Source organism: Arthrobacter sp. D3-16 (assembly GCF_054408515.1).
In genome coordinates this window covers 3358485-3415494 of the sequence record NZ_CP096437.1, presented here as the reverse complement: position 1 = coordinate 3415494, position 57010 = coordinate 3358485, and the positions used below count along the sequence as shown (strand labels likewise).

Annotated in this window: 49 protein-coding genes and 1 tRNA gene (2 of these 50 only partly in view); 27 read left to right on the top strand and 23 right to left on the bottom strand. The window is 65.7% G+C overall.

Features of this window, described 5'->3' with window-relative positions; genetic code table 11:
• Positions 1–1608, top strand: partial view of a S8 family serine peptidase gene (locus M1D32_RS15910; protein ID WP_458779584.1) — the 3' portion only. It extends 288 nt beyond the left edge of the window; the window shows 1608 of its 1896 coding nt (coding positions 289–1896); its start codon lies beyond the left edge, outside the window; its stop codon occupies positions 1606–1608.
• Between the two features lie 15 nt (positions 1609–1623).
• On the opposite strand, the gene M1D32_RS15905 is transcribed toward M1D32_RS15910, so the two are convergent.
• Positions 1624–2727 (bottom strand): DNA alkylation repair protein, encoded by a 1104-nt coding sequence (locus M1D32_RS15905; protein ID WP_458779583.1) that lies wholly within the window; start codon positions 2725–2727, stop codon positions 1624–1626.
• On the opposite strand from M1D32_RS15905, the gene M1D32_RS15900 reads away from it, so the two are divergent.
• The gene (locus M1D32_RS15900; protein ID WP_458779582.1) at positions 2714–2836 is read left to right on the top strand and encodes a hypothetical protein; all 123 of its coding nucleotides are present in this window, start codon (positions 2714–2716) and stop codon (positions 2834–2836) included. The two genes, M1D32_RS15905 and M1D32_RS15900, sit on opposite strands and share 14 nt — an antisense overlap.
• Positions 2837–2872: 36 nt before the next feature.
• The gene (locus M1D32_RS15895) at positions 2873–3679 is read left to right on the top strand and encodes a phosphatase PAP2 family protein (RefSeq protein ID WP_458779581.1); all 807 of its coding nucleotides are present in this window, start codon (positions 2873–2875) and stop codon (positions 3677–3679) included.
• Between the two features lie 101 nt (positions 3680–3780).
• Here the strand turns inward: M1D32_RS15895 and M1D32_RS15890 are convergent, their stop codons facing one another.
• Positions 3781–4101, bottom strand: a complete 321-nt coding sequence (locus M1D32_RS15890; RefSeq protein WP_458779580.1) for a MerR family transcriptional regulator — start codon at positions 4099–4101, stop codon at positions 3781–3783.
• A gap of 138 nt (positions 4102–4239) precedes the next feature.
• Between M1D32_RS15890 and M1D32_RS15885 the strand changes: the two genes are divergently transcribed.
• The 4 genes from M1D32_RS15885 (at position 4240) to M1D32_RS15870 (ending at position 7344) form a co-directional block, all read left to right on the top strand.
• Positions 4240–4662, top strand: a complete 423-nt coding sequence (locus M1D32_RS15885) for an Hsp20/alpha crystallin family protein (protein WP_458782211.1) — start codon at positions 4240–4242, stop codon at positions 4660–4662.
• Between the two features lie 83 nt (positions 4663–4745).
• Complete coding sequence (locus M1D32_RS15880; RefSeq protein ID WP_458779579.1) at positions 4746–5165, top strand: J domain-containing protein; 420 nt, start codon at positions 4746–4748, stop codon at positions 5163–5165.
• Positions 5166–5243: 78 nt separating this feature from the next.
• Complete coding sequence (locus M1D32_RS15875) at positions 5244–5621, top strand: hypothetical protein (protein ID WP_458779578.1); 378 nt, start codon at positions 5244–5246, stop codon at positions 5619–5621.
• A 175-nt stretch (positions 5622–5796) separates the two neighbouring features.
• Positions 5797–7344, top strand: a complete 1548-nt coding sequence (locus tag M1D32_RS15870) for a glycoside hydrolase family 1 protein (RefSeq protein ID WP_458779577.1) — start codon at positions 5797–5799, stop codon at positions 7342–7344.
• Between the two features lie 72 nt (positions 7345–7416).
• Here M1D32_RS15870 and M1D32_RS15865 read toward each other — a convergent pair whose 3' ends face one another.
• The gene (locus tag M1D32_RS15865) at positions 7417–8508 is read right to left on the bottom strand and encodes an App1 family protein (RefSeq protein WP_458779576.1); all 1092 of its coding nucleotides are present in this window, start codon (positions 8506–8508) and stop codon (positions 7417–7419) included.
• Between the two features lie 66 nt (positions 8509–8574).
• Positions 8575–9306, bottom strand: a complete 732-nt coding sequence (locus M1D32_RS15860) for a DUF72 domain-containing protein (protein WP_458779575.1) — start codon at positions 9304–9306, stop codon at positions 8575–8577.
• A gap of 89 nt (positions 9307–9395) precedes the next feature.
• On the opposite strand from M1D32_RS15860, the gene M1D32_RS15855 reads away from it, so the two are divergent.
• The 3 genes from M1D32_RS15855 (at position 9396) to M1D32_RS15845 (ending at position 12331) form a co-directional block, all read left to right on the top strand.
• Positions 9396–11204, top strand: coding sequence for a glycoside hydrolase family 15 protein (locus M1D32_RS15855; protein WP_458779574.1), 1809 nt, complete (start codon positions 9396–9398; stop codon positions 11202–11204).
• Between the two features lie 117 nt (positions 11205–11321).
• A complete protein-coding gene (locus M1D32_RS15850; RefSeq protein WP_458779573.1) occupies positions 11322–11612 on the top strand; it encodes a hypothetical protein in 291 nt (96 codons plus the stop codon).
• Positions 11612–12331, top strand: coding sequence for an HAD family hydrolase (locus tag M1D32_RS15845; protein ID WP_458779572.1), 720 nt, complete (start codon positions 11612–11614; stop codon positions 12329–12331). The genes M1D32_RS15850 and M1D32_RS15845 overlap by 1 nt, the downstream gene beginning before the upstream one ends.
• A 100-nt stretch (positions 12332–12431) precedes the next feature.
• On the opposite strand, the gene M1D32_RS15840 is transcribed toward M1D32_RS15845, so the two are convergent.
• Positions 12432–12680 (bottom strand): hypothetical protein, encoded by a 249-nt coding sequence (locus tag M1D32_RS15840; protein ID WP_458779571.1) that lies wholly within the window; start codon positions 12678–12680, stop codon positions 12432–12434.
• A 176-nt stretch (positions 12681–12856) separates the two neighbouring features.
• Between M1D32_RS15840 and M1D32_RS15835 the strand changes: the two genes are divergently transcribed.
• On the top strand, positions 12857–14032 hold the full coding sequence (locus M1D32_RS15835) for a zinc-dependent alcohol dehydrogenase (RefSeq protein WP_458779570.1): 1176 nt from the start codon (positions 12857–12859) through the stop codon (positions 14030–14032).
• An 86-nt stretch (positions 14033–14118) separates the two neighbouring features.
• Here the strand turns inward: M1D32_RS15835 and M1D32_RS15830 are convergent, their stop codons facing one another.
• Genes M1D32_RS15830 through M1D32_RS15815 form a run of 4 tightly spaced genes read right to left on the bottom strand, consistent with a single transcriptional unit; the run spans position 14119 to position 19306 of the window.
• Positions 14119–14931, bottom strand: coding sequence for a bifunctional allantoicase/(S)-ureidoglycine aminohydrolase (locus M1D32_RS15830; RefSeq protein WP_458779569.1), 813 nt, complete (start codon positions 14929–14931; stop codon positions 14119–14121).
• Between the two features lie 15 nt (positions 14932–14946).
• Positions 14947–16224, bottom strand: coding sequence for a DUF6986 family protein (locus tag M1D32_RS15825; RefSeq protein WP_458779568.1), 1278 nt, complete (start codon positions 16222–16224; stop codon positions 14947–14949).
• Between the two features lie 3 nt (positions 16225–16227).
• Positions 16228–17826, bottom strand: coding sequence for a malate synthase A (gene aceB / locus M1D32_RS15820; protein WP_458779567.1), 1599 nt, complete (start codon positions 17824–17826; stop codon positions 16228–16230).
• A gap of 37 nt (positions 17827–17863) precedes the next feature.
• On the bottom strand, positions 17864–19306 hold the full coding sequence (locus M1D32_RS15815; protein WP_458779566.1) for a malic enzyme-like NAD(P)-binding protein: 1443 nt from the start codon (positions 19304–19306) through the stop codon (positions 17864–17866).
• 212 nt (positions 19307–19518) lie between these two features.
• Here M1D32_RS15815 and M1D32_RS15810 point away from each other — a divergent pair, with 212 nt between their 5' ends.
• Positions 19519–20274 carry an IclR family transcriptional regulator gene (locus M1D32_RS15810; protein WP_458779565.1) on the top strand — a complete coding sequence of 252 codons (756 nt, stop codon included), beginning with the start codon at positions 19519–19521 and terminating at the stop codon, positions 20272–20274.
• A 76-nt stretch (positions 20275–20350) separates the two neighbouring features.
• Here the strand turns inward: M1D32_RS15810 and M1D32_RS15805 are convergent, their stop codons facing one another.
• Positions 20351–21862, bottom strand: a complete 1512-nt coding sequence (locus M1D32_RS15805) for a nucleobase:cation symporter-2 family protein (protein ID WP_458779564.1) — start codon at positions 21860–21862, stop codon at positions 20351–20353.
• 147 nt (positions 21863–22009) lie between these two features.
• Positions 22010–22918 carry a factor-independent urate hydroxylase gene (gene pucL / locus M1D32_RS15800; RefSeq protein WP_458779563.1) on the bottom strand — a complete coding sequence of 303 codons (909 nt, stop codon included), beginning with the start codon at positions 22916–22918 and terminating at the stop codon, positions 22010–22012.
• Between the two features lie 350 nt (positions 22919–23268).
• Here pucL and M1D32_RS15795 point away from each other — a divergent pair, with 350 nt between their 5' ends.
• Positions 23269–23454 (top strand): hypothetical protein, encoded by a 186-nt coding sequence (locus M1D32_RS15795; RefSeq protein ID WP_458779562.1) that lies wholly within the window; start codon positions 23269–23271, stop codon positions 23452–23454.
• 96 nt (positions 23455–23550) lie between these two features.
• On the opposite strand, the gene M1D32_RS15790 is transcribed toward M1D32_RS15795, so the two are convergent.
• Positions 23551–24924, bottom strand: coding sequence for an 8-oxoguanine deaminase (locus tag M1D32_RS15790; RefSeq protein ID WP_458779561.1), 1374 nt, complete (start codon positions 24922–24924; stop codon positions 23551–23553).
• Between the two features lie 406 nt (positions 24925–25330).
• On the opposite strand from M1D32_RS15790, the gene M1D32_RS15785 reads away from it, so the two are divergent.
• The 8 genes from M1D32_RS15785 (at position 25331) to M1D32_RS15750 (ending at position 35809) form a co-directional block, all read left to right on the top strand.
• Positions 25331–25825 (top strand): nucleoside deaminase, encoded by a 495-nt coding sequence (locus M1D32_RS15785; RefSeq protein ID WP_458779560.1) that lies wholly within the window; start codon positions 25331–25333, stop codon positions 25823–25825.
• A 14-nt stretch (positions 25826–25839) separates the two neighbouring features.
• Positions 25840–27366 (top strand): NCS2 family permease, encoded by a 1527-nt coding sequence (locus M1D32_RS15780; protein ID WP_458779559.1) that lies wholly within the window; start codon positions 25840–25842, stop codon positions 27364–27366.
• Between the two features lie 171 nt (positions 27367–27537).
• Positions 27538–28746 carry an XdhC family protein gene (locus M1D32_RS15775; RefSeq protein ID WP_458779558.1) on the top strand — a complete coding sequence of 403 codons (1209 nt, stop codon included), beginning with the start codon at positions 27538–27540 and terminating at the stop codon, positions 28744–28746.
• Positions 28737–29657 carry an FAD binding domain-containing protein gene (locus M1D32_RS15770; protein ID WP_458779557.1) on the top strand — a complete coding sequence of 307 codons (921 nt, stop codon included), beginning with the start codon at positions 28737–28739 and terminating at the stop codon, positions 29655–29657. The genes M1D32_RS15775 and M1D32_RS15770 overlap by 10 nt, the downstream gene beginning before the upstream one ends.
• 2 nt (positions 29658–29659) lie before the next feature.
• Positions 29660–32491 (top strand): molybdopterin-dependent oxidoreductase, encoded by a 2832-nt coding sequence (locus M1D32_RS15765; RefSeq protein WP_458779556.1) that lies wholly within the window; start codon positions 29660–29662, stop codon positions 32489–32491.
• Between the two features lie 93 nt (positions 32492–32584).
• Positions 32585–33565 (top strand): aldo/keto reductase, encoded by a 981-nt coding sequence (locus M1D32_RS15760; RefSeq protein WP_458779555.1) that lies wholly within the window; start codon positions 32585–32587, stop codon positions 33563–33565.
• Positions 33566–33609: 44 nt separating this feature from the next.
• A complete protein-coding gene (locus tag M1D32_RS15755; protein ID WP_458779554.1) occupies positions 33610–34260 on the top strand; it encodes a uracil-DNA glycosylase in 651 nt (216 codons plus the stop codon).
• Positions 34261–34306: 46 nt separating this feature from the next.
• Complete coding sequence (locus tag M1D32_RS15750; protein ID WP_458779553.1) at positions 34307–35809, top strand: HNH endonuclease signature motif containing protein; 1503 nt, start codon at positions 34307–34309, stop codon at positions 35807–35809.
• A gap of 49 nt (positions 35810–35858) precedes the next feature.
• Here the strand turns inward: M1D32_RS15750 and nboR are convergent, their stop codons facing one another.
• Positions 35859–36539 (bottom strand): nicotine blue oxidoreductase, encoded by a 681-nt coding sequence (nboR, locus tag M1D32_RS15745; RefSeq protein ID WP_458779552.1) that lies wholly within the window; start codon positions 36537–36539, stop codon positions 35859–35861.
• Positions 36540–36620: 81 nt separating this feature from the next.
• Positions 36621–39362, bottom strand: coding sequence for a pyruvate dehydrogenase (acetyl-transferring), homodimeric type (gene aceE / locus M1D32_RS15740; RefSeq protein WP_458779551.1), 2742 nt, complete (start codon positions 39360–39362; stop codon positions 36621–36623).
• A 308-nt stretch (positions 39363–39670) separates the two neighbouring features.
• On the opposite strand from aceE, the gene M1D32_RS15735 reads away from it, so the two are divergent.
• The 3 genes from M1D32_RS15735 to M1D32_RS15725 are packed head-to-tail and all read left to right on the top strand — an operon-like array spanning position 39671 to position 42820.
• The gene (locus M1D32_RS15735; RefSeq protein ID WP_458779550.1) at positions 39671–41239 is read left to right on the top strand and encodes an NCS1 family nucleobase:cation symporter-1; all 1569 of its coding nucleotides are present in this window, start codon (positions 39671–39673) and stop codon (positions 41237–41239) included.
• A gap of 28 nt (positions 41240–41267) precedes the next feature.
• A complete protein-coding gene (locus M1D32_RS15730; protein WP_458779549.1) occupies positions 41268–42011 on the top strand; it encodes an aspartate/glutamate racemase family protein in 744 nt (247 codons plus the stop codon).
• 47 nt (positions 42012–42058) lie between these two features.
• Positions 42059–42820, top strand: coding sequence for an SDR family oxidoreductase (locus M1D32_RS15725; protein ID WP_458779548.1), 762 nt, complete (start codon positions 42059–42061; stop codon positions 42818–42820).
• A gap of 32 nt (positions 42821–42852) precedes the next feature.
• Here M1D32_RS15725 and M1D32_RS15720 read toward each other — a convergent pair whose 3' ends face one another.
• From M1D32_RS15720 to M1D32_RS15710, 3 genes are all read right to left on the bottom strand, one after another.
• The gene (locus tag M1D32_RS15720) at positions 42853–43230 is read right to left on the bottom strand and encodes a sterol carrier family protein (protein WP_458779547.1); all 378 of its coding nucleotides are present in this window, start codon (positions 43228–43230) and stop codon (positions 42853–42855) included.
• A gap of 141 nt (positions 43231–43371) precedes the next feature.
• A complete protein-coding gene (locus tag M1D32_RS15715; RefSeq protein WP_458779546.1) occupies positions 43372–44388 on the bottom strand; it encodes an asparaginase in 1017 nt (338 codons plus the stop codon).
• 36 nt (positions 44389–44424) lie between these two features.
• Positions 44425–45999: a molybdopterin-dependent oxidoreductase gene (locus M1D32_RS15710; protein WP_458779545.1), complete on the bottom strand. Its 1575-nt coding sequence runs from the start codon at positions 45997–45999 to the stop codon at positions 44425–44427.
• Between the two features lie 93 nt (positions 46000–46092).
• On the opposite strand from M1D32_RS15710, the gene purD reads away from it, so the two are divergent.
• Both purD and M1D32_RS15700 read left to right on the top strand, forming a co-directional pair.
• A complete protein-coding gene (purD, locus tag M1D32_RS15705; RefSeq protein ID WP_458782210.1) occupies positions 46093–47409 on the top strand; it encodes a phosphoribosylamine--glycine ligase in 1317 nt (438 codons plus the stop codon).
• 1 nt (position 47410) lies between these two features.
• A complete protein-coding gene (locus M1D32_RS15700) occupies positions 47411–48349 on the top strand; it encodes a phosphoribosylaminoimidazolesuccinocarboxamide synthase (protein ID WP_458779544.1) in 939 nt (312 codons plus the stop codon).
• A 60-nt stretch (positions 48350–48409) separates the two neighbouring features.
• On the opposite strand, the gene M1D32_RS15695 is transcribed toward M1D32_RS15700, so the two are convergent.
• A complete protein-coding gene (locus M1D32_RS15695; RefSeq protein WP_458779543.1) occupies positions 48410–49675 on the bottom strand; it encodes a helix-turn-helix domain-containing protein in 1266 nt (421 codons plus the stop codon).
• A 131-nt stretch (positions 49676–49806) separates the two neighbouring features.
• Here M1D32_RS15695 and M1D32_RS15690 point away from each other — a divergent pair, with 131 nt between their 5' ends.
• Complete coding sequence (locus M1D32_RS15690; RefSeq protein ID WP_458779542.1) at positions 49807–50040, top strand: hypothetical protein; 234 nt, start codon at positions 49807–49809, stop codon at positions 50038–50040.
• A gap of 155 nt (positions 50041–50195) precedes the next feature.
• Here the strand turns inward: M1D32_RS15690 and M1D32_RS15685 are convergent.
• The 5 genes from M1D32_RS15685 to M1D32_RS15665 form a co-directional block, all read right to left on the bottom strand.
• A tRNA-Pro gene (locus M1D32_RS15685) sits at positions 50196–50272 on the bottom strand.
• 72 nt (positions 50273–50344) lie between these two features.
• On the bottom strand, positions 50345–52171 hold the full coding sequence (locus M1D32_RS15680; RefSeq protein ID WP_458779541.1) for an ABC transporter ATP-binding protein: 1827 nt from the start codon (positions 52169–52171) through the stop codon (positions 50345–50347).
• Positions 52168–53976 (bottom strand): ABC transporter ATP-binding protein, encoded by a 1809-nt coding sequence (locus M1D32_RS15675; RefSeq protein WP_458779540.1) that lies wholly within the window; start codon positions 53974–53976, stop codon positions 52168–52170. The genes M1D32_RS15680 and M1D32_RS15675 overlap by 4 nt, the downstream gene beginning before the upstream one ends.
• 211 nt (positions 53977–54187) lie before the next feature.
• Complete coding sequence (locus M1D32_RS15670; RefSeq protein WP_458779539.1) at positions 54188–55135, bottom strand: metallophosphoesterase; 948 nt, start codon at positions 55133–55135, stop codon at positions 54188–54190.
• A gap of 4 nt (positions 55136–55139) precedes the next feature.
• On the bottom strand, positions 55140–57010 hold the 3' portion of the coding sequence (locus tag M1D32_RS15665) for a transglycosylase domain-containing protein (RefSeq protein WP_458779538.1). The gene runs 460 nt beyond the window's last position; only the last 1871 of its 2331 coding nucleotides appear in the window; the start codon falls outside the window, past its right edge — the gene reads right to left on this strand; its stop codon occupies positions 55140–55142.

Sequence of the window (57010 nt, the reverse complement as noted above, 5' to 3'; positions counted from 1 at the left end):
AATCCAGCACAGGCAGCAGCACTGGCACGCTCGGGCCGGGTGGCTTCGGTGGAAGCCGACGCCCCCGTCAGCCTCTCCGCAACCCAGCAGCCCGCACCGTGGGGCCTGGACCGGGTGGACCAACGGCCCCTGCCCTTGTCCGGGTCCTATTCCTGGGCGGCATCCGGTGCCGGTGTGAGCGCGTACGTGGTGGACACCGGCGTCCTCGCCTCGCACGCAGACTTCGGCGGGCGGGTGGCAGCCGGCTGGAGCGCCGTTGCGGACGGCCGGGGCTCCAGCGACTGCAACGGACACGGCACCCATGTAGCAGGCTCGGTGGCCGGGTCCACCTACGGCGTGGCCAAGGGCGCCACCGTAGTGCCGGTCCGGGTGCTCGACTGCAACGGCTCCGGCTACAACTCCGACGTGGTGGCGGGCCTGGACTGGATCGCAGCCCACCACGCGGCGGGAACGCCAGCAGTAGCCAACCTCAGCCTGGGCGGCGGGGCCAGCACGGCCGTGGACACTGCCATCCAGGCAGTAATGAACGACCGCGTCACTGCCGTGGTTGCCGCCGGCAACTCCGCCGTTGACGCCTGCGGCGGCTCTCCCGCCCGCGTGCCGGCAGCCGTTACCGTAGCTGCCAGTGACTCATCTGACCGGCAGGCGTCCTTCTCCAACTTCGGATCCTGCGTGGACCTTTACGCGCCCGGCGTCGGGATCACCTCGACCCACCACACCTCGGCCACTGCCACTGCATCCATGTCCGGAACGTCCATGGCCGCCCCCCATACGGCAGGGGCAGCAGCAGTGCTTCTTTCCCAGAACCCCACACTCTCACCGGCCCAGGTGGCAGGCACGCTCGCATCCAGTGCGACCGCCGGGGTGGTCACCGGAGCCACCAGCGGCACCCCTAACCGCCTGCTGTTTGCCGGAGCTGGTGCTGCCGCCCCTGCACCAGCTCCTGGTCCGGTCCCTCCGGCTGCGCCTGCGCCCACCGTCACCGCCACCGCGCCGGGCCCCAATGCAACGGCTGTGGCTACGGGAGCCAACGTGACGGCCACCTTCAGCACTGGAGTTCAGGGCGTCACCACCGGAACGTTTGTTCTCAAAAACGCCGCTGGCAGCACCATCCCGGCCACCGTCAGCTACAACTCCACCACCCGCACGGCCATCCTGGACCCTGGTGCCGGCCTGCCGGCTGACGTAACCTACACGGCCACCTTGGTGGGTGGGGCTTCCGCCATCCGCGACGCCGCAGGTACCCCGCTGGCCTCCGTCACCTGGAGCTTCCTTACCGGCCCGGCCCCCTTAGTCACGGGCACAACACCTGGCAGCAACGCCCTGCTGGTGCGGCGGACCAACAACATCAGCGTCACCTTCAACGAGGCCGTCCAGGGGGTGTCCGGGACCACATTCGCGGTAAAAAATGCGGCTACCGGCGCGGTGGTTCCAGCCTCCGTGTTCCGGAACGGCACCACCAACCAGTGGATCCTGGATCCCCAGCAGGCACTGGCCGCCAAGACCAAGTACACCGTGACGGTGACCGGCGGCAGCGCCGGAGTGCGCGACCTTGCCGGAAACCCGTTCGCGGGCAGGAGCTGGCAGTTCACCACCGGCTCGTTCTAGCCATCACGGCGGGAACTACGCCATCTCCAGCACGAACTCCGTGCGCCCATGCGCGGCGCCGTTGATCTGAAGCTCCAACGCGTGCAGGCCGGGATGATGCACCCTGGTGGTCATCTGCCTGAAGGCGTGGCGCTTGGAGATGCTCCTGCTCTCGCCCGGCGCAAGGGTCAGGGTTGAGATCTTGAAGACCTTTGCGGACTGGCTGCCGTTGGCCTTGCGGTAGTGGACCAGGTAGTCCACCGCGAGGCGCACATCCTGGCTGCCGGTGTTGGAAATCTCGAAGGCGAACGTCAACTCTCCGGGCACCGTGAGGACGTCCTGGTCAAGGCGCGGCCCGGATACGGCCACCGACGCCGGTGTGAAACCCAGCAGCGCCAGCGCGTCGGGGTGCCCCTTCTTGATGAGGGTGCGGAGGCCATGGCGGACAACCCAACCCGTGTTGCTGTCCGCCGCCGAGAGCCAGTGCCGGGCTGTAACCACCACAGCATCAGGCGCATGGCGGGCGAGATCGTTGAGGTGGTTGGCCACGGAACGCCGGACATACCCGGACGGGTCGCGGTACAAGGCCGTGAGGATAGGCAGCGTGGTCTCGGGACGCTGGACGAGGGCCGGGACGCGCACGGCCCACGGAAGGTACGGACGTGTGCCCTCGCTCGCCAGGCGCCGGACGTGCTCATCAGGGTGGGCGGTCCACTGCTGGATGGCTGCCAGGGCCCGGTCCGGATCCCGGGCAAGAAGGCGACGGACGGCGAATTCCCCGGTGAGCCGCGGCGTCAGTTCGGCGAGCAGGGCCAGGCAATCATCAAAGTCCTTCACTGCGTCCGAGGCGAGGGCGAGGGTGACGGCGGCCTCCGAGACCGGCCACAAGACCCAGCCGGTGAATTCCGGAACCGCCAGAGCCGCCCGGAAGCTGCTGGACGCCGTCGTATATCCCGGCAAGGGACCCGTGCTGATGTCGGCCACGATGGCATTGGCCACAAGATCGGTCCGTGCACGTAAGTTCAGGTCACCCAGCAGCGACGCGCTGGCAGCAGTCCGCTTCCACTCCACGGCCGGCGCGCTTTCCGTCAGGACGCCGGTGAGCATGCCGATGCTCCGAGGATCAATGAGTTCGTTCATCACGCCCATGCAGTCAGGCTACCGCCGGGGTACGACGATCCAGGCAGCGCCGGATCCCGATGAAAAGGTCCGGGCCGGATCCCGGGTCAAGGGCGGGCAATCGGGATAATCTTCACCCTAGGCGGAACTCCATCTAGCGACGGGCATGGCAGTGACACAGCGGCGATCAGCAGGTTCCGGGGCCACCGGGAAAAAGGCCAGCAGATGGCGGGTCTTCCATGACAAGTTCGTGGTGGAGGAGCGCTATGTGGAACCGGACGACCGGCGGGCCCTGTACCGGGCGTCGATCATTCTGCTGGCGCTGGGGGTGGCGCTCTTCATCGCCACTCTGATCAGCGTGGTGCAGGCCGATGGCCTCTCCGCCGCCGACGGGCCCGTGCGCGATTGGCTGCTCGGGCTGAGGTCGCAGGCCCTCACCGTCGTCATGATCTTCCTGGCCGTTGTCTTTGGTCCGGTTGCCCTGCCCATCATCGTCCTGGTGGTCGTTGTCGCCTGGGGCTTCGCTGCAAAGCACGCCTGGCGTCCCATCCTGTTGGCCTCGGCCATGGTCACAGGCGTCATCATTTCGCAGATCATCCTCCAGATTGTCCGGCGTTCCCGTCCTCCCGTGGACCAGATGCTCTTCGGCATCGACCACACTTTTTCGTTCCCGTCCGGACACGTCCTCGGCGCCTGTGACTTCCTGTTGGTGGGTGCCTTTTTGATCTACTCCCGGCGAAGCAACCGGCGGGCTGCCGTGGCCGGGTTCGTAGGGGCAGGCGTGGGCATTGTGCTGGCGGCGCTGAGCCGGCTGTACCTGGGGTACCACTGGCTCAGCGACGCCCTGGCGTCGCTTTCGTTGTCCCTGGTGATCCTGGGCGGGGTGATAGCCCTGGACACGTGGCGGACGGCGAGGGTTCCGGGCGAGCGGATCACCGGCGAGCTGTCCAAGGCGGACGCGCCGGGCGACTGAACTCCGGGAGGACGTATCGGGTGTGCCAGTAAGGCCGGTCGGTCGGGTCCTGGGCAACGGCCCGACGTCGTGCCTGAGGCGACTTGGCGCCGTCGCGCCTTTCAGGCCGGCGGCCGGGACCGCGCCCGCTTGAGGGCCCGGTGAAGTTTGACATTGGCTTCCTCCAACTCCAGCACCTTGGCAACGCCGGCGAGGTTCAGGCCCTGGTCCAGCAGCTCCCCGATGCGCAGCAGTACCGCAATGTCCGCGTCGCTGTATTGCCGTGTGCCGCCGGAAGTGCGCGACGGCGTCAGCAGGCCCCGCGTCTCATAAAGGCGGATATTCTGCTGGCCGGTGCCGGCCAGCTTCGCCGCCACCGAGATGGCATACAAAGCCCGGCCCTTCGCGGGCGCTGGCGCCCGTCCTGCTTCCTGCTCTGCCATCAGGTCTCCAAAAATTCTCGATGAGTCTTGCTTCAGTTTCCCACGGGTGCTATAAAAAATCTATATCCACCACCATAGATCATGGCGGTGGATATGGCACCGACCCAACATCTGAAAAAGCTGAAGGAGTGGGAAATGATGTTGATGCGCACGGACCCGTTCCGTGAGCTGGACCGGCTCACGCAGCAGGTCTTTGGAACCGCTGCCCGCCCGGCCGCCATGCCCATGGATGCCTGGCAGGAAGACGGTGAGTTTGTGGTGGCCTTCGATCTTCCGGGCGTCAAGCTCGATTCGCTGGACCTGAACGTTGAGCGCAACGTCCTTACGGTCCGCGCGGAACGCCAGGATCCCACCCAGCCCAATGTGGAGCTGGTGGCCTCCGAGCGTCCCCGCGGCGTCTTCAGCCGCCAGTTGATCCTTGGCGACACCCTGAACACGGACAACATCAAGGCCAGCTACGACCAAGGCGTCCTGACGCTTCGGATCCCCGTGGCGGAAAAGGCCAAGCCGCGCAAGATCGAAGTGGAGACGCAGGGCCAGATGCAACAGATCGGAACCTAGGGCCGTGGCGGGCGCCGCAGGGCAACCCCTGGTTGCCCTGCGGCGCTCCCATTCGGAACTGCAGCTGTAACCGGAAGACTGACATGAGCCAAACCCCGGACTATTACGCCACCCTGCATATTCCGCACGACGCCACCCAGCAGCAGATCGCACGCGCCTACCGGGCCCTGATGCGCAGCCACCACCCGGACATGGATGGCGGAAGGGCGGCGTCGGAGGTGCAGGAGGGCGTGCAGCGCGGGGCGCCGAAGACCGATGCTTTGGGAGGCATGCCACCCGAAGCTGAGCTGCTGCGGATCATGCAGGCTTTCGCCGTCCTGCGCGATCCAGCCCGACGGGCAGCGTATGACCGCGAAAGGAAGGCAACACCGGCAGCCCGCGCAGAACCGGCGCAGCACACCGGGACGGACATCCCGGTGCGCAAGGTCCGGCACCCGGCCGGTCTGCCTGGGAATACCATCCGGATTACCCCCGTGCATTGGGAAAGCGGCCCCTGGGCCTAGCTGCCACTGCACCTGTCCCACACCGTAGCTGGCCCGGGCCATCCCTCCCGGGCACCCCTTCGAGAGGCGGAGAACTGTATGAGCGATTGGCGCCGCTACGATTCACACCTGATGCCTGCCTTCCACGAGCGCTTCGAACAGCGGTGGGGCCAGGGCACCGCTCCGTTCCTGGATCCGGAAGCGCATGAGGAGCCCTTGCCGCGTGCCCAGTGGATCAACCCCGCAACCGGCGCCGCGCTGGCCGTGGTGCCGGTATGGACGAACGACGAGAAGCAGCAACGGTCCTTCGGCGTGTTCTACCTCCCGCCCGCGGGCGACATCTGGGTGCTGCGGCCCGGTTACACCGGCTACCTCGAACCCGCCGACGGCGAAACGGAGCACCTGGTCACGCTACGGAACGATGCCTTCCGCAAGGCCGTGGCGCACGCGAAGGAGTTCCTGTTCGGCGACCAATAACACGCAGGCGGTTCAGCAGCATTGCCGATGAACTTCCCCGGTCTTTCATCCATGCCCGGACCCGGACAGCACGCTCACCAGCAGCAACGGAATCGTGCAAGGATATGGTCCTGACCCCGCGTCGGTTGATGCACTGGCGCGGGTACTCGTCCTGTCCGTAGTTAGGGTTGATTTAATGCACATTTCCGCCAGGGACCTCGCCGCACTCATCCCGCCGGGGTTCACGCTCGGCGTGGCCACCGCAGCCTTCCAGATCGAAGGCGCGCTGGATGAGGACGGCCGCGGACCTGCAGGCTGGGACGTGTTTTCCCGCAAGCCCGGGGCCATCGTGGAGGACCACAGCCCGGCCGTGGCATGCGACCACTACCACCGCATGCCCCAGGACGTGGCGCTCATGAAGCAGCTGGGTGTGGACTCGTACCGGTTTTCGTTCGCCTGGCCCCGCATCCAGCCCACGGGCAGCGGCCCGGCAAACCCCGCCGGCCTGGCCTTCTACGACCGCCTGCTGGACGAACTCCTCGCCAACGGGATCTCACCCATGGCCACGATCTACCACTGGGACACGCCCCTGGCCCTGGATGAGGACGGCGGCTGGATGAACCGCGACACCGCCTACCGCCTGGGGGAGTACGCCGCCATCCTCGCCGGGAAGTTCGGTGACAGGGTGGCCCGGTGGGTGACCATCAACGAGCCCGCCACCGTGAGCACCAACGGATACTCGCTCGGCCTGCACTCGCCGGGCAAGGAGCTCGTCCTGAACGCCTTCCCCACAGTCCATCACCAGCTGCTGGGCCATGGCCTGGCCGTGCAGGCCCTGCGTGCCGCGAACGTCCCGGGTGAAATCGGCATGACCAACGTGTACTCGCCCATGGTCCCGAACTCCATCAACCCGCTGGACCGGATCAGCGCCAACCTGATGGACCTGGCCCAGAACCGTCTTTACGCGGACCCGGTGCTGACCGGAAAATATCCGGACCTGATCCGTGCGGCCAAGTTCTTCAGCTCCTTCGAGCACCCTGCGGAGGACATGGAGCTCATTTCCCAGCCGCTCGATTTTTACGGGCTCAACTACTACATGCCCACCAAGGTGGCAGTTGGGCCAGGCGCCGGTGCTGTGCCGGCGAGCATGGCCGAGGCCATGGGCAGCGACCTCAGCGCGGCGGGCAGCGGCGGAACCCCCTTCCATGTGGAAACCTGGCCGGAGGCGGACATCACGTCCTACGGCTGGCCGGTGAAACCGGAGTATATGGGAGTGGCCCTGAAGGAAATGGCCGAGCGGTACCCCAATCTCCCGCCCGTCATCCTCACTGAGGGCGGGGCGAGCTTCGAGGACATCATCGTCCGGGACAAGTCGACCAACACCAGGTTCATCCCGGATGAGCGGCGCCTGAAGTACCTCTCGGACCACCTTGAGGCGGCGCTGCGGGCCACGGCTCCCGGCGGTGACGCCGAGTCGATCGATCTCCGCGGCTACTACGTCTGGTCCCTCCTGGACAACTTCGAGTGGTCGGCCGGCTACAACCAGCCCTTCGGGCTGCTCCACGTGGACTTCGAGACCCTGGAGCGGACTCCCAAGGCCTCCTACTTCTGGTACCAGGAACTCATCGAGGAGCGCGACCTTGTCAACGTGGCGGAGGCGGCCATCGCGCAGGCAGCGGCCCCTGAGGTCCTTGATACCGAGGCGCCCGACGACGGCCTGTCGCCTTTGGGCGCCAGCGCCTAGGAAGTTGCGGCTGCAGGGGTTCGGGGCCGGGACCGCGCGGGGTGGCAGGGACGCGCGGTCCCGGGCCGGGGCCTAGAGAAGGTCCAGCGTGGTGAGCTGCTTCGCTATCCCGGCACCGTCCGGCGAGTAGATCCACGGCACCCTGGACGTGGTGTGGTCTCCGTCCTCCGAGTGGCCGCCCGCGAACACGGACTCACTGACGGACAGTTGCCGGATGGCGATGGCCGCAACCTTGTCCGGGTTGTCCTGGGCAAAGCTTGAGTAGATCGCCTCATCGTGCTGGCCGTTGTCGCCGACAAGGAGCCAGCGCATATCCGGGAATTCCTTGGCCAGCCGGTCCAGGTTTCTGCGTTTGTGGTCCTGGCCGCTGCGGAACCACCGGTCCTGGGTCAGTCCCCAGTCCGTGAGCAGCAGGGCTCCGGAGGGATACATGTTGCGGGTGAGGAAGCGGGCCAGCGTCGGCGCCGCGTTCCAGGGCCCCGTGGACAGGTAGATCACCGGCGCATCCGGGTGTTCGACCGTGAGCCGATCCAGCAGCACCGCCATGCCCGGCGTGGCCATGCGGGCCCGTTCGCTCAGCACAAACGTGTTCCAGAGGGCAAGGAACGGCCGGGGCAGGGCCGTCACCATCACGGTGTCATCAATGTCCGAGACGATGCCGAACTTCACATCCGATGCAATCACCCGGATCTTGGCCTCGACGGGCTCCGTGCCTTCCGCCCGGAGAACGGCGGTGTGCCAGCCCGGTGAAAGCTTGACGTCCACCTCAGTATCGATCAGTCCGCCACGGTCCGCTTTGACGTGGGTGACAACATCGCCGATGGTGATCTCGACGTCGGTAAACTGCAGCGGCACGCTGGTGAAGGCGCGCCAGCCGCGGACGTTCTGGTTCCCGTTCTGCGCCGCGTGTTCCGCTTTGCTCCCCGGCAGCGGCTTTTGCGTGAGCAGGACCCGTCCCAGCACACGCACCAGGCTGGTGGAGCCGTAGCCCTGGTACGCGATGGTCTGGGGAACAAAGTTCCAGCGCTTGGCCAGCCGGATCCGCGCCGAATTAACGGCGTCCGAGATCCGGTGCGCGAGCCGGAACACCTGGTTTCCCTCGAGCGCGTCCGGGACCGGGGTGTGCGCTGTTCTCTGTGACGAATTGTTCGGAGCCGTGTCCATGGTTCCACTCTGCCACAGGGCGGCGCCGGGGGAAGCGATTGCTGGTCCCCGCAGACGTCTGTGACGTCAGCCTTCGCCCAGGATCCCGCGCAGGGTCTCGGCGTTCCGCACCGCGTGGCCCTCGCCGTCGTTGTTGAAATAGGCGTAAACGTCCAAGCCGTTGCCGGACCACTCCCGGATCCGTTCCGCCCACCACTGAAGGTCCGCTTCGGAATAGGAGCCGGCATACAGGTGCTCGTGGTCCGGCCCGTGGAGCCGCACGTAGGCAAAGGGGGCGGTGGTGCGCAGGATGCACGGCAGGTTGGCGCCGCTCATGATGCAGTAGGCAGCCTGGTGCCGCTCCAGCAGGGCATACACCTCCGGGCAGTCCCAGCTGGGGTGCCGGAATTCCACGGTGACACGGACCCAGTCCGGGACCGCGGCCAGGAAGTAGTGCAGCCGGGCGTCGTCGCGCTCCATGCCGGGCGGCAGCTGGACCAGGAGGACCGCCCGCTTATCTCCGAGCTCGTGCCAGCACCGCGTAATCCGCTCCAGCCAGACCTCGGGCTCGTACAGCTTCCGGGCGTGGGTCAGGCCGCGGGGGGCCTTGACGGACATGCTGAAGCCGGGCGGCAGCCGCTGGTTCCAGCCGGCAAATGTCGTGTCCCGGGGCCAGCGGTAGAAGCTGGCATTGAGTTCGACGGTTCGGAACCGGGCCACGTAGTGCTGGAGCCTGTCCTTGACCGGCAGCTTGGGCGGGTAGAGGACGTTCTCCCAGTGGTTGTAGCTCCATCCGGAGGTGCCGATATGGATTGCCATGGGTGCCTCCGGGTCAGTGCCGCCGTTGCTTTTGAGGCTACACCCCTGTACCCGGTCCACTTCGGGGCTTGCTGTGGCAGGGTAAAGGCATGGCGCGAATTGAAGACTATGCGGTTGTCGGTGACCTCCATACTGGGGCCTTGATCAACAAGGAAGGCTCCATCGACTGGCTGTGCCTTCCCCGGTTCGATTCCCCTGCCTGTTTCAACGCGCTGCTGGACACGCCCGAAGCAGGGCGCTGGCTCCTGGCGCCGGTAAGCGGCGGCCCCTGTACCCGCCGGGGCTACCGGGACGGCACCCTTATTCTGGAGACCGAATGGGACACCCCGGAAGGCACCGTGCGGGTCATCGACTTCATGCCGCCGCGGGATTCGGTGGCTGACATTGTCCGCATCGTCGAAGGCGTCAGCGGCAGCGTAAGGATGCACGGTGAGCTGACCCTCCGCTTCGACTATGGCCACATCATCCCTTGGGTGCGCCGGGACGCATACGGCCTGCATGCCATCGCCGGCCCGGACGCGGTCTACTTTGTCACCCCTGCCCCGCTTCACGGCGAAAACATGCACACCGTCAGCGAATTCACCGTCAACGCAGGGGAGCGGGTCCCCTTTGTCCTGACGTGGGCGCCCAGCCATGTGGGGCGGCCGCATACTGTCGACGCCGAAGAAGTGCTGGGCACCGCCTTTGCGTTCTGGCGTGGCTGGGCCTCGCAATGCACGGTGGAAGGCAAATACCAGGATGCCGTGGCCCGGTCCCTCGTGACGCTGAAGGCCCTCACCTACGCCCCAACCGGAGGGATCGTGGCGGCAGTCACCACCTCGCTGCCGGAACAGCTCGGCGGCCCCCGCAACTGGGACTACCGCTACTGCTGGCTGCGCGATGCCACCATGACGCTCCAGGCGCTGCTGGCTGCCGGTTACACCGCAGAAGCGGCCGCGTGGCGGGACTGGCTGTTGCGGGCCGTGGCCGGTGACCCCGCGGATCTGCAGATCATGTACGGCATTCACGGCGAACGCCGGCTGCCGGAGATGGAGCTGCCCTGGCTGAAGGGTTACGAAAACTCGTCCCCGGTGCGCATCGGCAACGGTGCGGCCGAACAGCTCCAGCTCGACGTGTGGGGGGAGGTGCTCGACTGCCTGGCATTGACGCGCAACTCCCTGCTGAAGCACTCGGACGAGGCATGGGACGTCCAAGTGGCACTGATGGAGCATCTGGAAACCATTTGGGACCAGCCTGACAACGGGCTCTGGGAAATGCGCGGGCCGCGCCGCCACTTCACACATTCGAAGGTGATGGCCTGGGTTGCAGCGGACCGCATGGTGAAGGGGGTCCGCGAATCGGGACTGCCCGGGCCGGTGGAGCGCTGGGAAAAGCTGCGGGACACCATCCACCGCGACGTGATGGCCAACGGGTTCGACGCCCGCCGCAACACGTTCGTCCAGTCCTACGGGCGGCCGGAACTGGACGCCAGCCTGCTCCTGATTCCCCGGGTGGGGTTCCTGCCGTCTGATGATCCCCGTGTTATCGGAACCATTGAAGCCATCCAGCGGGAGCTGACGGAGGACGGTTTTGTGCTCCGGTACCGCCCCGCCGTGAGCGACGACGGCCTGCCGGGTGATGAGGGCGTCTTCCTGGCCTGTTCGTTCTGGCTGGTGGAGGCGCTGCTGGGCGCGGGCCGCCACGAGGAATCCCGGGAACTCTTTGAGCGCCTCCTTGACCTGCGCAACGACGTGGGGCTGCTGAGTGAGGAATGGGGCGTACGGGCCGGCCGGCAGCTGGGCAATACACCCCAGGCCTTCAGCCACTTCGCGCTTGTGACTAGCGCTTTGGAGCTGCATCAGGATACGGTTCGGCGCAGTGACACCCCTATTCCGCCGGAGACGGCGGAAGCGCGCTGAGGCGGCGCGTCCAACGGTGCGACTTCTCCTTCGCAGAATAGATAAGTATACTTACTAACACCTCATGGAGTGCTCCCAGTAAGCACGGTGCGGTGACTGACGGAGGAGTGATTGCAAATGGCCGGGTATTTTGAGCTCGTGGACGCGCCTGACGGCGGCTACAGGATCAGGATGATGGACGGAACCGGGAACCTGATGGCCATCTCGGTGACCTTTCCCACGAAGAGGGCGGCTGTTGCCGGCGTGGCAATGGCGCGGGAGATCGCCGGGACGGGCCTCATTAGGGACAAGAGCCACGACGGCGCAGGCACGGTGATCCGTGAGCGCGTACGTCCGGTGAATACGGCCAAGGAGGAGGCTGCCCTGGCCAGGAGAACTCCAGGGGCCAAACGGGCAGCGGTCAGTTGATGGCCCTGCAGGCTGCCGGGTCCCCTGACGGCGGGCGCCGGCAGGGGATCCTTTTTGATGTTGACGGCACCTTGATCGATTCGTCGTACATCCACACCATCTCCTGGTGGGGCGCCTTCCGGCAACAGGGTTACGACATTCCGATGGCATCCATCCACCACTTTGTGGGCATGGGCGGCGACCGCCTGGTGGACAGCCTCCTGCCGGCAAGCCGGGACCGTTCCCTAGATCCTGACATCATGGCCAGCCATGGGGCCCTGTACGCCTCGCACTGGCCGGCGCTGCGTTCCTTCGACGGCGCCAAGGACCTGCTGGCCCAGTGCCATGTTGCGGGACTCGCCGTTGCCCTTGCCTCCTCCGCGCGCAAGCAGGATCTGCAGGTCATGAAGGCCACCCTGGATGCCGACGCCTTTATCGATGCCGCCACCAGCGCCAATGACGCCAAGGACAGCAAGCCTGCCCCGGACATCCTCGTGGCGGCGCTGGAGGCCATCGGCGTGGAAGCGGCCAACGCCGTCTTCGTGGGGGACGCGGTGTGGGACATGAAGGCCGCGGCGGCGCTGGGCATTCCAGCGATCGCCGTTACCTGCGGCGGAGTCAACGCCGGCGAGCTCCGTGACGCTGGCGCCGTGGAGGTCTACGAGGGGCCGCGCGACCTGCTCGAGAACCTGACATCAAGCGCCATCGGCCGGTTGCTCTCGCTGGCTCCTAATTCCTGACGCAACTCCTGACCCAACACCTGACGCAACTCCTGGCTCCGGCTCCCGACGCCGGCTTGGCCGCGGCCGCACCATCCGCCGTCGGACTTTTTATGCCGTGCTAGAGGACCTGGCCGCCGGCAACGGAGTCTTCGTCACCCTGGTTCGCCGGCTTGGCCCAGGAAACCGCCACCCGCACCGAGCCGTCGTCGCCCCGGTCAACGTCCGTGACCACGTCTGCCGCGCTGGCCCCCATCTCCATGATCCGCTCGCGGTAGGTGCCCACCAGCTGCTCCAGGCTCTCTTCCGTCCACTCTCCGGGCCGCATACGTGTGGAGATTTCGACCGGTTCGGGCTGGTAGAGCGACATAACGTTCCTCTTTCACTTCTGCGGGTCTGCTGCTGTAGCTCTTCCTACGCTAGGAGCACGAAGGCAGAACGACAAGGATTTTAGTCAGGTTGCTTACTTTTTACCCCGCCAGCCGATAGCGTCGAAGGATGGGCGTGAGCCCCACTGCAGCGAAAGAACTTCGGGAAAGGTGAATTGTGAAAGCACTGACATGGCAAGGAAAACGGTCGGTAAGTGTGGAAGAGGTACCCGATCCCGTCATCCAGGAGCCCACGGACGCCATTATCCGGATCACCTCCACCGCGATCTGCGGATCGGACCTGCACCTGTACGAAGTGCTGGGGCCGTACATGCATAAGGGCGACGTGATCGGCCACGAACCAATGGGCATCGTGGAGGAGGTGGGAAGCGCCGTCACCAACCTCCGCAAGGGCGACCGGGTGGTGGTCCCGTTCAACATCGCCTGCGGCCGGTGCTACATGTGCGCCCAGGGCCTCCAGTCCCAGTGCGAAACTACCCAGGTCAAGGACAAGGGCTCCGGCGCTGCGCTCTTTGGCTATTCGGAACTGTACGGTTCCGTTCCGGGCGGGCAGGCCGAGTACCTGCGCGTCCCCCACGCCGACTACGGCCCGGTGAAGGTGGCAACCGAGCTCCCGGATGAGCGCTACCTCTTCCTGTCGGACATCCTTCCGACGGCCTGGCAGGCCGTGGAGTACGCCGACACTCCGGCCGGCGGCACCCTGGCCGTGTTCGGACTGGGGCCGGTGGGCCAGTTCTCCGGACGGATTGGCGTGCAGCGCGGGCTGCGGGTCATCGGTGTGGACCCGGTGCCCGAGCGGCGCGAGATGGCGGCTCGGCACGGCATCGAAACGCTCGATTACGGAAACGACGTGGCCGACCAGCTGCGGGAGATGACCGCCGGCAGGGGCCCGGACGCGGTGGTGGACGCCGTCGGCATGGAAGCGCATGGTTCCCCGGTTGCCGGCTTCGCCCACCAGGCGCTGGGCCTCCTGCCCGACAAGCTTGCGCAGAAGGCCATGGAGACTGGCGGTGTTGACCGGTTGGCAGCACTGCACACCTCCATCGACGCCGTCCGGCGCGGCGGGACCGTCTCGCTGAGCGGGGTCTACGGCGGCCAGGCCAGTCCGATGCCCATGCTCACCATGTTCGACAAGCAGCTCCAGGTGCGGATGGGGCAGTGCAACGTGCGGCGCTGGACTGATGACCTGCTTCCCCTGGTGGAGGACGACGTCGATCCGCTCGGTGTGATGGATCTGGTCACCCACCGCTCGGGGCTGGAAGGCGCGCCGGCGCTGTACGAAAAGTTCCAGAAGAAGGAAGACGGCTGCATCAAGGTTGTGCTGAACCCCTGAACCCCTGAACCCCTGAACCACCTGAAGCGGGAGGCCGTGGTGATGCTCCACCACGGCACTTCCCGCTTCCCCGTTGAGTAGGGTGATTAGGTGAGGCGGACCTGCCGGTTCATGTCCTTATAGAGCAGGTAGCGGAACTCGCCCGGGCCGCCGGCGTAGCAGGCCTGCGGGCAGAAGGCACGCAGCCACATAAAGTCGCCGGCCTCAACCTCCACCCAGTCGTTGTTCAGCAGGTACATGGCCTTGCCCTCCAGGACGTACAGGCCGTGCTCCATCACATGGGTTTCGGGGAACGGGATGACGCCGCCGGGCTGGAACGTCACGATGTTCACCTGCATGTCGTGCGCCAGGTCGTTGGAGTCCGTGAAGCGGGTGGTCTTCCAGGCGTCGTTGGTGTCCGGCATCGACGTGGGCTGCACGTCCTTTTCGTTGGTGACGAAGGACTTGGCCTCGTAGCCCTCAAGGCGTTCGTAGGCCTTGCGGATCCAGTGGAAGGACACGACGTCGTGGGAAACGTTCTCCAACCCCCACTCGGAACCGGCAGCCAGGTAGGCGTAGCCGCCTTCCTCCAGCTGGTGCAGTTCGCCGTCGAGGGTGAGGTTCACCTTGCCGCGGGTGACAAAAATGACACCTTCGACGCCGGACTCGAATTCTGCCTTGGGGGCACCGCCACCCGGGCCGATTTCCACGATCAGCTGCGAGAATGTGGTGGCGAATCCCGAGATGGGGCGGGCGATGATCCAGGAGCGGGTGTTCGAAAAGCCCGGCAGGTTGGACGTGACGATGTCCGTCATGACGCCCTTCGGGATCACCGTGTACGCCTCGGTGACGATGGCCCGCTCGGTGGTCAGGTGGGTCTGCGGCGGCAGTCCGCCGGTGGGGGAGTAGTACTTGCCCATGGAAGAATTCCTTAGTTAGGAGTTGGAAGTGGTGGTGAGCCTCGGGTGCGCCAGTGCAGTCAGCTGGGGGAGTCCGACGGCGGCCAGCGCCTGCACTTCATCCGCACCGACGGCGCCGCACTGGACGCCGCGCAGCACGAACGCGGCCAGCGCCCGGGCGGTGGCGGGCTCGTCCATCACGCCGCCTGCCGTCTGCTCCACGTAGTTGCGCAGGCGTGCAGCGGCGGCCGGAAGGCCCTGCCGGTAAAAGGCGTAGGTGGCCGCGAAGCGGCTGGGCAGCTGGGCCGGGTGCAGGTCCCAGCCCTGGTAATAGCCGCGTTCCAGCGACCGCCGGACCAGGCGGCCGTGCAGCTGCCAGGCGTTTTCGACGTTGTCGCCCACCGGGATGATGTTGGTGGACCCGTCCGAAAGGCGGATCCCCGTGCCTGCAACTGCCAGCTGCATGACCTCCTTGGCTAAGTCGGCCACCGGGTGCTCCATGGACTGGTACTCCGCGGAAATCTGGAGCGACGCCGAGTAGTCGTACGTGCCGTAGTGCAGGCCGCTGATCCGGCCCGGGACGGCGTGCGGCAGCTGGGCCACGGGGGACGTCCCCTCGGGGCCGAGGATCAGCTGCGGTGTTTCCACCTGGACCTCGAACCGCAGCCGTCCGGCAGGCAGCCCGTGGATGTCCTCCAGCCGTGACACGGCATAGTCCATGGCCTGGACCTGCGCCACAGTGGTGACCTTGGGCAGGGTCAGGACCAGCCCTTCCGGCAGTTCGCCGGCGGCGGCCAGGTTGGAAACGAACAGGTCCAGGGTCCGCAGCCCGCGGGCCCGGGTAGGTGCCTCGAAGCACTTGAAACGGATGCCGATGAACGGGGGAGCGGAGCCGGCGGCGACGGCGGCGGCCACTGCGGAGGCCGCGGCGACAGCGGCGGCGTCCTCGGCGTCGTCGCCCCTGTCCCCGAAGCCGTCCTCGAAGTCGAGGCGCAGGTCCTCGATGGGCTCACTCGCCAGCTTGGCTTCGACGCGCGGGGCAACGGCCTCCGCGAGGCCGGGCTCCTGGCCCAGCAGGGCGCCGAGCTTCCCATAACCACCGTGCGCGGCAACGGTGGACTGTGCCTCCGCTCCCCAGTCAGCAGCGAACGACGGCGTGAACCGGTCAGCGGGCACATACACCGTGTGGACGGGCTGGCGGGAGCCGTCGTCGCCCGGGTAGTTCTGCTCCAGCAGCCGGTCAGTGGCGGCCAGCTGTCCGTCGATGTGCGCGAGGTCCCCCGGGGAGAGCGACGCTTTGGGTGTTGCCGCCATGCCTCAGCCCACCAGTTCGTAGGCCGGGGTGGTGAGGAAATCCGTGTAGTCCTCCGAGAGGCAGATGTCCGCGATCAGTTGGCTGGCGGGCTGGTAGTAGAGGCGGAAGGCCTCGTCACCGAATTCGGTGCGGAGCCGCTCGGTTTCCTCGCCCAGGATCCGCTCCACAAGTTCACGGGTGACGGTGTTGCCCGTGTCCGCAAGGACAGACTTGTTGCGGATCTGCTGCCACACCTGCGAGCGGGAGATTTCCGCCGTGGCGGCGTCCTCCATCAGGTTGTGGATGGCGACGGCGCCATTCCCGGACAGCCAGACGGCGGTGTACGCCACTGCTACGTAGAGGTTCAGCCGCAGGCCCGCCTCGGTCACCTGGCCATCGGCGGAAGCCACGTCCAGCAACTGCTCCGCCGTCACGGAAACCTCGGGGCGCTGCTTGTCCAACTGGTTCGGCTTGTCGCCAAGGACGGCGTCGAACACTTCCCGGCAGGTGGGAACCAGGTCCGGGTGGGCAACCCAGGAACCGTCGAAGCCGTCGTTCGCCTCGCGGGTCTTGTCCGCGCGGACCTTGGCAAAGGCCGCCTCGGTGACCTCAGGGTGGCGGCGGTTGGGGATGACGGCCGCCATGCCGCCCATCGCGAAGGCGCCGCGCTGGTGGCACGTCTTCACGAGCAGTTCGGTGTAGGCGCGCATGAACGGGGCCGTCATGGCAACGGAAGCGCGGTCCGGCAGCACAAACTCCTCGCCCGCGTCGCGGAAGTACTTGATGATGCTGAACAGGTAGTCCCAGCGCCCGGCGTTCAGGCCGGAGGCGTGGTCACGCAGTTCGTACAGGATCTCGTCCATCTCGAAGGCAGCCGGGATGGTTTCGATCAGCACGGTGGCGCGGATGGTGCCCTGGTTCAGCCCCAGGTAGTCCTGCGCGAAGACAAACACATCGTTCCAGAGCCGGGCTTCGAGGTGGCTTTCCATCTTGGGCAGGTAGTAGTACGGGCCCTGTCCGTTGAGGACCAGCTGCTTGGCCACGTGGAAGAAGTGCAGTCCGAAGTCCACCAACGCACCGACGGCAGGTTCGCCGTCGATGAGCAGGTGCTTCTCCGGCATGTGCCAGCCGCGGGGCCGGGCCACCACGACGGCGAGCGGCGCGTCGGTGCGGAGCCTGTACTCCTTGCCCTCGGCAGACGTGTGGCTGAGGGTGCCCTGGGCTGCGTCGCGGAGGTTCAGGATGGCGTCGATGACGTTGGCCCAGGTGGGCGTGCTGGCGTCCTCGAGGTCCGCGAGCCAGACCTTCGCCCCGGAGTTCAACGCGTTAATGGCCATCTTTGCCGGTGAGGCCGGCCCGGTCATCTCAACCCGGCGGTCCTGCAGCGCCGCGGGCGCGGGTGCAACCTTCCAGTCGCCGTCGCGCACGTCCCGGGTTTCCGGCAGGAAGTCCAGCTTGCCGGTCTCGGCTACGCGCTGCCGCTTGACGCCGCGGGCGGCAAGGAGCTCGTTGCGGGTGCCGGCAAAACGGGTGTGCAGCTCCTCCAGGAATGCCAGCGCCTTGGGGGTGAGGATCTCCTCCGCGCGGTCGATGGGCCGGGGATCTGTGACAGTAATGGCCATTTCTGGTCCTTTCCTTGTGCTGAAGTCAGGCAGTGAATCAGGCGCTGGCCAGGGCGGCTTCGGGCGCTGAGGCTGCAGCAGCCGCTGATGCCACGTTGGCGTTGTGGGCTGCAGCGGCGACGGCTGAGGCGACATCGGCGGCGACATGGGGATCGAAGACGCTGGGGATAATGTAGCTGGCATTCAGCTCGTCGTCAGCTACCCGGTTGGCGATCGCCTCCGCGGCGGCCACCAGCATCTCCGGAGTGATGTCCGATGCGCCGGCGTCCAGCAGGCCCCGGAAGAAGCCGGGGAAGGCCAGGACATTGTTGATCTGGTTGGGGAAGTCGCTCCGGCCGGTGGCCACCACTGCGGCGTGCCTGGAGGCGATCACGGGATCGATCTCCGGTGTGGGATTGGCCATGGCGAACACGATGGCGTTTTCTGCCATGGCGGCCACCTGCTCCTCGCCGATCACATGCGGGGCGCTGACGCCGATGAAGACGTCCGCTCCCACGAGGGCTTCGTGCAGGGTGCCGGCGAAGCCGTCCTCGTTGGTGTTTGCCGCGATCCAGCTGCGGTGCTCGTCCCCGTACTGTTCGCCGGAGTGGATGGCGCCGGAGCGGCCGGCGGCGACGATGTGTCGTGCGCCCTGGGCCTTCAGGAGCTGGATGATGGCCGAGCCCGCGGCCCCGACGCCGGAAACCACGATGCGAACCTCATCGAGCTTCTTGCCCACAACGCGGAGGGCGTTGACCAGGGCAGCGAGGGTGACGATGGCGGTGCCGTGCTGGTCATCATGGAAGACGGGGATATCGAGTTCATCGCGCAGGCGTTTCTCAATCTCGAAGCAGCGCGGGGCGGCGATGTCCTCAAGGTTGATTCCGCCGTAAACGGGGGCCATGGCCTTGGCGATCATGATGATTTCCTCGGTGTCCTGGGTGTCCAGGCAGACCGGCCAGGCGTCCACATTGGCGAACTGCTTGAACAGCGCAGCTTTGCCTTCCATGACCGGCAGGGCGGCGGCCGGGCCGATATTGCCCAGGCCCAGCACGGCTGAACCATCCGTGAGGACGGCGATGGTGTTGCGCTTGACGGTCAGGTTGCGGGCCGCTGCCGGGTCCTCGGCAATCGCGAGGCAGACGCGCGCGACGCCGGGAGTGTAGGCGCGGGAGAGGTCGTCCCGGTTGCGCAGGGCTACTTTGGGGACGACTTCGAGTTTGCCGCCCAGGTGCATCAGGAAGGTGCGGTCCGAGACGTGTTGGACCGTAACGCCGTCGAGTGCGTTGAGGGCGTCTTTGACCCTGCCCGCGTGCTCGTCATCAGTGGTGTTGCAGGTGACGTCGACAACCAGGGTCTCGTGGTGGGACTCGCTGACGTCCAGGGCGGTGATGGCTGCGCCGGCGGCACCGACGGCGGCGGCCAGCTCGCTGGTGGCGCTGAAGCTTGACGGTGCTTCCACGCGCAGGGTGATCGAATTTCCGGGGCTGGGGTTCGCCATTGAATGTCCTCCTGTTGGGCCCGGGACGGGCTTCTGCTCGAAACCGAATGTTTTCGTATTATGGATATTATTATCTACTCTGTGGAAACACAAGCCCCCTCTGCCGTTCATCGCGTCAGCGGAGCCGGTGCTGTATCTTGAGAGCATTAGGGCAATTCTTTTCACGATGCGGATAAGACTTGTCGGAATCCGAGTCCACAGGAGACTGGTACATGGCTGAGAAAGCCGCAGGTGGCGTCCAATCCGTTGAGCGCGTCTTCGAACTGTTGGAACTGATCACTGATGCCGGCGGCGATGTCACCCTCAGCGAGTTGTCCTCGTCCACGGACCTGCCGCTGCCCACAATCCACCGCCTGCTGCGCACCCTGGTGTCGCTGGGCTACATCCGCCAGCTGCCCAATCGGCGCTACGCCCTGGGTCCGCGGCTGATCCGCCTGGGCGAAGGGGCCAACAAGCAGCTTGGTGCCGTAGCCCGCCCACAGCTGAAAACGCTGGTGGACCGGCTGGGGGAGACCTCCAACATGGCCGTGCTCGACTCGGACATGGTGATTTACGTGGCGCAGGTGCCGTCGCTGCACTCGATGCGCATGTTCACCGAGGTGGGCCGGCGTGCCCATACCCATGCCACCGGCGTCGGCAAAGCCATCCTGGCCCAGCTGGACGACGACACTGTCCGCGGCATCGTTACCCGCGCCGGAATGCCGACCCCCACGGCGAAGAGCATCGCCGGCGTTGATGACCTCCTGGCCGACCTCAAGCTCATACGGGAACGGGGCTACTCCATTGACGAGGAGGAGCAGGAATTGGGTGTCCGCTGCTTCGCCATGGCCGTGCCAAACGCTCCCACCCCCACCGCAATTTCCGTTTCCGGTCCTGTGTCCCGGGTGGACGAGCACTTCGCCGACAAGGCCGTCCCGGTCCTCCGCGAAGCGGCCGAGGCCATCTCCACGGAGCTCAACCGCAACTGATCGGAACTCCTTTCCTGACGCCGACGGCGGCCTGCTCCTTCCGGAAGCGGGCCGCCGTCGTTCTTTATGCTGAGTGCTAATGCTCTGACGCCTTTTCGGACGACTGGACAGGGACTTCCTTGCCGTCGCAGTCGATGAGCTTGCCGCCTTCGAAGCGGTCGCCGTCGGCCAGGCATTTCAGCTCCTCTTCCCGGACCACCCGGCCGGTACCTGCCACGAACACCGACTGGTTCTCTGAGTTGCCGGCCTTGAGGTGGTTGAAGAGCAGGTTCAGCAGGATCGCCATTACAGCGGCTGAACTGATGCCGGAGTGGAAGATGGTCGCGAACCAGTCGGGGAACTTGTCGTAGAAGGCCGGGGCTGCGATTGGGATCATGCCGAAGCCCACGGAGGTGGCCACGATGATCAGGTTCATGTTGTTTTTGTACTCGACTTTGGCGAGGGTGCGAATGCCACTGGCAGCGACGGTGCCGAACAGGACAATGCCTGCCCCGCCCAGGACTGCGGTGGGCACGGCTGCCACAACCCGGCCCAGGACCGGCAGCAGCCCGAGGATCACCAGGATGACGCCCCCCGCTGCTACAACGTAGCGGCTCTTGATCTTGGTGACTGCCACCAAGCCGACATTCTGCGCGAACGCGCTTTGAGTGAAGGAGCCGAAGACCGGGGCGATGAGGCTGGAGCCCATGTCTGCACGGAGGCCGGCAGCGATCCGCTTGGAGTCAACTTTGGTTCCAATGATCTCGCCGACGGCCAGGATGTCGGCCATGGTTTCGGTCAGGATCACCAGTACAACGATCAGCATGGAGATGATGGCGGCGATCTCGAAGGTGGGCGCGCCGAGGTGGAACGGTGCGGGGAAGGCGACGATCGGGCCATCCCCGACTTTGGAGAAGTTGGCCATCCCGGTTGCGACGGCGACGAGGGTTCCGATGACCATGGCCAGCAGGATCGAGAGCCGGGAAATGGTGGCGTTGCCGAGCTTGCTCAGGAGGAGAACGAGGGCCAGTGTGATCGCCGCGAGGCCGATGTTTTCAATATTGCCGTAGTTCTCGGCATTCCTGTTCCCTCCCATGGCCCAGTTGGCGGCGACCGGCATCAGTGTCAAGCCGATGGTCGTGATGACAGTTCCGGTGACCACCGGTGGGAAGAACCGCACGATCTTCGAGAAGACCGGCGCGATCAACAAGCCGATGGCGGCTGAGACGATGACCGCGCCGAAGACGGCCTGAATGCCTCCGCCGGTGGTGACGATGGCGACCATCGTTGCCACGCCAGCGAACGATACGCCCTGGACCAGCGGCAGTTGGGAGCCGAAGAACGGGATGCCAATTGTCTGGAGGATGGTAGCGAGCCCGCCCATGAAGAGCGCGGCGGCTATCAGGACGCCGATATCGGCAGGGGGCAGCCCTGCAGCCTGGCCGACGATGAGCGGGACGGCAACGATGCCACCGTACATGGTCAATACATGCTGGAAGCCGTAGGCGAAACTGCTTCCTACGGACAGCCGCTCGTCTTCCGGCCTGTTGGAAACGGCGCGCTTACTGTGTTGTTTGGAGGCGGCTTTGAAGGGGTTTTTGGTGTTCATGGCAGACTTTCTGGTTCATGGCAGACGTCTTCGTCTGGCTAACGTTGTCTGGCTAACGGGGTGTTGCTGAAAGGCTTGGATGAAAGCCCGGAGTTTTTGTCCAGGTGGCAAAAACTCCGGGCCGGTGTAACGGGTGGCGCTTGAGCTTTAGCAGAAGCCGGCGATGCCGGACCAGGCGGCGGGAGCTGCGGCTGCGTCTTCCCGCTGGACGGTGGCCTCGATCAGGCCGTAGGGGCGGTCCGCGGCGTAGAAGACCTCATTGGGGTTGTCGAGGCCGAAGGGTGAGAGGTCCACGAGGAAGTGGTGCTTGTTGGGCATGGAGAACTTGATTTCGTCGATCTCGCTGTGGGCTTCCAGTACTTTGGTGCCCATGTCAAACAGGGTTTGCTGCAGGGCGTGGGAGTACTTCTCGGTGAAGCCCTCGAGCAAAAGTCCCTTGACGTCCTCGTAGCTCTTGTTGAAGTCCAGCGCGCTGAAGTCGGTTCCGGTCTTGAAGCGCCAGCGTGCCGAGACATCGGTGGCCAGGATGCGGTCCGTGGTCTCCTGCAGGGTGGTGTACCTGTCCTTCGGGTAGCCCACAAAGCCTGACTGGGTGGACTTCAGGACGGTCAGGTCCTTGAGTCCGGAGATGAGGTGGGTGGTGGCGCCGTCGCGGACCAGGACCGCTGTGCGAACTTCCTGGCCGTTGCGCACGAACGAGTGGTCATGCTCCGTGCCGTGGGCCTGGATCCGGTCCCAGCTGTAGGACTCGGCCTCCCAGCGGCCGCCCGTCACCCAGTCGAAGCTGGAGGTGAAGTGCTCGCCGAGCCGAAGCAGGAACGCCTCGGGGGAACCCACACCGTCGCGGGCGAAAGCATAGATGGTGTTTTTCTGGGTGTCGGTGGCCACCACGTGGGCGTTGTCGCCCTCGAGGTGTGCGGCCGAAAAATCTCCGCGCAGTTGCGAGGTGACGTTGAGGTCTTCGATTTCGTGGCGGTCGCTGTCGCGGGTGATCTTGACGACCCGGACTTCGGCCTTTCCGTACTGGTTTTCGCCGAGGATGATTTTGCTGCTCATGGTCAGATTCCCAACTTCAGGTATGTGGGACCACAGTCCCGCATAGAAATTAAGCGCGCGTTTCCCGCACGTTTCTTGTACCGTCGGCCCACAAAAAAGAGCCGACATCAATAGATGTCAGCTCATTACGACCCTGCCTGCTGCTCCCAGGTTACGTGATATGCACCACGAATTGACATCCAGCGTAGCTCAGCAAACCGGTGGTGTACATCACAAAGCGAAAATTCAATTTGTGACTGCGGGGCACCCGGACCATTGACGAAGCAGCCGGCCGCGACCTAAGCTATTCCACATGGCAAAAGTTATTTTCCATTTTGTGGAACTACTTCAACCCCTCGGAGGAGGATCAGATGTACCAGCAGGACAAGACGCCGGTTGCACCGGCACCAACGGCGGCACCCTCGGTCCAGGAGTTCTACCTCCCCCTTGGCGGCGGAACGGATCCGGACTTCTATTTGCCGGCTGACCGGGACCACGTCCCCGGGCGCTTCTCGCGCTGGGTCCACGCGCTGCCGGGCTTCAGCAAGCGCTCCTAGCGAAGCCTGCGGGCTGCGGCCAAGTCGACGGTTCCCTGCGGGTTCGACGTCGCCGGGGGTCGGGTACGCAGGGAACCGTCGAAACGGAGGCGCCGCTTAGCCGCTCACCAGCCGCCGGGCCGCCGCAGAGTGCTGGGCGATGAGCCCGGCAACGTCCAGTCCAGGGATTTGCCCGTCCACCACGCGCCACTGCCCGCCCACCATCACCTGGTCAGCCCGGTCGGCAGCGCACAGCAGCAACGCGGCAATAGGGTCATGGCTGCCGGAAAAGCGCAGGTCGTCCAACCTGAACAGTGCCAGGTCTGCCTGCATCCCGGGAGCAAGCTGACCGAGCCCCGGACGTCCAAGGACAGCCGCGGAGCCCCGGGTGGCCCAGCCCAGCGCCCTTTCCACAGGAACATCTGCCCCGTACCGCAGCCTTTGGAGGTACAGCGCCTGCCGCGCTTCCAGGATCATGTTCGAGGCATCATTCGACGCCGAGCCGTCCACTCCCAGCCCCACGGGCACTCCGGCATCCTCCAGTTCCAGGACGCGCGCCGTCCCTGACGCCAGCCGCATGTTCGAGGTGGGGCAGTGCGCGACGGCGGTGCCGGCGGCTCCCAGCCTGGCAATCTCCGCGTCGCTGAAATGGATGCCGTGGCCCAGCCAGGTGCGCTCCGTCAGCCAGCCCACGCTCTCGAGGTAGTCAACGGCCCCCAGCCCGAACATCTCCCGGCAGAAGTCCTCCTCGTCCAGGGTTTCGGCCAGGTGGGTGTGCAGCCGCACGTCCAGCCGCTCGGCGAGCGCGGCGCTTTCGGCCATGGTTTCCTTGGTCACCGAGAAGGGCGAGCATGGCGCAAGGGCAATGTGGATGACCGCGTCCTCACCGCGCTCGTGGTACCGCGCCACCAGGCGCTCGCTGTCGGCCAGGACCACGTCCGGTGCCTGCACTGTTGACTGGGGCGGCAGGCCGCCGTCGTCCGATCCCAGTGTCATGGACCCGCGTGTCAGGGTGGCCCGCATTCCCAGCCGGCGCACCGCCTCAACCTGGATGTCGACGGCGTGCTCCAGTCCGCCCGGGAAGAGGTAGTGGTGGTCCGCAGCCGTGGTGCAGCCCGAGAGCAGGAGTTCGGCGAGTGCCACCGTGGTGGCGAGCTCAAGGTCCCGCGGCGTAAGCCGGGCCCAGACCGGATAAAGGTTCTGCAGCCAGGGGAACAACGGGGCGTTCGCCACCGGACCCCAGGCGCGGGTGAGGGTCTGGTAGAAGTGGTGATGCGTGTTGATCAGGCCCGGCAGCAGCACGTGGCTTCCGGCGTCGAAGACCTCGGTGCACGGTTCCGCCGGCACGTGGCCCGCGCCAAGTACTTCCACGATGGTTCCGCCGCTGACCACGAGTCCTCCCGAGGCGTCCAGCCCGTTGGCAGTGAAGACAGCCTGCGGATTCCTGATCCAGAGGCGGGGTCCAGCGGGAGGAATATTGGGATGGGTCATGGCTGTCCTTTGTCTGAGCGCAGTGGCGGTAATTCCAGCTCAGTGAGGCCCTGTCTGCTGATCCAGGCAGCCGCGGCTGCGGGCAGCGCGGGTGGCATCAGACTAGGGAAGGCGCCTGACCTGCGTCAATGGCAAGGCAATGTGACCGGCCAGCGCCGGGTGGGTGAAGAAGCCGAAACACAGATTTCACATCTCGAAATTAAATTTTCAAAAAAGTATGGCGCGGGCCACATCCCGGTGCTAATCTCGATCTTGCCAAAGGCGGGCACCCGGACTTCGGGAAGCTATCTACCAGGCGCAACTTAACCTTCACAGCACATGCTGAAGCCTGGTAACCGTTCGCACCTGGTTCTACTGGACCCCTCCCAAGCGGCGTCAGGCTTCCCGGCAATAAGGAAGTCGCATCATGAGTACCACCGTCACGGCCGAAGAATTCCTGGCCAGATCCATCAGGTTGGCCACGGCCAACGTCCTCAACAGCGGGGGACCCTTCGGAGCAATGATCGTCACGGCTGACGGCCAGGCGTTCGACGGCGTCAACCGGGTCACCGCGGACAACGATCCCACCGCCCACGCCGAAGTCACCGCCATCCGCACCGCCTGCCGCGAACTTGGCACCTTCGATCTCAGCGGGGCCGTCCTCTACACGAGCTGCGAGCCATGCCCGATGTGCCTGGCGTCCGCGTTGTGGGCCAGGGTGGAACGCGTCGTCTTCGCCGCGGACCGCCACGACGCCGCCTCCGTGGGCTTCGACGACGCCGTCTTCTACGAATACTTCGAAAACCAGGACAGGAACTCCCTGATGCCGGTCTCGAAGCTGGAGTTGCACGGTCCGCAGGCCCCGGCCCCGCTGGAACCGTTCAACACCTGGAACACACTCGACACCAGGATTGACTACTAGGCCCGGCGGCTGACATGACCATCCTGGACAATTCCCACGAGGAGCATTCGGCTCCAACTCCCCGCACCCGCACCTCCAGCGCCACCGAAGGCAGCCCCAAGCAGCCGGCGTCCAACTCCTTCCTTGACCGCTTCTTCCAGGTCACCCAGCGCGGCTCAACACTTGCCCGGGAGTTCCGCGGCGGCCTGGTCACCTTTTTCACCATGGCGTACATCGTCATCCTCAACCCCCTGATCCTGGGCGGTTTCAGCGCAGGCAACGCCCCCACCGACGTCGCCGGGGGCTGGCTCTCCGCCGCACAGGTAGGAGCAGTCACCGGACTCACTGCCGGCGTGATGACCATCCTCTTCGGGCTCGTCGCGAACCTGCCGTTCGGCCTGGCCGCCGGGCTGGGCATCAACTCCTTCCTGGCCGTCTCGGTCATCCAGGAAGTCACCTGGGCCGAAGCCATGGGCCTGGTGGTCATCAACGGCATCCTGATCGTGCTGTTCGGCATCACCGGAGCCCGGACCGCCATCTTCCGGGCAGTCCCCAAGGAACTGAAGGCCGCCATCACAGTGGGCATCGGCCTGTTTATCGCCTTCATCGGCTTCGTGGACTCCGGCTTCGTCAAGGCCACGGCGGGCGGACCGCCCGTCCAGTTGGGCAACGGCGGCTCCATCACCTCCGTCCCCACGCTGGTGTTCATCGTCGGACTCCTGGCCATGGGCATCCTGGTGGCGCGCAAGGTCCAGGGCGGCCTGCTGATAGGCATCGTGGCCACCACCTTCCTGGCCGCAGTCGTTGAAGCATTGATGAAAATCGGCCCGGCCAGCGAAACGAACCCCGGCGGCTGGCACCTGAACACTCCGGTACTCTCCGGCCAGCTGGTGTCCGCCCCGGACCTGGGCCTGGTAGGGCAGTTCGACCTGTTCGGAGCCTTCAGCCGGATCGGCGGGCTGGCCGCGACCATGCTGGTGTTCACCCTGGTGTTCACCAACTTCTTCGACGCCATGGGCACCATGACGGGCCTGGCCAAGAGCGCCGGCGTCGCCCACAAGGACGGAACTTTCCCCCGCCTGAAGTCCGCCTTCATCGTGGAAGGCGTCGGCGCCGTCGCAGGCGGAGCCACCTCAGGCTCCTCCAACACCGTGTATATCGACTCCGCCGCGGGCATTGGCGAAGGAGCCCGTACCGGCCTGGCATCGGTGGTGACCGGGGTGCTGTTCCTTGGCTCGATGTTCCTGACGCCGCTCACCAGCGTGGTTCCGCTCGAGGTGGCAGCCGCTGCCCTGGTGGTGGTGGGCGCGATGATGATGGCGCAGATCCGCGAGATCAAGTTCAGCAAGTTCTCCGTGGCGCTGCCCGCCTTCCTGACCATCGTGACCATGCCGCTGAGCTACTCCATAGCCAACGGCATCGGGGTGGGCTTCATCAGCTGGGCCATCATCGGCGCGGCTTCCGGGAAAGCGAAGAAGATCCATCCCCTGATGTGGGTGGTCAGTGCCGGGTTCCTGGTGTACTTCGCCCGCGGGCCCATCAATCTGATGCTGGGCGCCTGACCGCAGCCTTCTCACGCACCTGCTCCGCTTTCGGGCATCCGCACCTGTGACCCCGGGTGCGGATGCCCGGAAAGGCAGCAATTCCCATTGGATCCGGGCCAACCCTTGGCCCGGCCCACGATAGGAACGACAATATGGACACCACCGCACAGTGGAAGAAGGAGCGCCGCCATGCTTGACCTGATCCCTTCACTTCACGGCTGGGCCCCGGCCATCATCGGACAGCGGTTCGCGGTGGCCACCATCGTTCGGGCCAGCGGCTCAGTTCCCCGGCCCGTCGGCAGCTCCATGCTCGTGTCCGACGCCGGAGCCGTCCTGGGCAGCCTCTCCGGCGGTTGCGTCGAGGGGGCCGTCGTGGCCGCAGCCCTGGAATCGATGGACGACGGCGCCACCCGGCTCGAGACCTTCGGCTACAGCACCGCTGATGCCTTCGCCGTCGGGCTTACCTGTGGGGGAGAGCTGGACGTTCACATCGCATCGGCCAACGGAAACCAAGGCGGCCGGCTGGCGGAAGCCCTGCTGCAGTTGGCGGCCTGCAGGCCTGACGAGCCGGTGGCGCTGGTCCGAAGGCTGGACGCCGGCGGCAGCGGTGCCGTCGTTATCTCCCAGCCGGCCGCTGCAGATGTGGCCCACCATCCGGAGCTGCGCGCGCTGCTGGACCTTCCGGGAGACCCCCGGGCTGGCCGTGCCCGCAGCGTGCAGCTCGAGTCCTTCCTGCGCAGCGGCGCCACGGGCGTGCTGCAACTGGCCGGGCCGGGTTTGTGTGCCGGCGGGGCCACACTCCTGGTGGAGTCCAGGCTCGCGCCGCCGCGCATGCTGGTGTTTGGCGCCAATGATTTCAGCGCCGCGCTGCTGCCTGCCGCCAAACCGCTCGGCTACCAGGTCACCCTGATCGACGCCCGGCCCGCCTTTGCCTCCCAAACGCGGTTCCAGGCAGCGGACGAGGTGGTCACCGCCTGGCCCCACCATTACCTGGCAGCGGAAGCGGCGGCAGGACGGGTGGACGTCCGGACGGTCATCTGCGTCCTGACCCACGACCCCAAATTCGACGTACCCCTGCTGGAGACGGCGCTGGCCCTGGACGTCGCCTTCATTGGGGCCCTCGGCTCCCGGCGCAGCCACGTCCAACGGGTAGGCGCCCTGCTCGACACCGGCGTACGCCCGGAACGGATCGCCCAGCTCCACTCGCCGCTCGGCCTGGATCTCGGCGCCGTTACACCGGCCGAAGTGGCGGTTTCCGTCCTGGCCGAGGTCATTGCCGCCCGGCATCCGGCGGCCTCCCATCAACCGTTGAGGGAAACCTCCGGCCCCATCCACCAGGAGCGCGCCGCGAAGCCGGCGGCCACCCACTCTTTGCAGCAGGAGATCGCATGGACATGAACACCATCGAGGCGGTGGTCCCCACCACCGACCCCGCGGAATGGCGGGACGGCGACGCCTGGCTCGCGGGAGGCACAGTCCTCTTCTCCTACGGCAGCCTGGCGTTCGGCCCCCGGCCGCTCAGGCGGCTCCTGGACCTCGGCAACGCGGGCTGGACCCCCGTCACCGCCAGCGATGAGGGGATCGAACTGGCAGCCACCTGTACGGTGGCCGAGCTCTACAACCTTCCCGGCTCTCCTGCACCAGCAGGCCGTAGCTGGCCGGCCCTGGACCTGGTCCGGCCGTGCTGCGACTCGTTTGTTGCCTCCTTCAAGGTGTGGAACATGTCCACGGTGGGCGGCAACCTGTGCACCTCGCTGCCCGCCGGGCCCGTCATTTCGCTGTGTGCCGGCCTGGACGGCAGCGCCACCATCCTGGGCCCCGGCGGCACCAGCCGCAGCGTCCCGGTGACGGAATTCGTCACGGGCGACGCAAAGAACTGCCTGGCGCCGGGCGAGCTGCTGCGCAGCGTCCACCTCCCGGCGTCGGCCCTTGCCTCCCGGGTGGCGTTCCGCCGCCTGTCGTTGAGCAACCTGGGCAGGTCCGGGGTGCTGCTGATTGGAAGGCTCGACGGCGGAACGCGGCTGGTGCTCACCGTCACCGCCGCCACCAAACGGCCCGTGCAGCTGCGCTTCGAAGGGCTTCCCGACGCAGACGTGCTGGCCGCGGCGATTGCCGCAGCGATTCCGAACGACCTCTACCACGACGACATCCACGGCCTGCCGGACTGGCGCCGGGACATGACCTACCGCCTGGCCGAGGAAATCCGCGCCGAACTCGCTGCCCCGGAAGGGGCGCCCGGCCTCCGGGTTTCCGGCGACTTCTGGCCACCGAAGGACCGTGGACTTTACGCGCAGCAGGAAGGGGCCTGAGCATGGCCATCGAGATCAACGGAACCGCGGCGGACGCGTCACCCCGCCCCGGGCAGTGCCTGCGCACCTTCCTGCGGGAGCAGGGCAACCTGGGCGTCAAGAAGGGCTGCGACGGCGGCGACTGCGGGGCCTGCACGGTGCATGTGGACGGCACTCCCGTGCACAGCTGTATCTACCCTGCCGTCCGCGCTGAGGGACACGCCGTCACCACCATCGAAGGACTGGCTTCGACTGCCGGCGACGGAACGGACCTGCACCCCGTGCAGCAGCAGTTCATGGAGCGGCAGGGCTTCCAGTGCGGGTTCTGTACGGCGGGCATGGTGATGACGGCGGCGACCTTCGACGACGAACAGAAGGAGAACCTGCCCCGCAACCTCAAAGGCAACCTCTGCCGCTGCACCGGATACCGTGCCATCTCCGACGCCGTCTGCGGTCACGCCGGGCACCCGGAACCGAAGGGACAGGGGTCCGGGATCGCCGGGAAAGGCCAACCCGATCCCGAGCCGGGGCAGCTGGGCGACGACGTCCCCGCCCCCGCCAGCCGGGCAGTGGTCACCGGCGCCGCCCGCTACACGCTGGACGTCCCGGCAGACCAGCTCCAGGGCCTGCTCCACCTCAAGCTCCTGCGCTCGCCGCATGCCCATGCACGCGTGCTGGCCATCAACACCGATGCTGCATTGCAGGTCCCCGGCGTGGTGGCCGTCCTGACCCACCGGGACGCTCCCGAGCAGTTGTTTTCCACTGCACAGCACGAACTTTTCACCGACGATCCGGACGACACCCGCGTGCTCGATGACGTGGTGAGGTTCCGCGGCCAGCGCGTTGCGGCGGTGGTGGCTGAAACCGTGGCTGCCGCAGAAGCCGGGGTACGGGCACTTCAGGTTGAGTACGGGGAACTGCCCGCCGTCTTCTCGCCGCAGGAAGCACTGATGCCCGGAGCGCCGCTGGTGCACGGCGAAAAGGACGGGGTGGCGTCGCGCATCTCCCGGCCGGACCGGAACGTGGTGGCTGAACTCCACTCGGAACTCGGGAACGTGGCCCAGGGATTTGCCTCAGCGGACTTTATCCACGAGCAGACCTACCGCACCCAGCGCGTCCAGCACGTTGCGCTGGAAACGCATGCAGCCATCGCAGCCGTTGACGGTGAGGGCCGCCTGCAGGTCCGCACGTCCAGCCAGGTTCCCTTCCTGGTCCGCCGCACCCTGTGCAGGGTTTTCGGGCTTCCGGAAAAGCAGGTCCACGTGGTGGCCGGCCGCGTGGGCGGCGGCTTCGGCGGCAAGCAGGAAGTACTCACTGAGGACATCGTGGCGCTCGCGGCCCTGAAACTGGGCCGGCCTGTCCAGCTCGAACTGACCAGGACCGAACAGTTCACCGCCACCACCACCCGGCATCCGTTCATTATCAAGCTCAAGGCCGGCGCCAGCGTCAACGGTAAACTGACTGCCCTGGAACTCGACGTGCTGACCAACACCGGCGCCTACGGCAACCACGGCCCCGGCGTGATGTTCCACGGATGTGGCGAGTCGTTGAGCGTCTATAACTGTGACAACAAAAAAGTGGACGCCCACGCGATGTACACCAACACGGTGCCGGCCGGGGCGTTCCGCGGCTACGGTCTCAGCCAGATGATCTTCGCGATCGAGTCCGCCATGGACGAGCTCGCCGCCGGCATCGGCATGGACCCGTTCGAATTCCGCCGCCGGAACATGGTGCGCGAAGGCGACCGTATGCTCTCCACCCAGCCGGAACCCGAGGAGGACGTCCACTACGGCAGCTACGGGCTGGACCAGTGCCTAAGCCTGGTCCGCGACGCACTGGCCCGCGGCCGGGAACGGTATCGGGCCGCCGGGATGGACGAACTCGGTCCCGACTGGCTCACGGGGGAGGGAACCGCCCTCTCCATGATCGACACCGTGCCGCCCCGCGGCCACTTTGCCCACTCCCGCCTCCGGCTCCTGCCGGACGGGACGTACCAGGCCGACGTCGGGACTGCCGAGTTCGGCAACGGCACCACCACGGTCCACTCCCAACTGGCCGCCACGGCGCTGTCAACGAATGCCACGCGGGTGGTGGTCCGGCAGTCCGATACCGACCTGATTGAACACGACACCGGTGCCTTCGGCTCCGCCGGCACCGTGGTGGCGGGCAAGGCCACCCTCGCCGCGGCTGAGGAACTGGCCGTCCGCATCCGCGCCTTTGCGGCAGGTACCCACCAGACCCAGGCATCGGCCTGCGTCCTGGACGGCGACGCCGTCGTCTGCGACGGAACAGCAGTGCCGCTCGCGGAACTGGCGCAGGCGGCTGCGGAGGCCGGCGTCGAACTTGCAGCGGAAGGACGCTGGGGCGGGACGCCGAGGTCCGTGGCGTTCAACGTGCACGGCTTCCGCGTGGCGGTGAACCGGGGCACCGGCGAGCTGAAGATCCTGCAGAGCGTACAGGCGGCGGACGCCGGTGTGGTGGTGAATCCGCGCCAGTGCCGCGGCCAGATCGAGGGCGGAATAGCCCAGGCCATCGGCGCCGCACTGTATGAGGAGGTGGTGATTGACGACGCCGGCCGGGTCACCACCGACATCCTGCGCCAGTACCACATCCCTACTTTCGCGGACGTGCCCCGCAGCGAGGTGTACTTCGCGGATACGAATGACAAGATGGGGCCGCTGGGCGCCAAGTCCATGAGTGAAAGCCCCTTCAACCCTGTGGCTCCCGCTTTGGCGAACGCGATCAGGAACGCCACCGGTGTGCGCTTCGCCCAGCTCCCCATTGCGCGGGACAGGATCTACCTGGGACTTAAGGAGGCAGGGCTGGTGCCGAACCTCGAGCCCGCGGCGAGGTGACCGGCATGCCGGCCGCGTTGTGCGGGCCCCTTGGATCGCGCGGCGGGACCGTAAAATTCCAGCGGCTGCCCTGCCACACCATATAGTCATGGGATGGAACAGCGGATTTTAGGCAAGACCGGACGGAACGTGTCCATCGTGGGGCTGGGCACCTGGCAGCTCGGCGCGGACTGGGGCAATGTTGACCCGGCACAGGCGCAGGCCATCCTGGCAGCCTCCGTGGAGGCGGGCGTGAACCTCTTTGACACTGCCGACGTCTACGGCGACGGCAAGAGCGAGCAGGCCATCGGGAAGTTCCTCGCGGACAACCCCGGCCTGGACATCACCGTGGCCACCAAGATGGGCCGCCGCGTGGACCAGCAGCCGGAGAACTACACCCTGGCCAACTTCCGCCAGTGGGTGGACCGCTCCCGGAAGAACCTGGGCACAGACGCCCTGGACCTGGTCCAGCTGCACTGCCCGCCCACTCCGGTGTACAGCAACGCCGAGGTCTATGACGCCCTGGACACCCTGGTGTCAGAGGGTGCCATCCGCAACTACGGCGTCAGTGTCGAACGCACTGACGAGGCGCTTGAAGCGATCAGCCACAAGGGCACCGCTTCCGTACAGATCATCCTCAACGCCTTCCGCCTTAAGCCCCTGGATGAGGTCCTTCCCGCGGCAAAGGCGGCAAACGTGGGGATCATCGCCCGCGTGCCGCTCGCCTCGGGGCTGCTCTCCGGCAAGTACTCCAAAGAAACCACCTTCGCCGAGAACGACCACCGGAACTACAACCGCAACGGCGACTCCTTCGACGTCGGCGAAACGTTCTCCGGGGTGGACTACGAGCTCGGGCTGAAGGCCGTCAAGGAGTTCGAACAGCTCGTGCCGGCCGGCGCCAGCACTGCGCAGGCGGCGATCGCCTGGATTGCGGCGCAGGACGGCGTCACCAGCGTGATCCCCGGCGCACGCAACGTAGGGCAAGCCAGGGCAAATGCCGCCGCGGCGGGTCTCGCCGTCAATGAAGACTTCGACGCCGGCGTCCGCTGGATCTACGACCACTACTTCCGTGAAGGAATCCACCCGCGCTGGTAAGGCAGCAGGACGGGTTCGCGCCGCCACACGGGACAGGCAGGTGAATGACAGCTTCTACCGTCAGCACCTTCGTGGAGCGGCTCTCCGCTGTGCCTTCTGGTCCAGGGCTTAACAACTTCCTCGATCACAGCGAACCGGCCAATGCGCAGCGCCGGCACAACCTGGAGCTCTACCTGCAGGAGATGCTGGACCGCTCGCCCACGGTGCTGCTGCTGGGCGAGGCCCCGGGCTTCCGCGGCATGAGGATCACCGGTGTTCCCTTCACCAACCGCACCATGTTCCAGGGCCCGGCCAACAGCTTTGGTCTGTTCGGTCCGGGAAAGGGTTACGTGTTGCCTCCCGAGGCGGCGGGAGTAGCAGCCGAGCCCACCGCCACCGTGATGTGGGAGGTCCTGGCGGAACTGGATTTCCTTCCCCTGCTGTGGAGCGCGTGCCCCTGGCACACCCACGTGCCCGGGAAGCCGCAGTCCAACCGCACGCCGAGGACAACGGAAGCCCTGCTTGGAGCTTCGTTTTGGCAGTCGCTGGTTGAGGTTTTTGCCATCCGCACCGTGGTGGCCGTGGGCAACGTGGCCCATCGAAGCCTGCTGGCCAGCGGCATGGACGTGCCGAAAGTCCGGCATCCGTCCCACGGCGGGAGGTCCGGCTTCAAGAAGGGACTGGAGCAACTGCTCACGGCCGGGATGCCGGGCTGAGCTAAGCTCAGCCCCCATTGTCAGACCCCCTTGGGATGATGGGCTCATGGGGAAAGCGGCGGTGACGAAGGCATTTGAGGACATCAATGCCGCTCTTGCCGTGCTCAATGCCGAGGCGGCGGGGTGTGGTGCCGAGGCATTTTCGGATGCCGATCCGTTGGCAGGGCTGGCTGATGGTTGCCTGGAGATTTTAGCCGGTGCGGCAGGAGTGCTGGCCATGGTTTCGGGGCTGGTGGCCAACGCTGCGGGCACGTACGCGGACACCGCGCGGGCAGCAGCTCCTCCCGACGCACCGGTTCAGGCGCAGGAAATGGCTATCGCCGCGGAAATTGGCAGCCTTCTGGCCCTGAGTGACCGTGCCGCGGGCGCCCTTCTTGCCCAGTCGCACGCCCTGACCACGTCCCTGCCCCGGACGTTGGCGGCCCTGCACAACGGAACAATTTCCTGGCAGCACGCCAAAGTGATGGTTGACGAGACTGCCACCCTCGACCCCGCCGGCGCTGCAGCACTGGAAGCCCACTTCCTGGACCCGGACGTGCCCAGGCCGGCCGCAGCGGCCGCGATCGGCGAGATGCCCGCCTACCGGTTCCGCCACAAGGCCCGCACCTGGCGGGAACGCCACCATACCGAAAGCATCGAGAAACGCCACGCCAAGGGTGTGGCGGAGCGGCGGGTCGAGTATCGACCGGATCAGGATGGAATGGCCTGGCTGTCCGCCTACCTGCCGGCGGACCAGGCATTGGGGGGTTGGAACCGGCTTACCAAGCTTTCCCGGGCAATGCAGGGACCCGACGAGGAACGCACCCTTACCCAGCTCAGGGCCGACAATTTCGCCGAAGCGCTTCTCGGCAGCCGCGCCGGCGTCCTCGCTGGAACGGCTGCCGGCCCGTCATCGTCGATCCGGGCGCAGGTGTTGGTGACGGTGCCGGTGTTTTCCCTGCTGGGTCTGACCGACGAACCGGCCATGCTCGACGGCCACGGACCCATCCCCGCGTCGATGGCCCGCAAACTGGTCGCGGACGGGGCAGACTCCTTCTACCGGGTGCTGGTGGACCCAAAGGACGGGGCGCCGCTGGAGATCGGACGTACCAGTTACCGGGTCACCAAAGCTATCCGGCGGTGGCTGCGCTTGCGGGACGGAAAGTGCCCGTTCCCGGGTTGCAGCAACCACTCGTTGGACAACGAAGCAGACCACTTGTTGGCCTGGCATCAAGGGGGAACTACCGGGATCAGCAACCTGGGCCAGCCCTGCCCGAAGCACCACCGGCTCAAGCACGCCAGCACGTGGACACCCACCGAGGCGACCAAGAACGAACCGCCAGGCTGGATCTCGCCATCGGGCCGAAGATATAAGAGCGAGCACCAGGACTGGGAACCACCACACTGGCCCCAGCACTTAGGGCTGGAAGCGGAACCTGAGCCGACGACAACGGCAAACCGGTCGCGTCCTACACTCGGCGATGCCGTCCATGGCTACCCGGACTTCGTTTACAGTGGGCTGTCCCCGGGAGAAGTCGTGTTGGAAAGGTTCCTGCATAAGCGCGCCTGAGCACCCGCTCTGACCTGCCCCGCGGACCCTGCTGCCCTTCAGCAGTTTCCTAGTCGAGCAGCCGCAACTGGTCGGGTGTGTCAACGTCCTCACCAGTGGACTGGTCGCTGCAATCAACCTCGTCCACCAGGTCCGGGTGGGACTGCAGGAAGCCGCGCGCCCCGGCGTCGCCGGTTACGGTGGCGCTCACTGCCTTGCGCAATGAAGCGTCAATGAGCAGCGGATGGCCGCGAAGGAGCCTGTCCTGCTGCCCGTTTTCCTGCCCGGCCTTATGTGTGGCCGGCTTACCGCCGTCGGGGGCTTCACGGCGGCGGTACGCGGCAGCGGTGATCCGGCCCGGCCGGTGGGACGCCAGCAGGCGGCCAACAGTTGCCCGGGTCAGCCCGGGCTGGTCAACAAGGGCGATCAGCAAGTGGTCAGCCGGGTCCGCCGTCTGCTCACCTAACAGGAAGGAACTGCCCATGCCCGAACGCCAATCAGGGTTGATGACCACCCGGTAATGGTCCAGCTCGGCAATCGTGGCGACGTCGGGCGCCCCAGCACCGAGCACCACCACAACCTCGCGGCAGCCGCCGTCGAGCAGCGCGCCGGCGACGGATTCCACGAGCGGCCGGCCCCGGTAGGGGAGCAGGGCCTTCGGTCCGTGTCCCAGCCTGGTCCCGGCCCCGGCGGCGAGGACAACCCCGGTCGCCCTGCGGTCAGCCGTGCCGTCCACGCCTTGATTGCCCATAGCTGCACCCTAAATGAAAATGGCAGCCGGGGCGGTCTCCCCCCGGAAACCGTCCCGACTGCCGGTATTCGCCGGCCGGCGTCAGGCCTCGCCGCCCGCACCGCCGGTGGTCCCGGCGTTGACGTCCAGGAGCTTGTAGCGGTCCATGGCGTACGACGGCGCGCCCTCCTCGACTTCACCCCTGGCCGCGAGCATTTGCAGCGCCCTTACGACGATGGAGTGGACGTCGTTCTTGAAGAAGCGGCGGGCTGCGGCGCGGGTGTCGGAGAAGCCGAAGCCGTCGGCGCCGAGGGTGGCGAATTCGTTGGGGACGAACTGGCGGATCTGGTCCGGAACGGCCTTCATGTAGTCGGACACTGCGACGACGGGGCCGGTGGCTCCTTCGAGCTGCCGGGTGACGAAGGGGACGCGCGCGGGTTCGCCGGGGTTGAGGAAGGCTTCCTCTTCGGCGGCGAGGCCGTCGCGGCGCAGTTCGTTCCAGGACGTGACGGACCAGACGTCGGCGGAGACGCCCCAGTCATCAGCGAGAATTCGCTGGGCATCAAGTGCCCATGGGACGGAGACGCCGGAGGCGAGGATCTGCGCCTTGGGCCCTGCAGCGGCCGACGGCGAGACCCGGTAAATCCCCTTAAGCACGCCTTCGACGTCGAGGTTCTCGGGCTCGGCGGGCTGGGTGATGGGCTCGTTGTACACCGTGAGGTAGTACATGAGGTTCCGGTCGTCCGAGGTGGGCCCGTACATGCGTTCGAGGCCGTCGCGGATGATGTGGCCCATTTCGTAGCCGTAGGCGGGGTCGTAGGTGACCACGGCGGGGTTGGTGGAGGCGAGCATGGGGGAGTGGCCGTCGGCGTGCTGGAGGCCTTCGCCGGTGAGGGTGGTCCGTCCCGCGGTGGCGCCGATGATGAAGCCGCGGGTCATTTGGTCGGCTGCTGCCCAGAAGGCGTCGCCGGTGCGCTGGAAGCCGAACATGGAGTAGAACACGTAGACCGGGACCAGGGGCACGCCGTGGGTGGCGTACGCGGTTCCGGCGGCGGTGAACGCTGCCACGGCGCCGGCTTCGTTGATCCCGGGGTGGATCAGCTGGCCTTGCGCGGACTCTTTGTAGGCCAGGACCAGGTCCCGGTCCACGGAGAGATAGTTCTGTCCGCCGGGATTGTATATTTTGGCGGTGGGGAAGAAGGCGTCCATACCGAAAGTCCGTGATTCGTCCGGCACGATGGGCACAATGCGGTGGCCGAACTTCTTGTCGCGGAGCAGGTCCTTGAGGAGCCGGACAAAGGCCATGGTGGTGGCTGCCTGCTGCTTGCCCGTGCCCCGCTTGGCGACGTCAAACGTCTTGGCCTCGGGCAGCTCAACGGCCGGGTGGTCCGGCCGGCGTTCGGGGACGGCGCCGCCAAGTGCCCTGCGCCGCTCGTGAAGATAAACAATCTCCGGGGCATCATGGCCGGGATGGAAATACGGTGGGCTGTAAGGATCCTCCTCCAGCCGGGCATCGGAAATCGGAATTCGAAGATAGTCCCTGAATTCCTTCAGGTCGTCGAGGGTGAGTTTCTTCATTTGGTGGGTCGCGTTGCGGCCCTCGAAGTGGGGTCCGAGTCCGTAGCCCTTGACGGTTTTGGCGAGGATGACGGTGGGTTTGCCCTTGAACTCGGTGGCTGCCTTGTACGCGGCGTAGACCTTGCGGTAGTCGTGGCCGCCGCGTTTGAGGTTCCAGATCTGGTCATCGGTGAGGTCCGCGACGAGGTCCTTGGTGGCCGGGTCCTTGCCGAAGAAGTGTTCGCGGACGAACCCGCCGGATTCGGCCTTGTAGGTCTGGTAGTCCCCGTCGGGGGTTTCGTTCATGATCTTCACCAGGGACCCGTCGGTGTCGCGGGAGAGCAGGTCATCCCATTCCCGTCCCCAGACGACCTTGATCACGTTCCAGCCCGCGCCGCGGAAGAACGCTTCGAGTTCCTGCATGATCTTGCCGTTGCCGCGGACCGGGCCGTCCAGGCGCTGGAGGTTGCAGTTGATCACGAAGTTCAGGTTGTCCAGGTTCTCGTTCGCGGCGAGCTGGAGCAGGCCGCGGGATTCGGGCTCGTCCATTTCCCCGTCGCCCAGGAACGCCCAGACCTGCTGGTCGGAGGTGTCTTTCAGGCCCCGGTTGTGCAGGTACCGGTTGGACTGGGCCTGGTAGATCGCGTTCATCGGCCCGATGCCCATCGAGACCGTGGGGAATTCCCAGAAGTGCGGCATCAGGCGCGGGTGCGGGTAGGAGGACAGGGCGTGGCCCTCGCGGGACTTTTCCTGCCGGAACCCGTCCAGGTCCTCCTCCGAGAGCCGGCCTTCCATGAACGCCCGGGCGTACATGCCGGGGGAGGCGTGGCCCTGGAAGAAGACCTGGTCCCCGCCGCCGGGGTGGTCCTTGCCGCGGAAGAAGTGGTTAAAGCCCACCTCGTACAGGGTCGCGGCCCCGGCATAGGTGGAGATATGCCCGCCCACGCCGATGTTCGGCCGCTGGGACCGGTGCACCATCACCGCGGCGTTCCACCGCATGTACGCCCGGTAGCGGCGTTCGAACTCCTCGTTGCCCGGGAACTGGGCTTCCTGGTCCACCGGGATGGTGTTCACGTAATCGGTGGTGGTCACCATCGGCACCCCGACGCTCTGCGCACCGGCACGCTGCAGCAGGCTGCGCATGATGTATTGGGCACGCTCGGTACCCTGTTCCCTGATCAACGAATCCAGGGACTCAACCCACTCGGCGGTCTCTTCCGGATCACGATCAGGCAGCTGGTTAGTCAACCCGCTGAGGATATGGGAGGTATCTTCTCCTGCAGCCACGGGAGCCTCATTTCATCGTCGAATGGCTCATGTTTTCGTATTGTGAGAAAACATTCTTGCAATATGAGATTAGCGAGACAGTGGCATGAGGGTCAATATCAGCGGCAGCGTCGAAGGCCTCCCCGCCATTTGAGACTGCTGTGGACCGATTGTGACTGCGGCCGGCGGCCTCCCGCCCTTGACCCCGGGTGATGCACGTCATACTCTTATTTCACTATTCAATATCTTGATTCCGCAATGTGGAATAACAGAAAACGGCTACCAGAGCCGGTCTCACCACCGCGGATCCTCCCAGAATTGAGACCCCTATGCAGACCCCTCCACCGGTGGGCGTTGACGCGGCTTCCGACCTGACAGCGCCGTCAGTTCCCCCTGCGCACCCCTCCCTTACCGTTGAAGCCCTGTGCGAGTCAGCCAGCACAGCATCCGGCCAGAACATCAGCCCCACTCTTTATAACGTGGATCTCGCCCCCACCAAGCGCGCCGGCCGCAGCTGGTCCGGCTACAGCATCTTCACCCTCTGGGCCAATGACGTGCACAGCCTCGGCAACTACGCCTTCGCCATCGGGCTGTTCGCTTTGGGGCTCGGCGGCTGGCAGATCCTCCTGGCACTCGGCATCGGGGCGGCCCTGCTGTTCGGGCTCCTCAACCTCTCCGGCTTCATGGGCGTCAAGACCGGGGTTCCCTTCCCGGTGATGAGCCGGATCAGCTTCGGCATACGCGGTGCCCAGGTTGCCAGCCTGCTCCGCGGCGCCGTCGCCGTTGCTTGGTTCGGCATCCAGACCTATCTGGCGTCCGTGGTCTTCCGCGTGATGCTTGTGGCCATGTTCCCGTCCCTCGGCGCCCTGGACAAGGACTCCATTCTTGGGCTGTCCACCCTGGGCTGGATCGCCTTCATCATCCTCTGGGTGGTCCAGTTGGTGATCGTCAGCTTCGGCATGGAAATGATCCGTAAGTACGAAGCGTTCGCCGGTCCCGTCATCCTGGCCACGATGGCCGCCATCGCCATCTGGATCTTCATCGAAGCCGGCGGGGCCATCGCCTGGTCCTCGGACAACGCGCTTGAAGGGCCCGAGATGTGGCTTACCATCTTCGCCGGCGGCGCCCTGTGGGTCTCCATCTACGGTACGTTCGTGCTGAACTTTTGTGACTTCACCCGCTCCGCCGTCTCCAAGAAGGCCGTGGTCCGCGGAAACTTCTGGGGCATCCCCATCAACATGCTCGTCTTCGGCGCCATCGTTGTGGTCATGGCCGGCGGGCAGTTCAAAATCAACGGCACCATCATTGAAAGCCCCTCGGATATCGTTCAGACGATTCCCAACACGCTGTTCCTGGTGCTGGCTTGCCTCGCCCTGCTGATCCTGACCATCGCGGTGAACCTCATGGCCAACTTCGTGGCGCCCGTCTACGCCCTGACCAACCTCTTCCCCAGGCGGCTGAACTTCCGTAAGGCGGCCATCGTCAGCGCGGTCATCGGCCTGGTCATCCTGCCGTGGAACCTCTACAACAACCCACTGGTCATCGTCTACTTCCTCGGCGGCCTCGGCGCCCTGCTCGGCCCGCTGTTCGGCGTTGTCATGGCGGACTACTGGCTGATCCGCCAGGGCAAGGTCAACGTCCCGGAGCTGTACACCGTCTCGCCGGAGGGCGCCTACTTCTACAAGAACGGCGTCAACCCGAGGGCGATCATCGCCATGGTGCCGGCCGCCGTCGTCGCACTCCTTATTGCGTTCGTCCCGGCACTGGCCTCGGCGGCACCCTTCGCATGGTTCTTCGCCGCCGGCATCGCAGCAGTGGTGTACTTCTCCATCGCGGACCGGTCGCAGCGGCTGGAAGACCGCGACGGCGAGGCCATCGCCGTCGCCAGCACCCACTGAGCCAGCACCACCGAGTAAGGAAACTTCAATGCGCATACTCGTTGCGAACGTGAACACCACCGAGTCCATGACCAACTCCATCGCTGCGCAGGCACGCAGCATCGCCGCGCCCGGAACGGAAATCGTGGGGATAACGCCGCGCTTCGGCGCCGACTCCTGCGAAGGCAACTTCGAAAGCTACCTGGCAGCCATCGCCGTGATGGACGCCGTGACCTCCTACCCGGAGCGGTTCGACGCCGTCGTCCAGGCGGGCTACGGCGAGCACGGACGGGAGGGGCTCCAGGAACTGCTGGACGTTCCGGTAGTTGATATCACCGAGGCCGCGGCCAGCACGGCGATGTTCCTGGGCCACAAGTACTCGGTGGTCACCACCCTGGACCGGACCGTCCCGCTCATCGAGGACCGGCTCAAGCTGGCGGGCCTTGACGCCCGCTGCGCCTCGGTCCGGGCCAGCGGCATGGCCGTCCTGGAACTGGAGGAGGAACCGGAACGCGCGGTGGAGGCCATCATCAACCAGGCAATGCTTGCAGTAACCCAGGACAAGGCCGAGGTGATTGTGCTCGGGTGCGGCGGGATGGCAGGCCTGGACGAGCAGATCCGGCAGCGCGCGGGAGTGCCGGTGGTGGACGGTGTGGCATCAGCCGTAGCGATCGCGGAATCACTGGTCCGCATGCGACTGTCCACATCCAAAGTCCGGACCTACGCTGCACCGCGGCCCAAGACCGTCATAGGCTGGCCGCTGAACAGCACGGGTGTGCCGGCATCACTTTAGGCGGCTCACTCCGGCACGGGGCCCTATCGGCAGTACAGGAGAAAATCGTGAACCAACCCCAGCGGCCCGCGCGCGTCGCAGTGGTTACCGGAGCGGGTTCCGGAATCGGCCGGGCAGTGGCCCGCCTGCTCCTTGCCGATGGCTACGCCGTCGCCCTCGCCGGGCGGCGCGGGGCGCAACTCGTTGAGACAGCAGGCGGACACGAGCACGCCCTTCCGGTCACGTGCGACGTCACCCGGCCCGACGACGTCGAGCACCTTTTCGAGGCCGTCCGCCGGCGCTGGGGGCGGGTTGACCTGCTGTTCAACAACGCCGGGGTGTTCGGGCCGGCCGCGAGCGTGGACGAGATCTCGCTGGAGGACTGGGATGCCACGGTGGCGGTCAACCTCACCGGCTCCATGCTGTGCGCCGGGGCCGCCGTACGGGCCATGAAGGCACAGGAACCCCAGGGCGGACGGATCATCAACAACGGCTCCATCTCCGCCCACTCGCCCCGGCCCCGGACGGTGGCGTACGCAGTCACCAAGCACGCCATGACAGGCCTTACCAAAAGCATCGAGCTGGACGGGCGGGGATTCGGGATCACGTGCGGACAGATCGACATCGGCAACACGGCCACGGAGATCATGGACACCATCGGGGTGGGCGACGGCGCGCTTCAAGCCGACGGCAGCCGCCGGGTTGAACCCACTTTCCCTGTTGAGGATGCGGCCCGTGCGGTCCTGATGATGGCCAACATGCCATCGACGGCCAGCGTCGGGTCAGTGGTGGTGACGGCAGCCGGAATGCCCTTCATCGGCCGCGGCTGACCTCCTGGGAAGAAAACCCAGAGAGGGCAGGGCTACAGGGGGAGCAGGGCTGAGAGGTCCGCGCGCAGGCCGGAAGCGGCCACCCTGCCTGCAGCGACTGCCTCCGCCCAGCCCAACTGGCCAGTCACCATCCCCAGCCAGGTGGCGGCGTCGCACTCAATCACGTTGGGCGGCGTCCCGCGGGTATGACGCGGCCCCTCCACGCACTGGGTGACGCCGAAGGGCGGGACCCGCACCTCCACCGAATTGCCCGGCGCCCGTGCAGTGACTTCCTCCAGCGTGTACCGCACGGCAGTGGCCAGAATGGTCCGCGGAACCAGAGCGTCCGACGACGGCTCCGCGGCTTTCCGCCACGCCTCCACCGCTGCGGCGCCTTCTTGAACGTCGATGCGACGGCGGGCTACTGGCATGTTTCCGGCTTCCTTCACGTTGGGATGCAGTGGCAAAGGCAATCAGGGTACCGCGGACGGTCGGAGGGACGGAATCGCGGCCGGGGGCGTCTGAAGTACGGGAAGGAACAGCAGGCCGGCACGCTGGGGGCGAGCCGGCGCTCAATCCAGGAGCGCGGAAACCGCTGGACCAAGACGGATCTGCCCTACCGGGCGGCCGCCGCCCAGCACCGGCTCCACCACTTTCTCGAGGACGCTCGCAACCCCTGGAATGTCCACGGCGCCGGCGGCGGCGAGAAGGGTCAGGGCCACCAGCGAGGTGGCCCGGACATTCCCGTCCAATATCTTGACGGCTACGGAGACACCCGTCGGCGTGGCCATGGCGAGGACGCCTTCGGCACCAACTTTCGCGATGATCTCCAGCTCGTCCATCACCAGGGTGTTGGCCTCGCCACGGCCCTGCACCGCCCACGGGTAGTCAAGCATGGAGGTCGCGATGGTGGCGGCCCGGGCGTTGAAGCTCTGGTCGCCGGGCGCCTTGGCGAGCTGCGAGAAGCCCCGCGCCAGGCCTTTGAGCGAAACTGCTGCCACGGGCGCGCCGCAGCCGTCGATTCCCAGGTGGGCGATCTTTTCGCCCGTGTACTCCTCGATGACGGTGCGGACCCGCTGCTGCAGGGGATGGTTGGGCTCGAGGTAGCTGTGGGTATCCCAGCCGTTTTCGGTACATGCCCAGAGAAAGGCAGCGTGCTTGCCGGAACAGTTGAACGCCAGCCTCGTTTTTCCGCGTTCGGAGCGCACCAGCCAGTTGCGCGCGGTTTCGTCCTGCGGCCACGCCTCCGGGCACTGCAGCTGGTCCTCCCGCACGCCCGCAGCCTTGAGCATCCCGGACACCACGTCCATATGGTCCAGTGAACCCACGTGGCTCGCGCAGGCCAGGGCCACCTGGGCGCCGCGGAGCGGTACTCCAGACTGCATCGAGGCCAGCGCCTGAAACGGTTTGAGGGCGGACCTGGCGAAGATCGGTGTGGTGATGTCCCCAAGCTCTGTGACGACTGACCCGTCCGCCGCCAGCAGCACGGCCGAGCCGATGTGCCGGGACTCCACAAAGCCGCTGCGCTCGATCACGGCCAGTTCGACGGCGGAGTCCACGGTGAAGGTCGCGTGCGGATTATGCGGCATATTGCCAGTCTAGGGGCCTGCATCCCGGAACCCGGGCTACTCCACGGTGACCATCACGGACTGCCAGCCGGAGGCGCCGTCGGGAACGGGATCGGCCCGCTGATCAGTCTGCACCTCGCCGGAGCCGTCGGTAGCACGAACTTTGATGTAATGCGGCCCGGGCGTGGCGTCCCATTCATAGGACCACTGGCGCCAGGTGACCAGGGATGCCTCGGTGGACAGATCCGCCTCCACCCACTCGGAGTTGTCGATCTGGATCTCCACCTTGGTAATGCCGCGGGTCTGGGCCCACGCGGTGCCACCCACGGCCACCTTCCCGGCGGGAACTTTTGCGAAGGACCTGGGAACGTCCACCCGGGCCATCGTCTTGATGGGCCCGCGCTCGGACCATCCGCGGTCCGTCCAGTAGGCCTTGCTGTCCGCGAACCTCGTCACCTCGAGGTCCACCACCCACTTTGTTGCCGAGACGAATCCGTACAGGCCGGGAACCACCATCCGCACCGGATAACCGTGCTCAAGCGGCAGTGGCTCATCGTTCATGCCGACGGCCAGGAGGGCGTCCCGGTCGTCCTGGAGGACCTCGAGCGGGGTTGACGCACTGAAGCCGTCAACCGAGGTGGACAGCACCATGTCCGCACCATCCTTTGGCCTCGCCCGCTTCAACACCTCGCGGATGGGCAGGCCGAGCCATTTGGCGTTGCCGGCAAGGTTTCCGCCCACGGGGTTGGAGACACAGGTGAGCGTGACGTGCGATTCGATGAGGTCGGCGTCGAGCAGGTCCTGGAACGTGAGGCGGAACTCCTCCTCCACCAGCCCATGCACCCGGAGCTCCCACTCGTCCGCGTTGATTTCCGGGACGCTAAGGGCGGTGTCAATGCGGTAGAACTCATCGTTGGGCGTCACCCACGGCGCGACGCCCGGCACTGGCGACTGGACGCCGGCGGGAACGGCAGCCGCGGCCTTTACCGGCGCAGGAAGCTGCAGGGCATCCCGCGCTTTGGCAATGTTGCTCCGCGCGGCACCCAGGAGGCGGCCGCCCGTGGCAGCAATGCCCGCAGCAGCGGCAGTAATCCCGGCCGCGGCGAAGAAGCGACGACGGCTTGTCCCCGGGCGCGGCGTATCGCCGGCAGCGTCTGCGGGGGGTTCAGGCCAGGCTTTCGCCGTCCACAACGGGGCGATCAGGAACCGGAGGGCAGCCAGGCCCGCGATGGTCCCCAGCACTGACGGTAGGGCGTCCACCGGCTCGACGCCCGCCCGGGTGACCACGCTGGCCACAATGACTGCACCCATGAACAGGACGCCCAGCACGCCCAGCGCCCACCGGCGGTACGCCACCACGCCCAGCACACAGGCCAGGACGGTAATGGTCAGGCCCATGCCCACGAAGAGTGCGGCTTTGTCATCGGTGCCGAACGTGGCGATCGCAAAGTCCTTCAGCCACGACGGAGTGAAGTCGATGAAGGTGGACCCCAACGCCAGCACGGGGGTGGCACGGGCCCTGAAAAACGCTCCAACCAGCTCAGCCACGGCAAGGACGACGGCGGCGGCCACCACGCCTGCCAATGCGGCCATGGCGGTGGGACCCTTGAGCCAATTCGATAGCTTTTTCATGACATAGGTTCGGAGCGGAGCGGGCCGGGGATTGTTTTGCAGGGCTGACACAGCTTAGGAGCGGGCAGGGTGCACAAAGTACCCTTGGAGACTGTGAAGGTACTCGTCATCGGCCCCGGAGGCCGCGAACACGCCATTGTCCGCTCCCTGCTCGCCGACCCCAACGTGTCCGAGGTCCATGCAGCTCCCGGCAATGCCGGCATCAGCAAGCTGGTCCCCACCCACCAGATCAACGCCAACGATCCCGACGCCGTCGCCGCCCTGGCCACCAAGCTCGCCGTGGACCTCGTCGTGGTGGGCCCGGAGGCGCCGCTCGCAGCGGGCGTTTCCGACGCCGTCCGCGCTGCCGGGATCCCTGTGTTTGGTCCCAGCAAAGCGGCCGCGCAGCTCGAAGCCTCCAAGGCATTCGCCAAGGAAATCATGGCCGAGGCCGGTGTACCCACGGCCATGGCCATGGTCGCTACCAACGCTGACGAAGCCGCCTCAGCCCTGGACACCTTCGGCGCACCCTACGTGGTGAAGGACGACGGACTCGCCGCGGGCAAGGGCGTGGTGGTCACCAGGAACCGTGACGAAGCCCTGGCCCATGCACAGTCCTGCTTTGACGCCGGCGGCTCCGTGGTGATCGAGGAGTTCCTGGACGGGCCTGAAGTTTCCGTCTTTGTCCTCTGCGACGGCCAGAACACGGTGGCGCTCTCACCGGCCCAGGACTTCAAGCGGATCTTCGACAACGACGAAGGACCCAACACCGGCGGTATGGGCGCCTACACACCACTGGAGTGGGCGCCCGAGGGCCTCGTCCAGGAAGTCATTGACCGGGTGGCGCAGCCCACCGTCAACGAGATGGCCCGCCGCGGAACCCCCTTTGTGGGCGTCCTGTTCGTGGGGCTGGCGCTGACCTCGCGCGGCACCCGCGTCATCGAATTCAACGTCCGCTTCGGCGATCCGGAAACACAGGCCGTGCTCGCCCGGCTCAAGACGCCCCTCGGTGCGCTGCTCCTGGCAGCAGCCAAGGGCGAACTGGACAAGGCGGAAGAGCTGCGCTGGGCGAAGGAAACGGCAGTCGCCGTCGTCGTAGCGTCTGAAAACTACCCTGACGCTCCGCGCACCGGCGACCGCATTCGCGGGCTGAAAAAAGTGGAGGAGCTGGAGGGCGTGCACGTGATCCACGCCGGCACCTCCCTGGACGAATACGGCAAGGTGATTTCCGCCGGTGGCCGCGTGCTCGCCGTCGTGGCGCTCGGCAGCGACCTGGTGGAAGCACGCGAGAAAGCGTACGACGGCGTGGAGCTGGTCCAGCTGGAAGGCTCCCAGTTCCGCAGCGACATCGGCGGCAAGGCTGCCCGTGGCGAGATCAAAGTCCCGTCGGCGTCCACCCGTTCCCTGCCAGTGACGAAAGCGAAGGCCTAGCATGAGCGAAATTCCTGCAGCACGCGGCTTCAACGCAAAGACACTTGACCTGCCGGGCTGGACCCACGTGTACTCCGGCAAGGTCCGTGACCTTTATGAACCGGCCGACGAGTCCATCCTGCAGCGCGTTGGCCAGGATTGCGTGCTGGTAGTGGCCAGTGACCGCATCAGCGCGTTCGACCATGTCCTCACCAGCGAGATCCCTGATAAGGGACGCATCCTCACGCAGCTGAGCCTGTGGTGGTTCGACCAGCTGGAGGTGGAGCACCACGTGCTGGGCTCCACAGTCGAGGACGGCGTGCCCGAGGCAGTCGAAGGCCGCGCCATGATTTGCAAGAAGCTGGACATGTTCCCCGTCGAGTGCATTGCCCGCGGCTACCTGACCGGCTCCGGGCTGCAGGAGTACCGGGAGTCCGGCACGGTCTGCAGCATTCCGCTGCCGGAGGGCCTGGTGGATGGCTCACGGCTGGAACAGGCCATCTTCACGCCGTCAGCCAAGGCGGACGTGGGCGAGCATGACGAGAACATCACCTACGACGCCGTTGTAGCAATGGTGGGCGATGACATCGCTGCCCGGATCAGAGACCTCACGTTGCAGATCTACACGACGGCGGAGGCGGTGGCCCGCGAGCGTGGCATCATCCTGGCGGACACCAAAGTGGAGTTTGGCTATGACGCCGTCTCCGGCTCCATCACCCTCGGCGACGAGGTCCTGACCCCCGATTCCTCACGGTTCTGGGACGCCGCTACCTACCAGCCGGGACAGGCGCAGCCCTCCTATGACAAGCAGTACGTCCGGGACTGGCTGACATCGGCCGAATCCGGCTGGGACAAGGCTTCCGACATGCCGCCGCCGTCGCTGCCTGAAGACGTCATCGCGCGCACCCGCAGCCGCTACGTCGAGGCCTACGAGAAGCTGACCGGATACACCTTCGCCTGATACCGTCGCCTGACGCCGTCGCCGACGGAGCCCCAGCTGCTCCCGTCGGACGGTGGGCGCCTAACTGACCTGGGTGGCAGCCGCTGCCCGCTGTTGGGCCAGTTTTATTTCCAGGACCGCGTCCAGTGCCTGCTGGACGCGGTCTGCTGCTCCTGCCGCACTGAAGGCCTTCTGGGCTTCCTCAAGGTACACGAGGGCTTCATCGGAGTCGCCCGCAGCCTTCAGCGATTTGCCCAGGAGGAGGGAAACTTCTCCTGCCGTGTGCTTGGCGAGGACGTCGCGCTCGCCGTGGATTTCCCGGAGCTTCTCGACGGCGGCAACAATGTCACCGGTCAGGTACAGCCAGCGGGCGCGGATGAAGGCGACCTCCAGCTCATCGCTCTTGGTTCCGCCCACAATTGAAAAGGCCAATTCTGCCCGTTCGATGGAGGAAAGGGTCTCGGGCTCCACAATGCCTGCCGACAGGCGCACCGCCGCTGACGCCTTGTTAAACCTTGCCCACAGCTCAATGTCGTTGGCAGGGGACAAGAGTTTCGCCGCCCGCTCGTGGTGCTTGACCCCTTCGGTATAGTCGTGCCGCATGAAGGCGACGTTGCCCACCACCCACGCCACTTCGCCGGCAAGCTGGGACATGGCGTTTTCGTCGATTTCAGCGTGCAGCTCCTGGCAATATCGCCAGGCCTCGTCAAGACGGCCGCTCTCGGCGAGGGCGCCAATCAAGATGCGGTGAGCACCAATGCGGACCGTAGAACCGCGGGTCAATTGAACGGAGAGCCTGACGGCCTCGACGGCGGTATCAACCGCAAGTGACAGCTGGCCTTGGCGCTGCAGTACGGCTGCAAGCATTTGACGGGCACGTACCTCCAGACCTACGGATTCTGTTGCCATAGGGTGTTCCAGCAAGCGCTGGATAATCTGCTGACATTCCTGCAGGTCCCCGTGCTTCAACAGGCATTCGGCCTGCATGTAGGACATATTCCACCAGGCGCTGGTGTTCTTGCCCTCGAGGGCGATCTTGGCTGCGGTAGCAGCATGGGTCGCAGCAAGGGGATAATCCCTCAGGTCCCAGGCCTGCCGGGCATAAAGGCCTGCCAGTACATACTCCGCGTCGCTGATTGAGATCGGCTGACTCCAGGCTTCCAGCGCCTTCGGCGCCAGTTCCAGGCGTCTGGCCAGTTCCTCGATAACTTCAGCAGTCGGTTCCCGTCGGCCGGTTTCGAGCAGCGAGATGTAGCTGGGGGAGTATAGATCCTTGCCCAGTTCAGCCTGCGTCATCCCGCGTTCGAGCCGCTCCGCCCGGAGCTTTTCCCCGAATCCGTTGCCCACCCGGTGCCTCCTCTGCGGACAGTTCTTGTAGCAGGTGCTTGACAGTCCCTGTGGAAAATATTTTACAATGTATGTCAACAAGGACAGTGCTGGCTTTGTAACGAATCCGACTCGTATTGAGGATCCTAATTATGTTGAAGAAGATCGTAACTGCGGCAGCATTGGCCGGTGCTCTTGCGTTCTCTGCCGCGGCTCCGGCCGTTTTGTCGGCAGGTTCCGCCACGGACACCGCAGGCGTATCAGTAGCCAGGACGGGCAACTGGCCTGACCCTGCTTCCACGACTGAGGAGAAGAAGGGCAAGAAGGGCAGCAGCACAGGCACCACCTACACCACCTACACCGGTAACTGGCCCGATCCGGCATAAGTAGCTTCCTCACCAAAGGAGGCGAGGGAAAGCCCCGGAGCATCTGCTTCGGGGCTTTTCCCTTTCCTGTGAAGTTTCAGGAGTCGGGCAGGGGGCTCGGGGCGGGGCCGCCAGGAACGCAAAAGAGGGCCTCCGTAAGGAGACCCTCTTCTGTTTGGTCGGGATGACAGGATTTGAACCTGCGACCTCTTCGTCCCGAACGAAGCGCGCTACCAAGCTGCGCTACATCCCGATCCGCTGCAAAAGCAACTTTACAAGAATAGCTGATGCGGGTGCCTGATGCGAAATCCGCTGTCGCGGCCGGTCAGACCAGGGAGTCCTTCCATGCCCCGTGCAGGTCTGCGAAGCGTCCGCCACCACCAATCAGGTCTGCAGGCGAGCCGTCCTCCACAATCCGGCCGTCGTGGACCACCAGCACCCGGTCCGCCGTCTCTACCGTGGACAAGCGGTGGGCAATGATCAGGGCGGTCCTGCGGGCAGCGTCCGTCCCCGCCAGCAGCCGTGCCAGGCCGGTCTGAACCAGCCTTTCGGAGGGGATGTCCAACGAGGATGTGGCCTCGTCCAGGATCAGCACGGCCGGGCGGGCCAGGAACGCCCGGGCGAAGCTGATGAGCTGGCGTTGCCCGGAGGACACCCGGCCGCCGCGCTTGTTCACGTCCGTGTCATAGCCCTCAGGGAGGTCAAGGATGAATTCGTGGGCGCCCACCGCCTTGGCTGCTTCCTCGATTTCGGCGCGCGACGCTTCGGGCCGGCCCAGGGCGATGTTGTCCGCAACCGAACCGCTGAAGAGGAAAGCCTCCTGGGTAACCATCACAATGTTCCGCCTCAGATCCGTGGTGCTGAGGTTGCGGAGGTCCACTCCGTCCAGTGTGAGGGAGCCCGATGAAACATCGTAAAAGCGGGCTATCAGCTTGGCCAGGGTGGATTTCCCGGCTCCGGTCTGGCCCACCAGGGCAACGGTCTGCCCCGCGGGGATATGCAGGTTCAATGTGGGAACGATGACCGGACCGTCGCCGTAGCGGAATTCCACGTCCTTGAAATCGATCGCGCCCTTGGCGTTCTTCAGGGCGACAGGATTTTTGGGCGGCCGGACTGTTGGAATTTCCTCCAGGAGACCGGACACTTTCTCCAGCGCCGCCTGCGCACTCTGGAAGGAGTTGTAAAACATCGCCATCTGGTCCACCGGCTGGAAGAACCGCTTCGTGGAAAGGATGAGGGCCAGCAGTACACCCACCGCAAGATCGCCGGTCAGGACGCGGAATCCGCCGAAGAGCAGGACCACGGCCACGCAGACATTACCGATCAGCACCAGTCCCGGCTGGAAGATCCCGTTGAGGTTGATGGACCGGACCGTGACCAGCCTGTAGTCCTCAGCGAGTCTCCCGTAGCGTTCGGCGTTTTCCCGTTCCTTGCGGAAGGCTTTCACTGCCCGGATCCCGGTCATCGTCTCCACGAAGTGCACGATCAGTCGCGCAGACACCACCCGGGACTCCCGGAAGGCGATCTGGGAGTGCTTTTGGTACCAGCGGGCCAGGAAGTACATCGGTACGCCTGCGGCGAGCACCAGGAGGCCGCTGCGCCAGTCCAGGGCGAACACCGTTATTGCAGTGAAAATCATAAACAGCAGGCCGGACGCCAAGGAGCTGACGCCGGAATCCAGGAGCTCGCGGAGAGCCTCCAAATCTGAGGTTTGCCGGGCAATAATGCGGCCGGACGTGTACTTTTCGTGAAACTCGAGGCTCAACCGCTGGGTGTGCCGGAAAACCCGAAGACGCAGGTCAAGCAGCATGGCCTGGCTGAGCTTCGCCGTGGAGGTCACGTACAGGGCGGTGAGTCCCGCCGTCGCAATTGCTGCCAGCAGATACGCGACGCCGGTGAGCACCAGGGGCAGGTTGTCCCCGGCCTGCAGGGCGGGCAGCGCGTTGTCGATGCCGAAGGCGATCAGCGCCGGACCGGCCACCCGGGCAGCCTGAGACAGGACCACGGTGGCTATCGTGAGCCAGAACCGCAGCCGCACCGGCCGGATGAGGGACCGCAGCAGTGCCAGCGACCGCCGTCGTACTGCCCTGCTCTCGCTCTTGCTGAGGTGTGCGTTGTCTTCGTTGGCGGTGCCAAAGGTGGCCGTGCTCATCGTGTTACTTCCTCTGCCTGGTCCTCAAGGGCCGACAGCTCGGAGTCCAGGTCCCGCGGTTCCTGGTCAAGGCTGGCGATGACATAGCGGTAATGGTCGTTGCCGGCCAGAAGTTCCGTGTGGGTTCCAACCGCGGTGATGCGGCCGTCCTCCAGCAGCGCCACGCGGTCCGCCAAAGCAACTGTGGAGGGCCGGTGGGCCACGATCAGCGTGGTGGTGTCCTTCAGCACCGCCCGGAGCCGCGTTTCCACCAGTTCCTCGGTATGGACATCCAGGGCGGACAGCGGGTCATCCAACACCAGTACCTTCGGGCGTGCGGCAATGGCCCGGGCCAGGGCGATGCGCTGCCGCTGCCCGCCGGACAGGCTGAGGCCTTCCTCTCCGATCAGGGTGTCCAGGCCCTCGGGGAGTGAATAGGCGAAGTGTGCCTGCGCTACGTCCAGGGCCTCCTCGAGGACGGCATCGGTGCGCACAGGGGCGCCGAGCAGGACGTTGTCCCGGACGGAATTGGAAAACAGTGTGGTGTCCTCGAAGGCGACTCCGACGATGCGGCGGAGCTCCTCGACGTCGAAGTCCCGCAGGTCCACGCCATCGATGGTGATGGAGCCGCCCGTGACGTCGTACAGCCGAGGTACGAGCTGGATCAGGGCGCTCTTGCCGCTTCCGGTGATTCCCACCAGGGCCATCGTCTCGCCGGGGCGGAGGTCGAGGTTGATTTCCTTCAGGATTGGCTTGTCCGGAGCGTCCTCGAAGGCGAACGTGGCATTGTTGAAGCGCAGGGCGCCAGCGATATGGCCGGGCTGCCGGGGTTCAGGAGGGCTGGTAATGCTGTTGACCGAGTCCATCACTTCGAAGTGGCGGTCGACGGCGGTTTTAGCGGTGAGTGCCATGGCCAGCAGCATGCCGGAGAACTCAACGGGGGAGGCGATGACGGCTGCGGTGGCAAAGAAGGCCACCAGCGCACCAATGCTCAATTCACCGCTTGCGCACAGCATCACGCCCACCACAAGTCCCGCTCCAAGGGCGAGCTCCGGGAGCAGGGTGACCACCATGGTGAAGGTTGCCTGCTGGCGTGCCTTGTCGATCTCCGTCTGGCGCAGTTCCTCGGCTTGTTCCTCGAAGTTTTCGAGGGCTTCCCGGCTGCGGCCAAAGGCCTTGAGGACGCGGATTCCGTGGACAGACTCCTCAACGGTGGTGGCAAGGTCGCCCGCCTGGTCCTGGCTGCGGCGCGCCACCCTGCTGAAGCGGGTCCGGAACCTGAAACTGTAGGCCATGATGGGCACGGCGGCGGCCAGGAAGATGAGGGCAAGTTGCCAGCTCATGGCAAACATCACGCCGATGCCGATGATCACCGTGAGGGTGGTGACCACCAGCATGATGGCGCCGAAGGCCATCCAGCGGCGCAGGAAGTTCAGGTCCGTCATGGCGCGGGAGAGCAGCTGCCCGGATCCCCAGCGGTCGTGGAATGAAACGGTCAGGTCCTGCAGGTGGCCGTACAGCGAAATCCGCATCCGGGTTTCCACCGAAGTGGCCGGATTGATAACAAACTGCCGGCGGAGGGCCACCAGCCCGGCCTCCGCCACGCCCAGCACCAAGATGAGGCCGGCCGAGATCCACACGGCTTCCGGGGTGCCCCCCGGCCCAAGCGATTCATTGATCAGCACCCGGAGGACCTGGGGGATGGCCAGGGCAACCACGCTGGCCAGAAGTGCGCACAGAAGTCCCAAGAGAAGCCGGGGGATGATCGGCCTGACATGGGGATAGAGACGGCTGATGGATCGAAAAAATGGAGTTTGCTTGGCCATGCCCGCTTCTCAAGCTCTAAATCGAATGTAGTTTCCCGTAGCAACTACCCTATGCCATGGCGTGAGGCGATTCACAGGCTTCGGGACCGCATTCAAAGGTTGGCCAGTTATTGCTTCTCGCAATGTCCGCTGCGCATAACCGTCCCGTTGCCCTGTCCGTCCGCGCTCCCAAAACACCCGCGTGGGAGCGCGGGCTGGCAGCGCAGCAGAGTCAGTTGGGCGACGTGAGGGTGAGCAGGACTGCCTCCGGCCTGCACGCGATGCGGACCGGGGCGAAGCGGGAGGTGCCGATGCCGCCGGAGACGTTGACCGGCGTCGTGCTTCCGTTGCTTTGCCAGTCATTAAGCCCCTTGGCCCGCCACGTGGGAAGGTCGCAGTTGGACACCAGGGCGCCATAGCCAGGGAGGCACAATTGGCCGCCGTGGGTGTGCCCCGCGAGCAGGAGGTCGGCGCCGTCCTCGGTGAAGTGATCGAGCACGCGCTGGTAGGGAGCGTGGATGACGGCGACCTTGAGGTGCGGGGTGGCGTTCTGGTTGACGGTGCCCCGGGGCCATCCCGCGTAACGTTCGCGGTTCAAGTGCGGATCATCCACTCCGGAGAAGTCGAAGCGGATACCCTTCAGGACCACGGACTGGTGGCGGTTGGTCAGGTCCACCCAGCCGCCCATCCCGAAGCCGGAACGCAGCCGCGGCCAGTCCAGCACCGTGGGTTTGGGCTTGGCCTTGGAGGGTCCCAGCAGGTAGGAGGCGGGGTTTTTCAAACTCGGTGCGAAGTAGTCGTTGGAGCCGGGGACAAAGACGCCGGGGAACTCCAGGAGGGGACGGAGGGCCTGCAGGAGCGGGTCCACGGCCTTGGCATGACTGAGGTTATCGCCGGTATTAACCACCAGGTCCGGCCTAAGACCGGCCAGGGATTCCAGCCAGGCAGCCTTCTTTTTCTGGCCCGGAACGAAGTGGATGTCGCTCAGGTGCAGGATGCGGAACGGTTCCTGCCCGCGTGGCAGGATGTCGAGCGTTTCTTCGCGGAGGACAAACTGGTTCCTCTCCCACAGGCCATAGCCGAAGGCGGCCATTCCTGCCACAATCCCGGCCCCGGCGGTAACGGCAAAGCCGCGCCCGATGCTTCGGGCGCGGCTGGCCAACGCACTTGCTGCGATCATCCTGCTAGTCGTCATCGTTCCCGCTGCCGTTTGCGTTGCCGTTGCCGTTGTTGCTCGGCTGCTCGGGTGCGGGCTGCGGGGCGGCCGGCGCAGCCGGAGCTGCGGGTGCCGGCGCCCGGGTGGCCCTCGGCGCGGTAGTAGCGGGAGTCCTCGTGTTGGTTCCGCCGCCGCCGTTCAGCAGATTGCTGGGCGGCGCGGGGAAGGGCTCGGTGCCGTAAGCCGGCGCGATCTGCGACATGAATTTGGAGAACATCGGTCCGGCAATCATGTAGCCGTCAATGCCCTGGTAGAACTTCCCGTTGACCGTGATGTTCTGGCCGGACCGGTCCTGCGCGCCCAAGGCGTCACCGAACCAGGCAGCGGTGGCAAGGCCGGTGGTGTGGCCAACAACCCAGGTGGAACCGTTGTTGTTGGACGTACCGGTCTTCGCGCCGATCGGGAAGCTCGTGCGGGTGGAGATCCGGGGCTGGATCAACGAACCCGATCCCCGGTTGAGGACTTCCTGCAGCGCGTAGTTCACACCGCGGGCAACCTCCGGCTTCACCGCATCCCGGCAGCTCGTGGACTGGGCCGGAAGCTGCTTTCCGGTCTGGTCCGTGACTGCGGTGATGGCGATGGCCTCACAGAACTTTCCGTCGTTGGCGAACGTCGCGAAGGCGCTCGCCATGGTCAGCGGGGCCGTCTGGGTGGAACCCAGCAGGTTGCCCAGCGTCGACATGTTGATCTTGGGGTTCGGTTCGCCGTCAGCCGGGAGCCCGCCGTGGAGTCCGGTCGCGTCCACGATCTTCTGGATTCCACAGAAGTCCAACTGGGCTGCGGAGGCGAAGGTGACGGTGTTGATGGAGTTGTAGAGGCCTTCAAGGACGGACAGCGGCCGGTACCACTGCGGCTCCGCGTTCTGCAGGTCGTCCGCTGCGCCGAGTGCTTTCTGGGCGGTGTTGTACGCACCGGTGACCTGGCCGCAGGTGTTGCGCCATGGGAAGTTCAGCGGGTAGCGGCGCTGGGCTGCGTTGACCACGGTGTTCATGGACTTGCCCTCGTTCAGCCACTCGGCGAACGTGAAGGGCTTCATGGTGGAGCCGGGTTGCGCGCCGCCCAGGCCGTTTAGGTCGTTACCGTCCTTGTCCAGCTTGTCCACGTTGAAGTTCACTTGCGAGTCGAAGGAACCTTCGGCCGGCAGGAACGTGGTGTTCTGGGCCATCGAGACGATTTTGCCGCTGTTGGGCTGCACGGAAACCATTGCCGCGCCCCACTTGTCCGGGTTGGCGCCGGCAGAGGCGTTGACCTGCTCCTGGGCGGCTGCCTGTGCCTTCGGATCCAGGGTGGTGGTGATGGTGAGGCCGCCGCCGTAAATAAGGCGCTTACGCTCGTTGAGGTCCTCACCGTAGGCCGGGTTGTTTTCCAGCAAGTGGAGCACGTAGTCACAGAAGTACGGCGCGGTGGAAGCATAAGCGCAGCCCTGCTTAGGCTGCGTCACCTTGGTCTCCACGGGAGTGGCGACGGCGGCATCGTAATCGACCTGGGTGATTTTTCCCTGGCTAAGCATCAGGCTCAGAACCAAGTCGCGGCGCTGCTTGGCGTTTTCCGGGTTGTTGATGGGGTCGAACGCGGACGGGCTGTTGACCAGGCCGGCCAGCAGCGCAGCCTGGGGAAGAGTCAGGTCCTTGGCGGTGGTGCTGAAGAAAAAGCGGGATGCGGCCTCGATGCCGTACGCGTCGCGGTTGAAGAAGACGATGTTCAGGTAGCCCTCAAGGATCTGCTCCTTGCTGAACTCCTTCTCCAAGGCGATGGCGAGCTTCATTTCGCGGAGCTTGTCGCCCACACCCTTGTTGACGCCATTGAGCTTGATGTCCTCGTCCCGGCCCTCGGCGGCGA

Excerpts from the sequence above, each read along its gene's own strand:
- M1D32_RS15900 (WP_458779582.1), top strand. The coding sequence starts at position 2,714 with ATGAGTTCGTTCATCACGCCCATGCAGTCAGGCTACCGCCGGGGTACG.
- M1D32_RS15905 (WP_458779583.1), bottom strand. The coding sequence starts at position 2,727 with ATGAACGAACTCATTGATCCTCGGAGCATCGGCATGCTCACCGGCGTC.
- M1D32_RS15895 (WP_458779581.1), top strand. The coding sequence starts at position 2,873 with ATGGCAGTGACACAGCGGCGATCAGCAGGTTCCGGGGCCACCGGGAAA.
- M1D32_RS15890 (WP_458779580.1), bottom strand. The coding sequence starts at position 4,101 with ATGGCAGAGCAGGAAGCAGGACGGGCGCCAGCGCCCGCGAAGGGCCGG.
- M1D32_RS15885 (WP_458782211.1), top strand. The coding sequence starts at position 4,240 with ATGTTGATGCGCACGGACCCGTTCCGTGAGCTGGACCGGCTCACGCAG.
- M1D32_RS15880 (WP_458779579.1), top strand. The coding sequence starts at position 4,746 with ATGAGCCAAACCCCGGACTATTACGCCACCCTGCATATTCCGCACGAC.
- M1D32_RS15875 (WP_458779578.1), top strand. The coding sequence starts at position 5,244 with ATGAGCGATTGGCGCCGCTACGATTCACACCTGATGCCTGCCTTCCAC.
- M1D32_RS15870 (WP_458779577.1), top strand. The coding sequence starts at position 5,797 with ATGCACATTTCCGCCAGGGACCTCGCCGCACTCATCCCGCCGGGGTTC.
- M1D32_RS15865 (WP_458779576.1), bottom strand. The coding sequence starts at position 8,508 with ATGGACACGGCTCCGAACAATTCGTCACAGAGAACAGCGCACACCCCG.
- M1D32_RS15860 (WP_458779575.1), bottom strand. The coding sequence starts at position 9,306 with ATGGCAATCCATATCGGCACCTCCGGATGGAGCTACAACCACTGGGAG.
- M1D32_RS15855 (WP_458779574.1), top strand. The coding sequence starts at position 9,396 with ATGGCGCGAATTGAAGACTATGCGGTTGTCGGTGACCTCCATACTGGG.
- M1D32_RS15850 (WP_458779573.1), top strand. The coding sequence starts at position 11,322 with ATGGCCGGGTATTTTGAGCTCGTGGACGCGCCTGACGGCGGCTACAGG.
- M1D32_RS15845 (WP_458779572.1), top strand. The coding sequence starts at position 11,612 with ATGGCCCTGCAGGCTGCCGGGTCCCCTGACGGCGGGCGCCGGCAGGGG.
- M1D32_RS15840 (WP_458779571.1), bottom strand. The coding sequence starts at position 12,680 with ATGTCGCTCTACCAGCCCGAACCGGTCGAAATCTCCACACGTATGCGG.
- M1D32_RS15830 (WP_458779569.1), bottom strand. The coding sequence starts at position 14,931 with ATGGGCAAGTACTACTCCCCCACCGGCGGACTGCCGCCGCAGACCCAC.
- M1D32_RS15825 (WP_458779568.1), bottom strand. The coding sequence starts at position 16,224 with ATGGCGGCAACACCCAAAGCGTCGCTCTCCCCGGGGGACCTCGCGCAC.
- aceB (WP_458779567.1), bottom strand. The coding sequence starts at position 17,826 with ATGGCCATTACTGTCACAGATCCCCGGCCCATCGACCGCGCGGAGGAG.
- M1D32_RS15815 (WP_458779566.1), bottom strand. The coding sequence starts at position 19,306 with ATGGCGAACCCCAGCCCCGGAAATTCGATCACCCTGCGCGTGGAAGCA.
- M1D32_RS15810 (WP_458779565.1), top strand. The coding sequence starts at position 19,519 with ATGGCTGAGAAAGCCGCAGGTGGCGTCCAATCCGTTGAGCGCGTCTTC.
- M1D32_RS15805 (WP_458779564.1), bottom strand. The coding sequence starts at position 21,862 with ATGAACACCAAAAACCCCTTCAAAGCCGCCTCCAAACAACACAGTAAG.
- pucL (WP_458779563.1), bottom strand. The coding sequence starts at position 22,918 with ATGAGCAGCAAAATCATCCTCGGCGAAAACCAGTACGGAAAGGCCGAA.
- M1D32_RS15795 (WP_458779562.1), top strand. The coding sequence starts at position 23,269 with ATGTACCAGCAGGACAAGACGCCGGTTGCACCGGCACCAACGGCGGCA.
- M1D32_RS15790 (WP_458779561.1), bottom strand. The coding sequence starts at position 24,924 with ATGACCCATCCCAATATTCCTCCCGCTGGACCCCGCCTCTGGATCAGG.
- M1D32_RS15785 (WP_458779560.1), top strand. The coding sequence starts at position 25,331 with ATGAGTACCACCGTCACGGCCGAAGAATTCCTGGCCAGATCCATCAGG.
- M1D32_RS15780 (WP_458779559.1), top strand. The coding sequence starts at position 25,840 with ATGACCATCCTGGACAATTCCCACGAGGAGCATTCGGCTCCAACTCCC.
- M1D32_RS15775 (WP_458779558.1), top strand. The coding sequence starts at position 27,538 with ATGCTTGACCTGATCCCTTCACTTCACGGCTGGGCCCCGGCCATCATC.
- M1D32_RS15770 (WP_458779557.1), top strand. The coding sequence starts at position 28,737 with ATGGACATGAACACCATCGAGGCGGTGGTCCCCACCACCGACCCCGCG.
- M1D32_RS15765 (WP_458779556.1), top strand. The coding sequence starts at position 29,660 with ATGGCCATCGAGATCAACGGAACCGCGGCGGACGCGTCACCCCGCCCC.
- M1D32_RS15760 (WP_458779555.1), top strand. The coding sequence starts at position 32,585 with ATGGAACAGCGGATTTTAGGCAAGACCGGACGGAACGTGTCCATCGTG.
- M1D32_RS15755 (WP_458779554.1), top strand. The coding sequence starts at position 33,610 with ATGACAGCTTCTACCGTCAGCACCTTCGTGGAGCGGCTCTCCGCTGTG.
- M1D32_RS15750 (WP_458779553.1), top strand. The coding sequence starts at position 34,307 with ATGGGGAAAGCGGCGGTGACGAAGGCATTTGAGGACATCAATGCCGCT.
- nboR (WP_458779552.1), bottom strand. The coding sequence starts at position 36,539 with ATGGGCAATCAAGGCGTGGACGGCACGGCTGACCGCAGGGCGACCGGG.
- M1D32_RS15735 (WP_458779550.1), top strand. The coding sequence starts at position 39,671 with ATGCAGACCCCTCCACCGGTGGGCGTTGACGCGGCTTCCGACCTGACA.
- M1D32_RS15730 (WP_458779549.1), top strand. The coding sequence starts at position 41,268 with ATGCGCATACTCGTTGCGAACGTGAACACCACCGAGTCCATGACCAAC.
- M1D32_RS15720 (WP_458779547.1), bottom strand. The coding sequence starts at position 43,230 with ATGCCAGTAGCCCGCCGTCGCATCGACGTTCAAGAAGGCGCCGCAGCG.
- M1D32_RS15715 (WP_458779546.1), bottom strand. The coding sequence starts at position 44,388 with ATGCCGCATAATCCGCACGCGACCTTCACCGTGGACTCCGCCGTCGAA.
- M1D32_RS15710 (WP_458779545.1), bottom strand. The coding sequence starts at position 45,999 with ATGAAAAAGCTATCGAATTGGCTCAAGGGTCCCACCGCCATGGCCGCA.
- M1D32_RS15700 (WP_458779544.1), top strand. The coding sequence starts at position 47,411 with ATGAGCGAAATTCCTGCAGCACGCGGCTTCAACGCAAAGACACTTGAC.
- M1D32_RS15690 (WP_458779542.1), top strand. The coding sequence starts at position 49,807 with ATGTTGAAGAAGATCGTAACTGCGGCAGCATTGGCCGGTGCTCTTGCG.
- M1D32_RS15680 (WP_458779541.1), bottom strand. The coding sequence starts at position 52,171 with ATGAGCACGGCCACCTTTGGCACCGCCAACGAAGACAACGCACACCTC.
- M1D32_RS15675 (WP_458779540.1), bottom strand. The coding sequence starts at position 53,976 with ATGGCCAAGCAAACTCCATTTTTTCGATCCATCAGCCGTCTCTATCCC.
- M1D32_RS15670 (WP_458779539.1), bottom strand. The coding sequence starts at position 55,135 with ATGATCGCAGCAAGTGCGTTGGCCAGCCGCGCCCGAAGCATCGGGCGC.